General features: G+C 48.7%; 59 protein-coding genes and 1 tRNA gene (1 of these 60 running past the window's edge). 42 read left to right on the plus strand and 18 right to left on the minus strand.

What is annotated here, in order from left to right:
• Positions 1–11 precede the first annotated feature (11 nt).
• Positions 12–93, plus strand: a tRNA-Leu gene (locus IEX98_RS17775).
• Between the two features lie 178 nt (positions 94–271).
• The gene (locus IEX98_RS17780) at positions 272–2,224 is read left to right on the plus strand and encodes an AraC family transcriptional regulator (protein ID WP_188890553.1); all 1,953 of its coding nucleotides are present in this window, start codon (positions 272–274) and stop codon (positions 2,222–2,224) included.
• Between the two features lie 66 nt (positions 2,225–2,290).
• Here IEX98_RS17780 and IEX98_RS17785 read toward each other — a convergent pair whose 3' ends face one another.
• The 3 genes from IEX98_RS17785 to IEX98_RS17795 all read right to left on the minus strand — a co-directional run bounded on the left by IEX98_RS17785 (position 2,291) and on the right by IEX98_RS17795 (position 4,818).
• Positions 2,291–3,676 (minus strand): MFS transporter, encoded by a 1,386-nt coding sequence (locus IEX98_RS17785; RefSeq protein ID WP_188890554.1) that lies wholly within the window; start codon positions 3,674–3,676, stop codon positions 2,291–2,293.
• 168 nt (positions 3,677–3,844) lie between these two features.
• Positions 3,845–4,366 carry a DinB family protein gene (locus IEX98_RS17790; protein WP_188890555.1) on the minus strand — a complete coding sequence of 174 codons (522 nt, stop codon included), beginning with the start codon at positions 4,364–4,366 and terminating at the stop codon, positions 3,845–3,847.
• Between the two features lie 26 nt (positions 4,367–4,392).
• Complete coding sequence (locus IEX98_RS17795) at positions 4,393–4,818, minus strand: MarR family winged helix-turn-helix transcriptional regulator (RefSeq protein WP_188890556.1); 426 nt, start codon at positions 4,816–4,818, stop codon at positions 4,393–4,395.
• A gap of 210 nt (positions 4,819–5,028) precedes the next feature.
• Between IEX98_RS17795 and IEX98_RS17800 the strand changes: the two genes are divergently transcribed.
• The 3 genes from IEX98_RS17800 (at position 5,029) to IEX98_RS17810 (ending at position 7,446) form a co-directional block, all read left to right on the plus strand.
• Positions 5,029–5,520: an RrF2 family transcriptional regulator gene (locus IEX98_RS17800; RefSeq protein ID WP_188890557.1), complete on the plus strand. Its 492-nt coding sequence runs from the start codon at positions 5,029–5,031 to the stop codon at positions 5,518–5,520.
• 63 nt (positions 5,521–5,583) lie between these two features.
• On the plus strand, positions 5,584–6,498 hold the full coding sequence (locus IEX98_RS17805; RefSeq protein WP_188890558.1) for an NAD(P)/FAD-dependent oxidoreductase: 915 nt from the start codon (positions 5,584–5,586) through the stop codon (positions 6,496–6,498).
• A 57-nt stretch (positions 6,499–6,555) separates the two neighbouring features.
• On the plus strand, positions 6,556–7,446 hold the full coding sequence (locus IEX98_RS17810; RefSeq protein WP_188890784.1) for a class I SAM-dependent methyltransferase: 891 nt from the start codon (positions 6,556–6,558) through the stop codon (positions 7,444–7,446).
• A gap of 109 nt (positions 7,447–7,555) precedes the next feature.
• Here the strand turns inward: IEX98_RS17810 and IEX98_RS17815 are convergent, their stop codons facing one another.
• Together IEX98_RS17815 and IEX98_RS17820 are read right to left on the minus strand one after the other, a co-directional pair.
• Positions 7,556–8,023, minus strand: coding sequence for a DinB family protein (locus IEX98_RS17815; protein WP_188890559.1), 468 nt, complete (start codon positions 8,021–8,023; stop codon positions 7,556–7,558).
• A 301-nt stretch (positions 8,024–8,324) separates the two neighbouring features.
• A complete protein-coding gene (locus tag IEX98_RS17820; protein ID WP_188890560.1) occupies positions 8,325–9,524 on the minus strand; it encodes an MFS transporter in 1,200 nt (399 codons plus the stop codon).
• A 441-nt stretch (positions 9,525–9,965) separates the two neighbouring features.
• On the opposite strand from IEX98_RS17820, the gene IEX98_RS17825 reads away from it, so the two are divergent.
• From IEX98_RS17825 to IEX98_RS17850, 6 genes are all read left to right on the plus strand, one after another.
• Positions 9,966–10,256, plus strand: coding sequence for a LiaF transmembrane domain-containing protein (locus tag IEX98_RS17825; protein WP_188890561.1), 291 nt, complete (start codon positions 9,966–9,968; stop codon positions 10,254–10,256).
• A gap of 29 nt (positions 10,257–10,285) precedes the next feature.
• Entirely contained in the window at positions 10,286–10,969 is a 684-nt protein-coding gene (locus tag IEX98_RS17830) for a PspA/IM30 family protein (RefSeq protein ID WP_188890562.1), read from the plus strand.
• Positions 10,957–11,478, plus strand: coding sequence for a PspC domain-containing protein (locus IEX98_RS17835; RefSeq protein ID WP_188890563.1), 522 nt, complete (start codon positions 10,957–10,959; stop codon positions 11,476–11,478). Before IEX98_RS17830 ends, IEX98_RS17835 begins: the two co-directional genes overlap by 13 nt.
• 2 nt (positions 11,479–11,480) lie before the next feature.
• Entirely contained in the window at positions 11,481–12,197 is a 717-nt protein-coding gene (locus IEX98_RS17840) for a PspA/IM30 family protein (protein ID WP_188890564.1), read from the plus strand.
• A 101-nt stretch (positions 12,198–12,298) separates the two neighbouring features.
• Positions 12,299–13,288 carry a sensor histidine kinase gene (locus IEX98_RS17845; protein ID WP_188890565.1) on the plus strand — a complete coding sequence of 330 codons (990 nt, stop codon included), beginning with the start codon at positions 12,299–12,301 and terminating at the stop codon, positions 13,286–13,288.
• Positions 13,289–13,356: 68 nt separating this feature from the next.
• On the plus strand, positions 13,357–14,016 hold the full coding sequence (locus IEX98_RS17850) for a response regulator (protein WP_188890566.1): 660 nt from the start codon (positions 13,357–13,359) through the stop codon (positions 14,014–14,016).
• Positions 14,017–14,078: 62 nt separating this feature from the next.
• Here the strand turns inward: IEX98_RS17850 and IEX98_RS17855 are convergent, their stop codons facing one another.
• Positions 14,079–14,327, minus strand: coding sequence for a hypothetical protein (locus IEX98_RS17855; RefSeq protein ID WP_188890567.1), 249 nt, complete (start codon positions 14,325–14,327; stop codon positions 14,079–14,081).
• A 128-nt stretch (positions 14,328–14,455) separates the two neighbouring features.
• The gene (locus tag IEX98_RS17860) at positions 14,456–14,815 is read right to left on the minus strand and encodes a hypothetical protein (protein ID WP_188890568.1); all 360 of its coding nucleotides are present in this window, start codon (positions 14,813–14,815) and stop codon (positions 14,456–14,458) included.
• A gap of 170 nt (positions 14,816–14,985) precedes the next feature.
• Here IEX98_RS17860 and IEX98_RS17865 point away from each other — a divergent pair, with 170 nt between their 5' ends.
• The 3 genes from IEX98_RS17865 (at position 14,986) to IEX98_RS17875 (ending at position 19,104) form a co-directional block, all read left to right on the plus strand.
• Complete coding sequence (locus IEX98_RS17865; RefSeq protein ID WP_188890569.1) at positions 14,986–15,759, plus strand: YwmB family TATA-box binding protein; 774 nt, start codon at positions 14,986–14,988, stop codon at positions 15,757–15,759.
• Between the two features lie 122 nt (positions 15,760–15,881).
• On the plus strand, positions 15,882–17,438 hold the full coding sequence (gene zwf, locus IEX98_RS17870) for a glucose-6-phosphate dehydrogenase (protein WP_188890570.1): 1,557 nt from the start codon (positions 15,882–15,884) through the stop codon (positions 17,436–17,438).
• A gap of 73 nt (positions 17,439–17,511) precedes the next feature.
• Entirely contained in the window at positions 17,512–19,104 is a 1,593-nt protein-coding gene (locus IEX98_RS17875; protein ID WP_188890571.1) for a peptide chain release factor 3, read from the plus strand.
• Positions 19,105–19,187: 83 nt separating this feature from the next.
• Here IEX98_RS17875 and IEX98_RS17880 read toward each other — a convergent pair whose 3' ends face one another.
• Together IEX98_RS17880 and IEX98_RS17885 are read right to left on the minus strand one after the other, a co-directional pair.
• On the minus strand, positions 19,188–19,607 hold the full coding sequence (locus IEX98_RS17880) for an NINE protein (protein ID WP_229692246.1): 420 nt from the start codon (positions 19,605–19,607) through the stop codon (positions 19,188–19,190).
• A 3-nt stretch (positions 19,608–19,610) separates the two neighbouring features.
• The gene (locus IEX98_RS17885) at positions 19,611–19,955 is read right to left on the minus strand and encodes a TM2 domain-containing protein (RefSeq protein WP_188890572.1); all 345 of its coding nucleotides are present in this window, start codon (positions 19,953–19,955) and stop codon (positions 19,611–19,613) included.
• A gap of 202 nt (positions 19,956–20,157) precedes the next feature.
• Between IEX98_RS17885 and IEX98_RS17890 the strand changes: the two genes are divergently transcribed.
• The 5 genes from IEX98_RS17890 (at position 20,158) to IEX98_RS17910 (ending at position 26,316) form a co-directional block, all read left to right on the plus strand.
• On the plus strand, positions 20,158–21,165 hold the full coding sequence (locus IEX98_RS17890; RefSeq protein WP_188890786.1) for a LacI family DNA-binding transcriptional regulator: 1,008 nt from the start codon (positions 20,158–20,160) through the stop codon (positions 21,163–21,165).
• Positions 21,166–21,192: 27 nt separating this feature from the next.
• Positions 21,193–22,359: a Gfo/Idh/MocA family protein gene (locus IEX98_RS17895; protein WP_188890573.1), complete on the plus strand. Its 1,167-nt coding sequence runs from the start codon at positions 21,193–21,195 to the stop codon at positions 22,357–22,359.
• A 209-nt stretch (positions 22,360–22,568) separates the two neighbouring features.
• Positions 22,569–23,255 carry a ThuA domain-containing protein gene (locus IEX98_RS17900; protein ID WP_188890574.1) on the plus strand — a complete coding sequence of 229 codons (687 nt, stop codon included), beginning with the start codon at positions 22,569–22,571 and terminating at the stop codon, positions 23,253–23,255.
• A 1-nt stretch (position 23,256) separates the two neighbouring features.
• On the plus strand, positions 23,257–24,363 hold the full coding sequence (locus IEX98_RS17905) for a Gfo/Idh/MocA family protein (RefSeq protein WP_188890575.1): 1,107 nt from the start codon (positions 23,257–23,259) through the stop codon (positions 24,361–24,363).
• Positions 24,364–24,945: 582 nt separating this feature from the next.
• The gene (locus IEX98_RS17910) at positions 24,946–26,316 is read left to right on the plus strand and encodes an alpha-D-ribose 1-methylphosphonate 5-triphosphate diphosphatase (protein WP_229692248.1); all 1,371 of its coding nucleotides are present in this window, start codon (positions 24,946–24,948) and stop codon (positions 26,314–26,316) included.
• On the opposite strand, the gene sspI is transcribed toward IEX98_RS17910, so the two are convergent.
• Positions 26,313–26,552, minus strand: a complete 240-nt coding sequence (gene sspI, locus IEX98_RS17915; protein ID WP_188890576.1) for a small acid-soluble spore protein SspI — start codon at positions 26,550–26,552, stop codon at positions 26,313–26,315. The two genes, IEX98_RS17910 and sspI, sit on opposite strands and share 4 nt — an antisense overlap.
• A 173-nt stretch (positions 26,553–26,725) precedes the next feature.
• Between sspI and IEX98_RS17920 the strand changes: the two genes are divergently transcribed.
• From IEX98_RS17920 to IEX98_RS17950, 7 genes are all read left to right on the plus strand, one after another.
• Positions 26,726–27,400, plus strand: a complete 675-nt coding sequence (locus tag IEX98_RS17920; RefSeq protein ID WP_268237836.1) for a potassium channel family protein — start codon at positions 26,726–26,728, stop codon at positions 27,398–27,400.
• An 8-nt stretch (positions 27,401–27,408) separates the two neighbouring features.
• The gene (locus IEX98_RS17925; protein WP_188890578.1) at positions 27,409–28,215 is read left to right on the plus strand and encodes a TrmH family RNA methyltransferase; all 807 of its coding nucleotides are present in this window, start codon (positions 27,409–27,411) and stop codon (positions 28,213–28,215) included.
• A gap of 220 nt (positions 28,216–28,435) precedes the next feature.
• Complete coding sequence (locus IEX98_RS17930) at positions 28,436–29,386, plus strand: DMT family transporter (protein WP_188890579.1); 951 nt, start codon at positions 28,436–28,438, stop codon at positions 29,384–29,386.
• Positions 29,383–30,276 carry a DMT family transporter gene (locus tag IEX98_RS17935; RefSeq protein ID WP_188890580.1) on the plus strand — a complete coding sequence of 298 codons (894 nt, stop codon included), beginning with the start codon at positions 29,383–29,385 and terminating at the stop codon, positions 30,274–30,276. The genes IEX98_RS17930 and IEX98_RS17935 overlap by 4 nt, the downstream gene beginning before the upstream one ends.
• Before the next feature lie 196 nt (positions 30,277–30,472).
• Complete coding sequence (locus tag IEX98_RS17940; RefSeq protein WP_188890581.1) at positions 30,473–30,802, plus strand: PadR family transcriptional regulator; 330 nt, start codon at positions 30,473–30,475, stop codon at positions 30,800–30,802.
• Positions 30,795–31,331 (plus strand): DUF2812 domain-containing protein, encoded by a 537-nt coding sequence (locus IEX98_RS17945; protein ID WP_188890582.1) that lies wholly within the window; start codon positions 30,795–30,797, stop codon positions 31,329–31,331. The genes IEX98_RS17940 and IEX98_RS17945 overlap by 8 nt, the downstream gene beginning before the upstream one ends.
• Before the next feature lie 160 nt (positions 31,332–31,491).
• Entirely contained in the window at positions 31,492–33,402 is a 1,911-nt protein-coding gene (locus IEX98_RS17950; protein ID WP_308421805.1) for an LTA synthase family protein, read from the plus strand.
• Between the two features lie 82 nt (positions 33,403–33,484).
• Here the strand turns inward: IEX98_RS17950 and IEX98_RS17955 are convergent, their stop codons facing one another.
• Together IEX98_RS17955 and IEX98_RS17960 are read right to left on the minus strand one after the other, a co-directional pair.
• A complete protein-coding gene (locus tag IEX98_RS17955) occupies positions 33,485–33,967 on the minus strand; it encodes a hypothetical protein (protein ID WP_188890583.1) in 483 nt (160 codons plus the stop codon).
• Between the two features lie 17 nt (positions 33,968–33,984).
• Positions 33,985–34,146: a hypothetical protein gene (locus IEX98_RS17960; protein WP_188890584.1), complete on the minus strand. Its 162-nt coding sequence runs from the start codon at positions 34,144–34,146 to the stop codon at positions 33,985–33,987.
• A 220-nt stretch (positions 34,147–34,366) separates the two neighbouring features.
• Between IEX98_RS17960 and IEX98_RS17965 the strand changes: the two genes are divergently transcribed.
• Both IEX98_RS17965 and yunB read left to right on the plus strand, forming a co-directional pair.
• A complete protein-coding gene (locus IEX98_RS17965) occupies positions 34,367–34,903 on the plus strand; it encodes a nucleoside deaminase (protein ID WP_229692249.1) in 537 nt (178 codons plus the stop codon).
• Between the two features lie 134 nt (positions 34,904–35,037).
• The gene (gene yunB, locus IEX98_RS17970; RefSeq protein ID WP_229692250.1) at positions 35,038–36,111 is read left to right on the plus strand and encodes a sporulation protein YunB; all 1,074 of its coding nucleotides are present in this window, start codon (positions 35,038–35,040) and stop codon (positions 36,109–36,111) included.
• A 56-nt stretch (positions 36,112–36,167) separates the two neighbouring features.
• Here yunB and IEX98_RS17975 read toward each other — a convergent pair whose 3' ends face one another.
• Positions 36,168–37,169, minus strand: a complete 1,002-nt coding sequence (locus IEX98_RS17975) for a M23 family metallopeptidase (RefSeq protein WP_188890791.1) — start codon at positions 37,167–37,169, stop codon at positions 36,168–36,170.
• A 270-nt stretch (positions 37,170–37,439) separates the two neighbouring features.
• On the opposite strand from IEX98_RS17975, the gene lipA reads away from it, so the two are divergent.
• Positions 37,440–38,345, plus strand: a complete 906-nt coding sequence (gene lipA, locus IEX98_RS17980) for a lipoyl synthase (protein ID WP_188890585.1) — start codon at positions 37,440–37,442, stop codon at positions 38,343–38,345.
• Between the two features lie 36 nt (positions 38,346–38,381).
• Positions 38,382–39,062, plus strand: a complete 681-nt coding sequence (locus IEX98_RS17985; protein WP_188890586.1) for a YutD family protein — start codon at positions 38,382–38,384, stop codon at positions 39,060–39,062.
• Between the two features lie 43 nt (positions 39,063–39,105).
• Here the strand turns inward: IEX98_RS17985 and IEX98_RS17990 are convergent, their stop codons facing one another.
• Both IEX98_RS17990 and ylbJ read right to left on the minus strand, forming a co-directional pair.
• A complete protein-coding gene (locus tag IEX98_RS17990; protein WP_188890792.1) occupies positions 39,106–39,894 on the minus strand; it encodes an NAD kinase in 789 nt (262 codons plus the stop codon).
• A gap of 87 nt (positions 39,895–39,981) precedes the next feature.
• On the minus strand, positions 39,982–41,052 hold the full coding sequence (gene ylbJ / locus IEX98_RS17995) for a sporulation integral membrane protein YlbJ (RefSeq protein ID WP_188890587.1): 1,071 nt from the start codon (positions 41,050–41,052) through the stop codon (positions 39,982–39,984).
• 1,225 nt (positions 41,053–42,277) lie between these two features.
• Here ylbJ and IEX98_RS18000 point away from each other — a divergent pair.
• On the plus strand, positions 42,278–43,006 hold the full coding sequence (locus tag IEX98_RS18000; RefSeq protein ID WP_188890588.1) for a DUF2225 domain-containing protein: 729 nt from the start codon (positions 42,278–42,280) through the stop codon (positions 43,004–43,006).
• Here IEX98_RS18000 and IEX98_RS18005 read toward each other — a convergent pair.
• Entirely contained in the window at positions 43,003–43,245 is a 243-nt protein-coding gene (locus tag IEX98_RS18005; protein WP_188890589.1) for a hypothetical protein, read from the minus strand. The genes IEX98_RS18000 and IEX98_RS18005 overlap by 4 nt on opposite strands.
• Complete coding sequence (locus tag IEX98_RS18010) at positions 43,242–43,433, minus strand: YycC family protein (protein WP_188890590.1); 192 nt, start codon at positions 43,431–43,433, stop codon at positions 43,242–43,244. The genes IEX98_RS18005 and IEX98_RS18010 overlap by 4 nt, the downstream gene beginning before the upstream one ends.
• A gap of 188 nt (positions 43,434–43,621) precedes the next feature.
• Here IEX98_RS18010 and IEX98_RS18015 point away from each other — a divergent pair, with 188 nt between their 5' ends.
• From IEX98_RS18015 to IEX98_RS18065, 11 genes are all read left to right on the plus strand, one after another.
• On the plus strand, positions 43,622–45,409 hold the full coding sequence (locus tag IEX98_RS18015) for a M3 family oligoendopeptidase (RefSeq protein ID WP_188890591.1): 1,788 nt from the start codon (positions 43,622–43,624) through the stop codon (positions 45,407–45,409).
• A gap of 97 nt (positions 45,410–45,506) precedes the next feature.
• Positions 45,507–46,334, plus strand: a complete 828-nt coding sequence (locus IEX98_RS18020; RefSeq protein WP_188890592.1) for a pyruvate, water dikinase regulatory protein — start codon at positions 45,507–45,509, stop codon at positions 46,332–46,334.
• A gap of 173 nt (positions 46,335–46,507) precedes the next feature.
• Positions 46,508–46,906, plus strand: a complete 399-nt coding sequence (gene ndk, locus IEX98_RS18025; protein ID WP_042164375.1) for a nucleoside-diphosphate kinase — start codon at positions 46,508–46,510, stop codon at positions 46,904–46,906.
• A gap of 210 nt (positions 46,907–47,116) precedes the next feature.
• A complete protein-coding gene (gene galU, locus IEX98_RS18030) occupies positions 47,117–47,998 on the plus strand; it encodes a UTP--glucose-1-phosphate uridylyltransferase GalU (protein ID WP_188890593.1) in 882 nt (293 codons plus the stop codon).
• 17 nt (positions 47,999–48,015) lie between these two features.
• Positions 48,016–48,711: a sugar transferase gene (locus tag IEX98_RS18035; RefSeq protein WP_188890594.1), complete on the plus strand. Its 696-nt coding sequence runs from the start codon at positions 48,016–48,018 to the stop codon at positions 48,709–48,711.
• A gap of 17 nt (positions 48,712–48,728) precedes the next feature.
• Positions 48,729–50,105 (plus strand): sugar phosphate nucleotidyltransferase, encoded by a 1,377-nt coding sequence (locus tag IEX98_RS18040; RefSeq protein ID WP_188890595.1) that lies wholly within the window; start codon positions 48,729–48,731, stop codon positions 50,103–50,105.
• A 130-nt stretch (positions 50,106–50,235) separates the two neighbouring features.
• Complete coding sequence (locus tag IEX98_RS18045; protein ID WP_188890596.1) at positions 50,236–50,988, plus strand: YveK family protein; 753 nt, start codon at positions 50,236–50,238, stop codon at positions 50,986–50,988.
• A complete protein-coding gene (locus tag IEX98_RS18050) occupies positions 50,969–51,646 on the plus strand; it encodes a CpsD/CapB family tyrosine-protein kinase (protein ID WP_188890597.1) in 678 nt (225 codons plus the stop codon). Before IEX98_RS18045 ends, IEX98_RS18050 begins: the two co-directional genes overlap by 20 nt.
• Positions 51,647–51,712: 66 nt before the next feature.
• Positions 51,713–53,119, plus strand: a complete 1,407-nt coding sequence (locus IEX98_RS18055) for an O-antigen ligase family protein (RefSeq protein ID WP_188890598.1) — start codon at positions 51,713–51,715, stop codon at positions 53,117–53,119.
• Positions 53,116–54,228, plus strand: a complete 1,113-nt coding sequence (locus IEX98_RS18060) for a glycosyltransferase family 4 protein (RefSeq protein ID WP_188890599.1) — start codon at positions 53,116–53,118, stop codon at positions 54,226–54,228. The genes IEX98_RS18055 and IEX98_RS18060 overlap by 4 nt, the downstream gene beginning before the upstream one ends.
• A gap of 31 nt (positions 54,229–54,259) precedes the next feature.
• Complete coding sequence (locus IEX98_RS18065; RefSeq protein ID WP_188890600.1) at positions 54,260–55,633, plus strand: lipopolysaccharide biosynthesis protein; 1,374 nt, start codon at positions 54,260–54,262, stop codon at positions 55,631–55,633.
• Positions 55,634–55,637: 4 nt separating this feature from the next.
• Here IEX98_RS18065 and IEX98_RS18070 read toward each other — a convergent pair whose 3' ends face one another.
• Positions 55,638–57,671: the 3' portion of a glycosyl hydrolase family 28-related protein gene (locus IEX98_RS18070; RefSeq protein ID WP_188890601.1), read on the minus strand. It continues 138 nt past the right edge of the window; 2,034 of the gene's 2,172 nt are visible here — the last part of the coding sequence; its start codon lies beyond the right edge, outside the window; it ends in the stop codon at positions 55,638–55,640.

Raw genomic sequence — 57,671 nt, forward strand, 5'->3', positions numbered from 1 at the left:
CTTTACAAAATGCCGGTGTGGCGGAATGGCAGACGCGCGCGACTCAAAATCGTGAGGGAAACCGTGGGGGTTCGAGTCCCTTCACCGGCACCAGATTAATCAACTAGAAGTTCATTGGATGTCTATCCGATGGACTTTTTTTGTTGTTTATTTATATTTATAAAATTGAATCATGGCGATACAAAATACTAGTTGTGAGAATGGTTTTCAATTATAATGAGATACAGCCTTATTATAATTGAAAACTTTTTAGTAGCAGGAAGTGATTGGTTTGAATTGGAACGAACATCTATTGCTGTGGAACGAAGCCAACGTCAAGCTTCTCGACATTAGACATCAGTCGATGGCACAAGGAGACGAGCTTCGCGGTTACAGGCTTCCCTCCAACGCCTTTCTCTGGGTGACGAAAGGACACGGAAGGGTAATGTTGGACGGAACTGGTTATGCCATCGATGGCTATCATTTGCTTCATGGCGCAAAGGGCATGAGTCTGGACATTATCTCATCAGGTGAACGCCTCGAATATGATCTCATTATGTACAAGGTTCTGTTCGCTTTCCCAGGCAATCGTTATTTGGAGCGGCTGTTGAAACGCAGCAGTCCTTTTCACATTCAATATGGATTCACACCTCATGCTCCGCTTGCCCTTCATTCCAAATTCGAGATGATGGAACAAAGCTGGCGTAAGCTCACGCTGTTGGACAAGCTGTATGCCAAAGGCGTTCTCTATCAATTTGTCCATGAATTACTCGGCCAGATGGTTGGGCAGGAGTTAGGGGAGATACGAGCTGATCTTGTGTCCCAAGCTACTCGTTACATGGAAACCAGCTATTCGAAAGCATTTACAGTTGAGGGTTTGGCAGAGCAGCTTGGGTGCAGCTCCAGCTATTTGTCCCGTTTGTTCAAAAAGCAGCTAGGAATCACGCCTAATGACTATTTGATCCAAGTTCGAATCGAACACGCCAGCAGGCTTTTGAGAGAGACGAAGGCATCTTTACAAGAAATTTCATCAAGCATAGGGTATTTGGATGTCTACTATTTCAGCCGCATGTTCAAAAAACAAACCGGTGTATCCCCGCTGCGCTTTAGATCACTGGCAGCTGAGAGTGCGGTTCAGAATAGTCCATTTATTAGTTCAGGACAAGCTATTGTCCCTCGCACAGGCCACAGCTATAATGATAATTATTCTCATTATGAAAAAGAGGGAGATTTAACGATGTATAAAGATATGAAATTGTCAGTAACCGCAGTGTTGCTCTGCATGACTTTGTTATTCAGTGGTTGCGGGGCTGCAACAGGCTCCAATGATCCATCCGCTGCAGCAGGGTCTTCGGCAGCTGTTGCACAGGAGCAGCTGCAGACAAAGCTGGTTAAGCATATGATGGGAGAAAGTAAAGTTCCAGTCAACCCGCAGCGAATAGCCGTGAATGGGCTCGAAGACATTATGCTGGCGCTTGATGCTCCGATGGTTCATGCTCAATCTATGAAGGGACAATACTTGTACGATACGCTGCAAGCAAAAAACATCCCTTCAGTCTACACACCAGACGGCATAAATTATGAGTCTATTCTTGAATCTAAACCGGATTTAATTGTAGCAAATCTTTTACCCTCAGATACTGAGTCCTATAGGCAGCTAAGCAAAATTGCTCCTACTATCGTCTATGACCGCAGTGATTGGCAGACGTCCATTGTTGCAATCGGAAAGGCAATTGACCGCGAAGAGAAAGCCCAGTCTATCATCAAAGACTACGAGGAAAAGTTGGGCAAGGCTAAAGAGGCTATTGTGGCAAAGCTAGGGGCTGATCGAACATTAGCTTTTATTCGACCATCGAAGCAGGATGTTCAGCTGTTTTTCCCGGCATTCTCCTATACGAGTATCGCTTACGAGGATTTAGGATTGACATTAGAACCGATGCTGGCTGATTTGATGAATAAAGAGGAAGATGGAGCCTGGGGGATTGAAGCATCGCTTGAGAAACTACCCGATTTGACTGCGGACTATTTGTTTGTCACAGTAGGGGGCTCATTTGATTCTGAGGATGAAGCGAAAGCTGCTTCAGAGGAAATGAATGTAGTGGAGGATCTGAATGTATGGAAGTCAATTCCTGCGGTTAAGCAAGGACATGTGTATAAGATGCCATCCAGACATTGGATGCTGAACGGACCTACAGCAGATAGTATGAAAATTGACGATGTACTCGCTGCCTTTGGTTTACAATGAGATAAGAAACCGTTGAACACAAGTTCAACGGTTTTTTGTTATGAGAATTTATAGGTGAATCAGAATTCATGCTTGAGATGACATCCCTTTCTTAATGCGGAACGACATTGCCAAACTCCATATAACAAAGAGCAGTTGCAGGGATAAAGCTAGCATAATTCCGGTTAATAAGCCCCAATTCATGGTTTGACTAATGGCGATGAAAGCACCGCCTATCCCGATGCTAAGCCCTGGACTAAAAGCGTCCGTGAACTGTAGGTTGGCGGATATCTCTCCTTCTTCCCCTCTATTGGCATGCTGCAATGCAATCGCTCCTGTGGTTGGATGCGCTAAGCCGATGCCGAACCCGGTGAATACTTGCGAAATGACCGCGTATACGATTCCGCCTTCAGGGAGGCTGACGGCCAGCATGACTGCAATAACACCAATGACCATCAAGCCAATTCCTGCTGTAACCCGCTTATTCCGGCCTGTGCCCTGATCTTTGGCATCAAGCTTGGATTGGAACCAAGCCGCTGCGGACCAGCTTAATGCGCCGGCAGCTACAATCAGTCCTGCTAGATCAGCAGGCAGTTTCTTCACATCTGTCAAAGCAAGCACGACATAACTTTCAGTGGCATTGTAACAAGCGACAAACAAACCTCTTGAAATAATGGTGGAAGGCAGCCCTCTGCCAGCGCTGAACGTACCGGCTGGCAGCAGTTTACGTAAAGGCAGAATCATAATAAGTACACCTGCTGCCGTTAACGCTATTCCTTTCCAGTTTGTTATAGAGCCAATTCCGGCTAGCAGCATTCCTGTGCCAACGGCCAGCAATACGGCATAACCTTCTTTGCGGCTTTTTTTAGATTCCGATGCGCCTTCTGTTTTGAAATTGCGAAAAGCGGGCAGCGTAAGCACCACAGCTAAACCAATGAAAGGCAGCACAAACCAAAATACAAACCTCCAGGAGATGTATTCAGCTAAAAGTCCTGCGATATAGGGACCAATTAATGCAGGTAAAATATACGCGCTAGAAAACATAGCCAGTATCTTCGTTCTCAATCTGTCCGGATAACCTACTGTAATACTGAAATATACACAAGTGATGATAGCACCAGCGCCAAAACCCTGTAGCAGTCTCCCGGCAATTAACATAAGCATATTGACGGAAAGAGCCGCAACGACGATCCCGATAACGAAAAAGAGGATCGACGTTATAAACGATGCGAATACGCCTTTCTTGTTGATTCGTTGACCGGTAACCATCGTTCCGACGATTTGTGCGAGCAGGAAAGCGCTGAATATCCAGCCATATAGATGAAGACCCTGCAATTTTTGCGCCAAGCTCGGAGCAATTGTAGTAATCGCCAAGCCTTCAAAGGCAACAGTAGTTACGGCAAGGATGATTCCGATGGTTAAGGCTCGATAGGGCGCATCAAAAATTCCGGTTTCTTTTTTGGATGAATCCATTGTACATTTCTCCTTTTGGTTGCTGTATCATTAATTGCTATGACAAGTATATGGTGATAATATAAACAATAAGATTCTTGATGTTTCACACTACATGTCTTGATGATAATCGACATGACAACTATATTTCGCATGGATTCATTAATTTATGAACCCAATGCTGCTGCTCTATTTTATAATGCCTAAATACTCCCGCCACGGGCCTACATCCGACCCGTATCTGTTTGCCATGACTCGAACGATTTGTGAGATGTGTGTTAAATCATGAACGGCCCATGTAGCAAGTAATTCCTTCACCTTCACTACACCAAATGCGGGGTGTGAACCCGTTCGTTCAAGATGTATGCCAGGATCAAGCTGGACTTTCAGAGCCTTTAGATTTTGATTTCGAAGCATTTTGAACGCAAGCAATTTTTGTGCAATCGTTTGTTCGGATACTTGATTCAAGTGAGAGTAGCGATCGAATGAAGGGAATGGCTTGCTTTCGCCTTCTTTAAGAATAAACATTAGACGAGGCATCCAATTATTTTTCTCACCTTCAATGAGATGATCGATCACTTCATGGACATTCCAAGTTCCCGCACCTTCATTACAGTGCAACCAGCCAGCGGATAAACCCGATAAGAAACAATCCAATGTTTGCGGTGTGCGCTCAAGAATTTCTATCGTTTCCTCTAGATTAAACTGCATGCAGCGGCTCCTCTCACGGCTTCTAATTATAGGTCTTTCACGTTATTAAACATGATGGAGAGCACTCTTCTAAAATTCTCCACTTCCTCTTCAGACAAGCCTTTGATGGTTTTCTGATAGGCTTCCATAGACGGAGCAAGGATTTCGTCTTTAATATCACTGCCTTTGGGCGTTAAATAAACACGTAAAGATCTTCGATCCGTTTCATGAACGACCCGATGGATAAAACCCTTTTTCTCCAATTTAAACAACATTCTCGCAACGTTAGTCTGATCCTTATACAATCTCTCTGCAAGTTCCTTTTGAGTAATCCCTTCTCTTTCCCACAGGACGACCAGAATCTCCCACTGTTCCACTGTAATATCAAACGGATTAACTACTTTTTGATAGTAGTTGTTCAGCTTTAGCGCTGCTCGTTGGACATTAACGCCAATATATTTTTCTAATTCCAAGGGATTCCTCCTTTATAGTAGACATGATTATAGTTGTCGTGACCATTATATTCGCTATTATTTTTACTGTCAATGCTACCCAATGCTTGAAGGATATCCGATACTAAATGGCTGCCGGCGGTTAATAAGGAGTTGAACATTGCAATTTGCAATCAAATCATTTATTATGGATATTACAGGTCTGTAATTAAAGGAAGGGAGGAGAGCAGCATGCAGTTCTCCAAAAGTACAGATTACGCTCTACACGCCTTACTCCATCTAGGTAATTCAGAACGACACAATAATGTAGGGATTAAGGAGTTAGCAGTGACGCTGGGCGTTTCAGAAAGCTATCTGTCCAAAATCATGTCCAAGCTGAGACAGGATGGTATTGTACGTGCAGTACCTGGGGTAAATGGCGGTTATGAGCTGGCAAAGCCGGCAGACCAGATTACTTTTCTCGATGTCATTCAAGTTATTGAGGGCAGACAACAGATGTTTGAATGCTCGAATACGAATTCCCAGCAGCATCAGTTGTTAGCAGATGAGGGAACCGACCAGGGCCATCAGGCACGCAGAGGGAGTGAATGTCTCGTTGAGAAGGTGATGTACGGCGCGGAGCAGCAGCTTCACCAGTATCTGCAGGCGCACACTATTCAGACGGTAATTGATGAGGCTCTCAAGCGGAATTGCAGTGGCAACCATGATAAGAACAAGAAGTAAGCACTATGCTTCTTCTTGCAATCTAATTATAGATATTATAGATCTAAGGAGGATATTCTAGAGATGGAAAAACAAATGGTTGATGTTGTCATTATTGGCGGTGGTCCAGCAGGGTTGAATGCTGCCCTAGTGCTAGGGCGGGCGAGGAAAAAGGTAGCTGTAATTGATGAAGGACGTCCGCGTAACGCCGTAACTGGCGAAACTCACGGTTTCCTTACCCGTGACGGGATAAAACCTGGTGAATTTAGACGCATTGCGAGGGAAGAGATCAGCGCCTATCCTTCCGTATTTTTTGTAGAGGATACGGCTGTTTCGATTACGGGGACGGATGGTCAGTTTCACATTGAGACTGCACTAGGAAATCGCTATGAAAGCAAGAAGGTGCTGTTTACCGTCGGTATGAAGGATCGTCCGGTGAATGTTCCAGGGCTGAAGGAGGTCTATGGGAAAAGCGCCTTTGTCTGTCCGTATTGCGACGGATGGGAACTGCGGGATCAGCCGCTCGTTGTCATTAATAAGGGGGCTGAGCTGATGCATTTCGCTCCGTTGATTTCCGGATGGAGCAAGAACTTTACAATTTGCACGAACGGGCCTGATGAGTTGACGGATACAGAACGCGAGGCGCTCCAGAAGCGGGTTCCTATGTTCACGTCGCCAATTCAGCACATTGATTCCGTTGATGGAATCGTACAACGGGTCATACTTGAAGACGGAACTATCATTCCATGCAGAGGCATATTCTTCAAGCCGGATCTGGTTGCAGGATCAGACTTGCCGCAGGCCATCGGATGTCAGATGACAGAAATGGGCAACGTGGAGGTCGATAGCTTTGGCAAAACGAGTGTTCCAGGCATTTTTAGCGCCGGGGATGCGGCATCCCGAATGCATCAGGCGATTGCCGCTGCCTCTATGGGGTCTTTTGCAGCAGCAGCTATGAACAATGAACTGAACGCAGAGGCTTGGCAGCAAAACCAATAAGCATTGTTGGGCAGATCTGTCGCTTTAAACATAGTAAGGGGAGTGGAATGAATGAGCATGAATGATTTTTATAATGAAGCCATCTGGGAAAAAGCTTGGAAAGATCAAAGCGAGATCATGTTGAAAAAGATGCAAAAGGCAGGGGTCGATTTTTCCCATTCCTTTGATCCAAAGGCAAAGACATTCAACGAGCAATCGTTTAGTGAAGAGGGCAGGAAACGAAGCAGACGGATTATTAACTGGCTGGAAGGCCAGGGAGTTGGCTTTGAGAATACCTCTGTGTTGGATATTGGCGCCGCATCAGGCGTATTTACGGTGCCGTTTGCGGAGCGGGGAGCCCGGGTTACCGCTTTAGAGTCGTCTCCTCCACTTGTTGAATTACTGGAAGAGAACATTGCCAAATTCGCTGATGATCAAGTGAGCATCGTACATGAGCCGTTTGAGCATATTGATGTGCAAGATAAGGGATGGGGCGAAGCATTTGATCTTGTATTTGTGTCGATGTGCCCGGTTATACTGGATTGGGAGAGCGTGGAAAAGGTGCTTTATTGCGCCCGGAAGTATTGTTATATCAGTATGCCGGTGACGCATAACGAGCATAGCTTATTGCAAGAAATTTGGCCGCTCATTACGGGCCAGTCATTCAAAAAGAAACCATTGGAAATGGGATATTTACTCCATCTGCTTTACTTGAAAGGCTATTCGTACGAGTCGCTTGTCACGCGGGAAATGAAGACGAAAGAAGTAACACATGAAGCGGCGCTGCAGGAAGTGATGACCATGCTTGGTCATTACGGGCTGTCTGTGGATGAGAAGGCTGTTCGAACGGTGGCTGGTTATTTGGAGCAAGCGTATCCGTCAGGCAGAGTAGCCGTTCAGGAAGGTGGACGTTTCGGCAAGGTATTGATCCGGTTGCAGGATCAGAGCATGTACAGCAAAGAGGATTAAGTGTAGGATCGGGGATATCAAGTGAGAAGCGTGTAACCACTCAGTAAGAGGGTACGCCTTCTCACTTTTTAATTCATATCGTAAGCAGCATTATCAATTCGGATAAGCTCTATCTCTCTATTGCTTGAACAATTTGAGTTGTATGATGCTGATCATGACTGATTATGTCTTGTATGAATTGCTCCAATGTGAACGTATTGCCCTCTGCATCTGTATGAAGTTTTGAATAATCCTCTTCCGGTACCGTTTGTAGAGCATCCGTAATGGCTTTCCTGGATTTCGTTAGTGCACCGATTAAGTCTGCCTCCGTTTGGCTAAGGGCCCAGGCGGCAGCAGCTGTATTGAATGCGATCACATCATCAGCTTCCGACATAGTTATCGGGTTGTTCGTTACAATGGGCTCGATGGTTGTATCATAAAAATATTTATCCCACCTAATAAGGTGGCCAATAACCTCCTTAATACTCCATTTGTCTGAACCTAGGGCTGTTAGCCAAACTTGTTCCTCGTAAATATCTAGCTTCGTTACAAACTCAACCAATGTACCGCATTTTGCGATAAGCTCATACTTTTCCATGACATCCTCAGTCCTCTATATAGGTTTATTTAATTATTGCTCTGCTTAAAATGTTGAATCAAAAGCTGGACTGTTATGATTCGTTAAATGGACGAAGACATTAACATGATTTTCAATCTAAATCATAGGATGAACAATTTGCCCTTAATGACCGGGACAACTCGTAGTATAAATCTTAAAGTGGACTTTAAGTCAAGTTTGGCCGTAGAGCGATACCGTGAAGGCGGAGATCGGCATATAAAAAGGCTGCCGACGTATATGTCTGGCAGCCTCTAACCGTTTTTAGTAAAGTTATGAATAATTAAGCAATCACATCATGTTTCCGGTCGGAAATAAAACAAGCAATAGCCAGCAGCAGCGCTAATCCGACCAGGATTGATCCAACCCATGGGAGCGACACCAAGGAAAGATGAGTAATGACAAATCCTCCGATAAAAGCGCCGGTAGCATTGCCCAAATTACCGGCTGAATGGCTCATAGTCGAGGCTAATGCGGGTGCAGACTTAGCAAGGTTCATAATACGTACCTGCATGCCTGGGAAGACGGCAAAGGATGCAGCGCCCCAAAGAAAGATCGTCAATACGGCGGTGATTTGGTTATGAATCGTAAAGGTTAACACACCGAGAATGACGCAAGTTGCAAAATAAATACCAAGAATTGTAGGCATGAGCTTCCAGTCCGCCAGCTTGCCGCCTATGATGTTGCCGAGTGTAACGCCGCATCCGAATAGAACAAGAATCCAGGTGACATGATGATCGGCGAATCCTGTAACTTCCACAAGCAGCGGGGCGATGTAGGTGAAAATCGCGAACAGACCTGCATTGCCCAGTACGGATATCATTAGAAATACAAGCAGTCTTGGATTCGCGACTTCTTTTAGTTGCTGCATAATGCCTGTCGCTTTTTCCTGTTTCAGCTTCGGAATGAAAATGATGATGCCGATTAGCGTCAACACGCCCATGAGAGCAATTGAAGCAAATGAAGCACGCCAGCCCATATGCTGGCCGATAAAGGTTCCGAGCGGAACGCCTATAATATTAGCAATGGTAAGGCCCGCCATCATCATGGAGACAGCGCCGGCTCTTCTGTCTGGATGGACGAGTCTGGATGCGATAACGGCACCAACTCCGAAGAACGTTCCATGCGTCAGTGCTGTAATTAACCGTGCAGCCATCAGAACACCGTAAGTTGGAGCGAACACGGCAGCAACGTTACCGAAAATAAACAGACCCATTAAGAAAATTAACAGTTTCTTTTGCGAAATGTTGCGGGTCAGCATGGTCAGTATAGGGGCTCCGACTGCTACTCCCAAAGCATACATCGTAATAAGCTGTCCTGCAGCAGAAATGCTAACCCCCAAATCATCCGCGACATTCGGGAGAATGCCCATAATGACAAACTCAGTCATTCCGATTGCAAAGGCTCCTACCGTTAGGGAAAACAAGGAGATCGGAAATTTTTTGGAAGCTTCTTGCGTAATACTTGGTTGAGATAACGTCATGACATTCTGTTCACCTTTCACTAATACCGATTATAATGTTAGTTTAGCCGCAAGCGGCTAAATCATAGGAAGATTTGTATATCTTAAACCGCATTGAATAAAGAAACAATACACCCTTTGTAAAATTAAATATGCCAACGTACTCCTGTTCGATCTTACAGTGTAGAGTACCCTCTATGTCAATAGAAGAAAGTGGTGTTTACCCCGTGCCTAACCAGATGTTTTCCATGGGGAGAACATCCGGTTTTTTATGATAGAATAGAAGGAGAAATACCGCTAATCCGCAGGGCTGGCAGGCTGCCCCGACTAAGGTCTAGTGCAGATACCGCCGCAAGTCCGTTTTAGAAAACCTAAAAACGATCTAGAATAAGAACATAAGCAAGAGAGCAGCAACAACCAAAAGAATAGAGCAAAGAAAACGGAAAGGTGGTGGAGTTAAAAATGGATGGTAAAAAAGTGCTTGGCATCTTGTTGGCCGTCGTCGGCGGCATCGTCGTACTTAATTTTATCGGGGTTCACATCGGTTCCATAATCGGCTTTTTGTTCCCGTTTATTCTAATTGGACTTGGGGTGGTCGGTTACCGCAACGACAAGAAATGGCTTGGCGGCATACTAGTTGCGCTTGGTGCGATCTGGCTGTTTGGCAAATACTTGGGATTGATCCTCGTGATCGCGGCAATCGTGCTTATCATATATGGCGTTTCGCAATATCGGAATAAACGCAGCTACTAATGAAAGAAATTTGGCGAGGAGGGCAATGAATGAGCATTATGCGGCGAGTTCGCGACATTACGGTCGCTACCTTAAATGAACGGCTGGAGAAAGCAGAGGATCCTGTTCGATTGATTGATCAGTTTCTCTGGTCCACAAGAGAAGATATTATTCAAGCAGAGCGGCTGTATCAACAGTACGCTGGACATAGCAATCACCTGAAGGCACAGTGGCTTCAGGCGGAGCAGCAGAAAGAGAAACGCGAGCACCAAGCATTGACGGCACTGAAGGCAGGCGAGGAGCAACTGGCGAGAATTGCGCTGCATGAGAAAGCAAGCAGCGAGGAGCGTTCGGCCCAATACCGCGACTTGTATGAGCAAAGCAGACAAAACACAGTTGAGCTTGAAGAGCAGCTTCGCCAAATGCGCAGCGAATACCAGACGGTGTACGACAAGCGCGAATACTACGCAGCAAGAATGGAATCGCTGAGATTGCAGCAGCGGCTGAATTCCAGATACTCTGGAGTCGGTGATCAAGGCGCCAACCCGGGCACGATGTTCCGCCGCTTGGAAGACCGGATCAGCGATATGGAGCTGGAAGCGAAGAGCTTCCAAGATCTGCGCAGAATGGGCCGGGAATTCGCTTCTGAAGCGGGTCAGACGGTACAATCCGTCATCGAACGCGAACTTGAGCAATTAAAGCGCAAACTCGATAAGGAAGGATGGTCGTCTTGAAAAAACTGTACCGTTCGGCACGCGATAAAAAGTTATTCGGACTATGCGGCGGCCTAGCGGAAGTGCTTAATGTAGACGCAACATTGCTGAGGATTCTGCTTATCGTTGCAGCGATCTTCACAAGCGGTATGGTCATTCCCGTCTATATTATCGCAGGTCTTGTCGTACCGAAGGAGCCGCCTTATGATAACGGATTTGGTCCGGGACCAGGTTACGGCGGATACGGCAATGGATATGGAAGCAACTACAACAACCAGTATGGCAATCATAACAACAGCAACTTTGGACAACACTTCGGCACTCATGCAGGAGGCCCTTACAAAAACCCTCCGCAGCCGCCGAAACCGCCATGGGGCGCTAATGCAAATACACAGCCAACTGAACCAGCATCGCAGCAATCTTCGGCTCAATTTGACCGGATGATGGATGATTTGGAGAAAAAAGCACTTCGTAAAGAAGTAGATGAACTTCGCGCAAAACTGGCGCAAATCGAGAAGGGAGAGAAATAAACATGGGAATTTTTAAAAGAATGAAAGATATGACTAAGGCTTCGGTGAATGAGGCACTTGATAAAATTGAAGATCCGGTAGTTATGCTTAACCAATACTTGCGGGATATGGAAGCTGAGATTCATCAAGCAGAGGTGACAGTCGCGAAGCAAATGGCGAACGAACGCCGTATGAAGCAGCGTCTGGAAGAAGCTGTTCGCAGCACGTCCGACCGCGAGTCGAAAGCGGAAGCGGCACTTCGCGCAGGACAAGAAGATCTTGCACGCAAGCTGCTGGAAGAAAAGCTGTACTTCGAGCAAAAGACTGGCGAGTACACGGACCTGCATACGCAAACGAAAGCGCAAGCTGACGATTTGATGCAGCAATTGCACGGTATGAAAGAGGAGTTCTACCAGCTCCGCAACAAACGCAATGAGCTGGCTTCCCGCGCTCAAGTGGCAAAAGCGCAGAAGCAAATGGCGCAATTGAGCTCCAACCATACGATTGACAGCGGCACGGCGTCGAGAGGCTTCCACCGGATGGAAGAGAAAATTATGCAATTGGAAGCGGAAGCGGATGTGCTCCGTACGCCATACGCTTACAGCGGAAGCGGCGCGGCGGTTAATTCGTTCAACGTAGCCGACGTTGAGAAACGGATGAAGGTGGATGAGCAGCTTGAAGCATTGAAGAGCAAGCTCAATAAATCTTCGGCTCCGGTTGAAGCAGACCCAGCCGAGTAAGACGAAATTGAAAGCAGATCATGAAGCACAGAGCGGATCGGGCGCGCCCGGTCTGCTCTTGCCTGCTTTCATTATGATTGGGATTGAAGGAGTGAGCAGAAATGGCGGATACGAAGCCGTCCGAGCAACAGAATAAGGCGGCCCGTCGTAAAAATATAACCGAGACGGTACTCTGGCTGCTTATTATTATTAGCCTTGTCGTTATCGTGCTGCAAAGCATCGGTTATATTCAACTTTTCACCTTGCAGGGGAAATGGGCGGTATTAGGTTTAACCGTAATTGGCGCCTCTATGGCTGCAGCCGCATTGGTCGGCTATCTGCAAAACTCTAAGTTAAAGGCTGCGATCCAGCGTTTGACAGAGCAGCAGCGTAAACGGAACATTCGTGTAACGATCGACACTGCGGATGATGCCTCTAACGAAAATCAGTCGGAAGAGGAACAAAGCGATGCGATCTGGACGGAGAAGGTGAAATTCTCTGCTGTTCTGGAGGAACGCCAGCGTCTTGCCCGGGAGCTTCACGATGCGGTTAGCCAGCAGCTGTTTGCGATCTCGATGACCGCAACCGCTGTTAGCCGGACGATCGAGCGGGATTGGGAGCGGGCTAAGAGACAGGTTCAGCTTATCGAGGAAATGGCTTCTGTGGCGCAATCGGAAATGCGCGCGCTGCTGCTGCATCTAAGGCCTGTCCATCTGGATGGTAAAAACCTGGGGATGGCGCTGACCGCTTTAGTGGACGAGCTGAAGCAAAAGGTGCCAATGGAAATTATATTGGAAGTAGACGATACGATATCCCTTCAGACAGATGCAGAGGATCATTTATTCCGTATCGCCCAAGAAGCACTGTCCAACACGTTGCGCCATTCCAAGGCTGAGCGGATGGAAATTAAGCTTTTGCGCGATGGTCCTTATGTACGATTGCTCTTGATTGACGATGGTGTCGGTTTCGATCTGGAAGTGAAAAAACAGACCTCTTACGGGCTGCTTACGATGGAAGAACGGGTAAACGAACTGGGCGGGCTGCTGCATATGGTCTCGAAGCCTGGTGAAGGCGCCATGATCGATATTCGGGTTCCGTTGGAAGCCGTATAAAGAATGAGTTAATATAGAAGAAGCGAATATGAAACGTTATAAGAAAGCGGTGGGAGCAGGTGGAGCCGATGGAACAGTTGAATCAACCGATTAAAGTGCTGCTGGTGGACGACCATGAGATGGTTCGGATCGGACTTGCGGCGGTATTGGATACGGAGGACGGGATCGAGGTCGTCGGCGAGGCAAGCAATGGCTATGATGGAATCAGGCTGGCGCAAGCCTATAAACCGGATGTCGTTCTAATGGACCTCGTAATGGATGGCATGGACGGCGTGGAGACGACTCAGAAGCTGTTGGAACTGTATCCGGAGTGCAAAGTCATTGTGTTGACGAGCTACTTGGATGACAGCAAGCTGTATCCTGTCATTGAAGCGGGTGCCTTCAGCTACCTGCTGAAAACTTCGCGGGCAACGGAAATCGCGGATGCGATTCGTGCGGCTTCGCGTGGCCAGTCGGTATTGGAGTCCCAAGTGGCGGCCAAGATGATGAGCCGGCTCCGTCAACCGAAACAGCCGTCACAAGCTCCGTTGCACGAGGAACTGACCGAGCGGGAGATGGATGTTCTTAAGCGTGTGGCGCAAGGCATGTCCAATCAGGAAATCGCCGATCAGTTGTATATTGGCATCAAGACAGTGAAGTTCCATATTACCAATATATTCAATAAGCTTGGCGTCGACGATCGGACACAAGCGGCAATTTATGCTCATAAACAAGGCATAGCGGAATAATAGAGGAATGCAGTAACACCGGATATCCGGTGTTATTTTTGTTCTAGATTTGGTAAAATGAGTTAAACGTACTGGTCGATCCATCTTCCGCCGCCGTTCCAGCCTCCAAGTCTGGTTAGATGAAGGGAACGGTCGTAGCCGGTATAGTCAGGTTCTCTCTCCTGAGCGGAGCGCAGTGATTTTCGCATCCGTACAGGAGGCAGCTGTGGTTCATCTTCGCGAAACGAATAAGCAGCGCTGCGATCCACGGCTTTCACAGGCAAAACGCGCTCTGCATATCGCGGGGTACGGTAGATTGGACGAATGGACATGGGAACTGCCTCCTTCGTTAATATGTTTTTTGGTGCCTGCTGGACAGGTAGCCTTCATTCCAGCTTAAACGGAATCAGGTGCAAAGTCTGACGAATGCCGCTGTCGACTTTGGGGCGATATTGGCGAGCTATAAAAGCAGGAACAGGAAAGCGACTAAGGCCAGATCAAGTGCGATTGCCCCGCCGATTGGGAAAAACGGATTGTAGGCGTAGGGGTCATACGGATAGGCTTGTGCTTGCACCGTTTCCACTTTGGGAGCAGCGGCTTTTGAGTTTTTTCCTTTTCCCTTCTTCAGCTTGCTGGGTTTTGCCTTGTTCAATTCTGCTGCGGCTTCCACTTCTTCTTGCTGCCCGTTAAGCGTCAGTCTGCCGTTTCGGCAATGGCTCAACACTCCGACATGACGCGTCCCATCCTGCATAATTACGCAAACAGGCAATCCGCAAAAATTAGCAATAACCTCTTCCTGAAGCGGATAAATTTGTTCCATGTTGGCATCCCCCACTGATCATTTTGCAACCAGTGTATTCACCTACAGGCTCATGCGTATGGATTAATACCCAGTTAGAGACGTTATTAAACAGATTGAGCGAATGATGGACGAAATGATGTGTCAAGGAGGCGGACCCTATCTCAACTTCTTACTATTCGATTCGAACAATGAAGAACCGGAAACGGCAGCAATTGCATGCCCGTTTGGCTGTACTTGCAGCATTCGTTATTCTTGTCGCTTGCGGTTACTGGGCGTTCATGCAGAAAGGGAACGATACAGTAGAGCAAAGTGCTTTTCAGCATGATATACAATCGTTATGGTCTTGGACGGACAAGCTGTTCACAGGCGGTGCCGGATCCGCGGAGTGGAGCTTGCGCTGGGATGCGGAGGGGGACGGAGCAACGGTTGGACAACTGGTACAGGCTATGACTTCAGAAGATGCAAGCTCCGATAAGAGCGTTTTATACACAGAGGGAGCGGACGAGGCTACCATTATGCTGGAGGCATACGGCGGGGAATTGTCTATTCATAGCCTTCCCGCTGGCAGACAAAGGAGGGCCATTCTGCAGTTTCGTACTAGCGGGGAGGCCAGCAAGCAAAACCTGCTCAATCTTGTTCAAAAAGTGGAAGAGGGACTGGAATCGGCGGATACGAAATATTCGGAAGGTATAACCGCACGAGGGAAGACGGAATATAATGATGCAATAAGCCGTTTGGTTAAAGCGGGGCAGGCGAGGGAAATTGAGTATTACGCCGATGGCGGTACGGTGAGCAATTCTTACTACACCGATCGACTCAAGAAATCGGTGAAAAGCGGAGGCAAGGAAGGCAAGCTAATTAGCTTCCAGGCAGCTAGTCACCGCGAAGCGGGCTCCAAGCAGCATGATTTGATTGTCGGTCTTCCGCTAATTACGGGGGATTATGCCAAGAGTACCCCATAATCAGCAGAAATAACGGAACTTATCAGTTATTTTTATGTGGAAGATGAATAGCAGTTTAAGGATTATTATGCTAAACTACATAACATGTGAAACTACAAAATGAATAGGAAAGAATGAGGAAAATGAACCATACTACGAACCTGGAATCAACCCTCGGGCAGGGCGCCGTATACTATTTGTTTGGGGCAACAGGAGATTTGGCAAAACGTAAATTGTTCCCCGCCTTGTTCAGCTTATATAAAGAAGGCAAGCTGTCCGAAAACTTTGCTGTAGTCGGTCTTGCCCGCCGCACACGCACTAATGAGCAATTCCGTTCCGACGTGTACGAATCCATCGTCGAGTTTTGCCGTTATAAAGCCGATGATACCGAGCTATGGAACCGGTTCGCTGAGCATTTCGAGTATATGCCGCTCGATATCAATAACGTGGATGCGTTCCGTGAGCTTGGCAAGCTTTCCGAGCAGCTGGATGCTAAATTCGATATTCCGGGCAACCGTTTGTTCTATTTGGCGCTGGCGCCAGAACTGTTCGGACCGGTATCGTTCAATCTTCGCGACGGCGGTTTGCTGGAGTCGGCAGGCTGGCATCGCGTTGTTATCGAGAAGCCGTTCGGCTATGACCTGGAATCGGCTCGCAAGCTGAACGATCAGATCAGACAGGTATTCAGAGAAGAAGAAGTATTCCGCATTGACCACTATCTCGGTAAAGAAATGGTGCAAAACATTCAAGTGATCCGTTTTGCCAACGCTTTGTTCGAGCCGCTGTGGAATAATAACCATATTGCTAACGTGCAAATAACGCTGTCGGAAACGGTTGGCGTCGAAGAACGCGGAGGCTATTATGATAAGTCGGGCGCATTGCGTGATATGGGTCAGAACCATATGCTGCAAATGCTTACGATGATTGCAATGGAGCCGCCTAGCCGTCTGCATGGCGAAGATATTCGCGACGAGAAAGTAAAAGTGCTTCGTTCGCTGCGCAGCTACAACTCGCATGAAGATGTTCGCAGCAACGTCATCCGCGGCCAATACAGCGCGGGCGAGGCGCGTGGCACACAGCTTCCGGGTTACCGTGAGGAAGATTCGGTCGGTGAAGGCTCCAATACGGAAACGTATTTCGCGGCAAAAATTGCTGTCGACAATTTCCGCTGGGCTGGCGTACCATTCTATATACGCACAGGCAAGCGTCTCCCGGTCAAAACGACAGAAGTCGTGATTGAATTCAAGTCGATGCCGCAAAACGTATTGTTTGCGCAGCGTCATGATCTGGCGCCTAACTTGCTCGTTATTCGCGTTAATCCGACGGAAGGCATCTACATTAAAGTAAATGCAAAAACGCCGGGCGTCGACAATTCGGTGCAGCCGGTAGCGATGGAATTTTGCCAAAGCTGTCAAATCGGCTTGAATACACCGGAGGCCTACGAGCGCCTCATTCACGATGCGGTTCGCGGCGATTCGACGTACTTTACCCGCTGGGACGAAGTTGCGCAAGCATGGGAGTTCGTCGATCGCATCGCCGCTGCATGGCGCGATGATTCCGGCGACTTGAAGCAATATCCGGCCGGTTCTTGGGGACCAAAGGCAGCCGAAGAGCTGCTTGCCAAAGACGGTTTCCACTGGTGGCCGGTTAACGGCCAAGAGGAAGACAACGTCATTTGGATTACGAACAACAGCAAATAAATAATGTAAATTTCAGCGTCTCATCGTTCTTCAATAGCGATGAGACGCTTCGTAATGAGAAGGGAAGGCATGCATGAGTCAATCATTAGGCAATGAAATTAAACAAGAAGTTGAGAAGCGCCGCACATTCGCCATCATCTCTCACCCGGATGCGGGTAAAACGACGCTGACGGAAAAGCTTCTATTGTTCGGGGGCGCTATTCGGCTTGCCGGTTCGGTTAAAGCGCGGAAAGCAAGCCGCCATGCGACATCGGACTGGATGGAAATTGAGAAGCAGCGCGGAATCTCGGTTACGTCCAGCGTGATGCAGTTCGATTACTTGGGACACCGCGTTAACATTCTGGATACGCCGGGTCACCAAGACTTTAGTGAGGACACGTACCGCACATTAACAGCGGCGGACAGCGCCGTCATGCTTATCGACGTTGCTAAAGGCGTCGAGGCACAGACGATCAAGCTGTTCCAGGTATGCCGCAAACGGGGCATTCCGATCTTTACCTTCATTAATAAGCTTGACCGCGAAGGTCAAAGTCCATTTGAGCTTATGGAGGAGCTGGAGCGGGTGCTCGGCATTCGTTCCGTACCGATGAACTGGCCAATCGGCATGGGACGCGAGCTTTGCGGCGTCTATGACCGGATGAAAAACCAGGTAGAGCTGTTCCAAGGCAATGATCATAATACGATCGAGGTTCGCAAGGTAGACGATTATAACGATCCAATTATCCGCGAGATGGCCGGCGATTTCTTGCATGATCAGCTTGTGCAGGATTTGGAGCTGCTTGATGTAGCAGGCGATCCGTTCGATTTCGAAAAGGTGCAAGCAGGCGAACTGACTCCAGTCTTTTTCGGCAGTGCCGTTAACAACTTTGGCGTTCAGACTTTCCTGGAAAACTTCCTTCAGCTGGCTCCGAAGCCAGTGCTGCGCATGAGCACGAATGGACCGATCGAGCCAACGAACGAAAAGTTCTCTGGTTATGTGTTCAAAATTCAAGCGAATATGAACCCGGCTCACCGCGACCGCATTGCGTTTTTACGTATTTGTTCTGGACGGTTTGAGCGCGGCATGAGCGTTCGCCATGTCCGGGCAGGCAAAGATATTAAGCTGTCGCAGCCACAGCAGTTTTTGGCGCAGGACCGTGATATCGTGGAGACCGCTTATCCGGGAGATATTATCGGATTGTTTGATCCGGGCATTTTCCGCATCGGCGATTCTTTGTCGCAAGGCTCCGAGATCGTTTTCGATGAGCTGCCGACTTTCTCACCTGAGATTTTCGCCAAAGTAACGGTTAAAAATGCCTTGAAGCATAAGCAGTACCAGAAGGGCATCGATCAGCTGACGGAAGAAGGAACGATTCAAGTATTCCATTCCGCAGGCGGCTTCGAGGAGACGATTCTCGGCGTTGTCGGCCATCTCCAGTTTGAGGTGTTCGAGTACCGGATGCGCGGCGAGTATGGCGTCGAAATTCAGCTTCACCGGATGCAATTCCAATTTGCCCGCTGGATTGTAGATGAGACGAATAAGATCGACCCGGCCAAATTCCGGATTAATTCTTCGCTTGTGAAGGACAAAAAGGGCAACTATGTCGTCTTGTTCGAGAATGAATATGCGATGCGGACGGCGATGGACAAAAATCCGACGATGAAGTTTTTGGAGACGGCGCCATAAACGGCTTTTTGATCCTGTAGATAAAAAAGAACCCCTGATAGATACGCAGTATTTCTCGCGTTCCGTCAGGGGTTCTTTTTATTTTAATACTGCTGTTGTTGTGCGCGGTGGTTGATGATCTGTTCCACGAGCTGATGCTCCAGCACACTGTTGTATTCCCGCACCATTCTCGAAATAAGGCATAGATCGACGATGATCCAAATGAACAACGCGATCGCTGGTAAAAGGAATAGAACAAGGGCGATTACGAATAATGCCATGCTGTCGTAACCCTCGTCAATAAGAGCGGACATAACGGCGAACAATATATAGCCACCGGAGGCAATTAGGAAAAGGACAAGCTGAATAATTGCGGAAACCTTCTTTTTCAAATAAAAGCGGTGTACGCCCAAATGGCCGCCTATCAGCATAAGGTAGGCAATCGCTGCGGATTTCTCCACATTTTTGATTTCGGAGTTGAACACCAGCAATTCATTTAAAGTCAGATCGCTTTTATTCATCATCGCCTACAGCATTCCGTTGCCGGTAAAAGCTTTGTGCGATTGGATTTCATTCAGCACTTGAGCTTCGATCGCTTGGTTGTGATCTTTAATCCATTGGTGAAGCAGGAAGGCATCAACTACCCACCAGATGAATGTGATAAATAAACCGAGACCTGTAAGAGACAAAATTAATAGTGCGATAGCAGAACCGGTACGTCCGGTATAAAAACGATGCCCGCCAAATATACCAAGGAAGTACCAAAGTACATAGGCAATTACCATGTTTTTGCCGCGGTTTTTAACCTCTTGGTCGAGCAAGAGAAGCTCTCTTGCATCCAACTGACTTTTTTGCGCTACATTAAAATTCATGACCAATCTTTCCCCTCTATCTTAATTATTTTATAGGGCAGTCTAGAGTATAACTGAAATGACAAAATCAGACAAGATTCTGAATCCGTTTACATACAAAAAATATGCGTTCACTTTAAAGTTTATTGACGTACAAACGCTTTCATGACATAATGTACGCGTGTACATTGATTAGCAATTGAAACATTGAGGATGATGCTTTATTCGAAAGGAAGTTGCAAAGCTGGCCGGCGTTTCGGAGGCAACCGTATCCCGGGTGCTGAACGATGTCGGGCCGATCAAGCCGGAGACGAGGGAGCGGGTACTCGCTGCCGCTCAGGAGCTGGGTTATGTGCCCAATGCGCTCGCGCAGCGGTTTGCGCGGCGGAAGAGCGGCAATATTGGCGTTATTGTGCCCGTTGTGCCGAAGGTGCATCTGTTCACGACTTACTATTTCGCTGAAATATTAAGCGGGATTGGCGATGCGGCCAAGCGCTGCGATTATGATCTGCTCCTTATTTTTCGTGAGATGGACGGAGAGCGGGACTATGCCAAGCTGTTTCGGACGCAGAAGGTGGACGCTTGTATTGTGCTGGGCGCTCAGAACGTTGCTGAAGAACGGGATGCGCTTCGGGAGCTCAAGACGGAGGGATATCCGTTCTGTCTCGTCAATCAGCGGTTCGATGGAGAAGGCTTTATGTATGTAGACGCCGATCATGAAGCCGGGAGCTATGAAGCGGTACGCCATCTTCTTGAACGCGGCTATCGCGACATCGCTTTCTTAAATGGTCCCGGTGCGTATTCGAACAGTGAGGACAGGCTGGCGGGTTATACGCGTGCCTTGACGGAAGCGGGGCTGCCCGTCCGGAAGGAGCATTTGTTTGAAGGCAACTACAGCCGCAAGAGCGGCTACGAGGCTGCAGCGGGCATTGCCAGGCTGCAGCAAGAGGGCGGCATTGATGCAGTATTTGCAGCCAATGACCGGATGGCCATCGGTCTGATGGACGGACTTCGCGAGCAGGGCATTGAGCCCGGCAAGCAGTTGGCCGTCGTTGGCTATGACGATTCGGACGGCTCGCGCATCGTAAGCCCGCGCTTGTCTACGGTAGCAGTACCTTTCTATGAAATGGGCAAAGCAGCGGCGCTTCGTTTGCTGGCGCCTTCGGCAGATGATGTGCCAAATGAGAATCATTTGCTTCCTGTACAGTTCGTGCATCGAGAAACCTCTTAACTATAATTCGAAAGGCGGTAATCGAAAATGAGCAAAGTTCGTGTCGGAATGGTCGGTTACAAATTTATGGGCAAGGCGCATAGTAATGCGTACCGCGCACTGCCGATGTTTTTCCCAAATGCGGCTGCAAAGCCGGAAATGAAAGCGATTTGCGGACGTAATCCGGAAGGGCTGGAGCAAGCGCGTGCGCAATTTGGCTGGGAGAGCGGCGAGACGGATTGGCGGAAGCTGATTGCCCGTGATGATATCGATTTGATCGATATCAATGCACCAAGCGATGCCCATAAAGAAATTGCAATTGAAGCCGCTAAAGCAGGCAAGCATCTCTTTTGCGAAAAACCGCTTGCGCTAACGCTGGAAGATTCCAAAGCGATGCTCGATGCGGCAGAAGCGGCTGGCGTGAAGCATATGGTTGGCTTCAACTATCGGTTTGCTCCAGCCGTTCAACTGGCGAAGAAGCTGATTGATGAAGGCAGACTGGGCGAAATTTATCATTTCCGCGCAGTGTTCCTGCAGGACTGGATTCTCGATCCGGACTTCCCGCTCGTATGGCGTTTGCAGAAGGAAATTGCCGGCTCTGGCTCTCACGGCGATCTCGGCGCCCATTTGATCGATATGGCGCGTTTCCTCGTTGGCGAGTTCAAAGAGGTAGTAGGAATGGGAGAGACGTTCATTAAAGAAAGACCGCTTCCGACATCGATGACAGGACTTAGCGCTAAGGGCTCGAAGGATGCGCCACGCGGCGAAGTTACAGTTGATGACGCGACTTTATTCATGACCCGTTTTGAGAACGGTGCGCTGGGCAGCTTTGAAGCGACGCGGTTTGCGGCAGGTCATCGCTGTACCAACTCCTTCGAAATTAACGGCAGCAAAGGCAGCGTGATTTTTGACTTCGAGCGGATGAATGAGCTTCAGGTTTATTTTACAGACGATGCCGAGGATGTACAGGGCTTCCGCCGTGTATTGGCAACTGACGCAGCTCATGCTTATATGGATGCATGGTGGCCTGCCGGACATACAATCGGTTACGAGCACACCTTCACGCATGAAGTGCTGGAGCTGATGAATGCGATAGCCGAGGATCGTCAGCCGGTTCCTAACTTCCATGACGGGGTGAAATGCCAAGAGGTGCTGGAGGCGGTCGAGCGTTCCGTTCAGGAGCGCCGCTGGGTGGCGCTGCAGGAGCTGCAATAAGGATTTGTGCAGGGGTATTCAAGGAATATAGGCTTATAGAAGCACATGAAAAACTAGCCAGCAATGCCATGGTCAAAGTTGGTTTGGGGCGGACTGGCAAGAATGTCGGAACAGAAGACTAGCAGTTCATTGGTTATTTGGAGCATAGCGATCTTGTAAAGCTTAATGAAATAGGACTTATACTATAGGGCAAGGGAGAATGACGGCATATGCGTAAAGCGTTAATCGTATGGGGTGGCTGGGATGGACATCAGCCGAAGGAAGTAGCAGGTATTTTTCAAGAGGTATTGGAGCAGGAAGGCTTTGAAGTCGAAGTATCGGATACGCTTGAAGCGTTCGCAGACGGGGAGAAACTGAAAGCGCTTGATCTGATCGTACCGGTATGGACGATGGGTAAAATCGAAAATAACCTCGTAGACAACGTATCGGCAGCCGTTCAAAGCGGCGTTGGCTTGGCTGGCTGTCACGGCGGCATGTGCGATTCATTCCGTGACAATGTCGACTGGCAGTTCATGACGGGCGGCCAATGGGTTGCACACCCAGGCAATGACGGCACGAACTATGTCGTTAATGTTAAACACAGCTCGAGCACACTGACGGAAGGTATGGACGATTTCGAGGTATCCAGCGAGCAATATTATTTGCACGTCGATCCTGCTGTAAATGTGCTTGCCACTACGCGCTTCCCGGTTGCTGAAGGCCCGCATTCGCTTAACGGTGCTGTAGATATGCCGGTTGCTTGGACGAAGCGTTGGGGCGTTGGCCGCGTGTACTATAACTCGCTTGGGCATCAAGCCAATATCGTCGATATTCCGGTTGTGAAGGAAATGATCCGCAGAGGCTTCCTCTGGTGTGCAGAAGGTAAAAAGGCAGCGGACAATGGGGGTCAAAACTAATATGAGTAAAGTGAACGTAGGCATTATCGGTACAGGCAACATCAGCAGTGCTTATTTGAACAACCGTGCGCAGTTTCCTTCGATGGAAATCGTAGCATGCGCCGATCTTGATGTAGCGCGTGCTGTTGCGAAGGGCGAAGAGTTTGGCATTCGCGGCTGCTCTGTAGAAGAGCTGCTCGCCGATCCGGACATTCAATTGATTATTAACCTGACGATTCCGCAGGCGCATGCCGCTGTTTGCTTGCAAGTACTGGAAGCCGGCAAGCATGTTTATGTGGAAAAGCCGTTCACAGTAACTCGCGAGGAAGCACAGCAGGTGCTTGAGCTTGCAGAACGAAAAGGATTGCTCGTCGGCAGCGCGCCGGATACCTTCCTTGGAGGCGGTATTCAAACCTGCGTGAAGCTAATTGAAGACGGCTGGATCGGCCAACCGATCGCCGCTACTGCATTTATGATGTCCGGCGGACATGAGAGCTGGCACCCGGCACCTGAATTTTACTATCAAAAAGGCGGCGGCCCAATGTTCGATATGGGTCCATACTATTTGACGGCGCTTGTAGCGATGCTTGGACCAATCAGCCGTGTAACTGGCTCGGCTCGCATCTCGTTCCCAGAGCGGACGATTACAAGCCAGCCTAAATATGGGCAAAAGGTAGAGGTTGAAGTGCCGACGCATGTGGCCGGCCTTATCGATTTTGCCGCAGGTGCTGTGGGTACGATCGTAACCAGCTTTGATGTGAAGGGCGGTTCGGGATTACCGCACATTGAAGTTTACGGCAGCGCAGGTACGCTGCGCGTACCGGATCCGAATGGCTTCGGCGGCCCAATCCGTCTTTGCCGTGCAGGCTCCAACGAGTGGGTGGAAATTCCGCTCGCTTATGGCTTCACTGACAACGCCCGCGGCATCGGTGCAGCCGATATGGCGAAAGCCATTCAATCGGGACGCAAGCATCGCGCCAACGGCAACATGGCTTACCATGTGCTTGAAGCTATGCACGGCTTCCACGATGCATCGGAGCAAGGCTCGCATTACGTGATGAAGAGCACTTGCGAGCGTCCGGAGCTTCTGCCTTTGAAACAAGGCTTGGAGCCGTTTGGATTAGGCTAGAACTGAAGAGAGTTGTGAGCAGCAAGGCGTCCGGTGGACGCCTTGCTGTTTTTTTGTTTACTTGGTTTAGTTTTGTGTATGTGTTGTGCGTGATGATGCGGGTGCTATGGTGTGTCGAACAACGAACTAGCTTGGCATTTTAGCGAACTAAACTTCGCTGCATGTCGCAAACATGCTGTAACATGCTGCTGATAATACCGCAGATGTCATACAGCGAACCAGCTTCGCTAATTAACGAACTGAACTTCGTTGCGCGAGGCTAGCATAGGTGGAGGATGTGCTATAGCGAACTAAAATTCGTTACTCGAGAACCTAGGTTCATGAAGAGCGAAGTTTAGTTCGCTGTACAGCCAGGTGTGCCGATTCGAAGGGGCTCCAGCGAACCTTGCTTCGTTCTATAGCGAAAGAGCTTCGTTATTTTAAGCTGAATACTACTCATAGGAAATTAAAGAAGTATCTGGCAGGTTTAGAGCATTCATCAGCGAACTAGCTGCTCCACTGATAACTGGAAAGTGTTTACAGATTATTTGAAAATGTTATACTCAACAGTAACAGAAACATTCGATGGAGGGAGGGATACGCTTGAAACCAGTATGCATAAAAAATGGCTGGGTTGTTCTTCCGGATGCTGTTGTTAAAGCAGATATTTATGTGCGAGAGGGCAAAATTAGCAGAATTTCACTGGTAGGGGAAGGTGCAGATTCGGCGGATGCCGAGGGGAGAATTCTCAATGCTGAGCATTCAAACCATGACGGTGATAGAGAGGTCTTTAGAGCTGGAAATTCAATCATCGATGCTAGGAGGACGGCTATCAATGTTGAGCATTCAAATATGGATGCCGAAAAGGGGAGCAGCAGTATCGAGCATTCAGTCAACCATTCTGCCCATGCAATCATGCCTGAGGAGTTTACAGTCATCGACGCAAGCGGAAGCTATGTGCTGCCCGGACTAATCGATATTCATAACGACGCGATCGAGAAGGAAGTGCAGCCGCGGCCCAATACGCTATTTCCGTTGGAGATGTCTTTGCTGGAATTTGAGCGGAAGCTCCCTCTGCACGGTATTACGACGATGTACCATTCCCTATCGCTTGGCGTAGGTCTTAGTTTGCGCGGTGATCACTTGCTGACGGAAATGGTTGAGCTTATCAATCAGTATCGGACCAAACGTTCAATCATCCGCAACCGGATTCATCTTCGCTACGAAATTTCACATCTGAAGGGAATGCACATTGTAGCCCAATACATTGAAGAGAACAAAATTGATTATTTGTCCTTTATGGATCATAGTCCCGGACAAGGCCAGTACCGGAAGGAAGGATCTTTCGAACGTTATGTGATGAAAAATCAGGGGATGGAACTAAAAGAGGCGCAAGCTTTGGTCGTTGATCTGATGGAGCGAAGGCAGCGGATTGATTGGGAGCAGTTGAGGCAGCTTGGACGGCAAGCAATACAGCAAGGCATTTCGTTGGCTTCTCATGACGACGATTCCCCAGAGCGGGTGGATGTTTTTAAAAGCTATGGTATCAACGTTACCGAATTTCCCATTAACCTCGAAACTGCGCAATATGCAACGGGGGAAGACATGGCAGTTTGCGTAGGTGCTCCCAATATAGTAAGAGGCGTGTCGCATGACCAAAATTTGCGTGCGATTGATGCCATAGCATCAGGTGCTGCATCCATCATCTGTTCGGATTATCATTCTTCTTCGCTTCTTCAGTCTATTTTCAAGCTGGCTGATGAGGGAATAGCCGCTTTGCCTACGGCCGTTCGAATGGCTACCCTTCATCCGGCGCAAGCTTGCGGCATCGCAGATGAGGCGGGGTCCATTGAGCCAGGCAAAGCGGCAGATCTCATAATCGTCCAGCGCTATAAAGGACATCCTTGGGTAACACATACGCTAGTTGACGGTAAAACGGTTTATGCAGCTGATATACGATACCAAAAGGATTAAGCTTTCCCCGTTACCGGCTGCAGCTGTTGGAGATGATTATAGAGCACATCAACGAGCTTGGATTGCTCCTGCGCGTCAATTTCCTTCCAGATCATTTCGAACAGGACGCCAAGCCCCGGAAGGGTACGCTCGTCATGGCCGACAGACCCCGTGATGACTTCTTCCAGTTGCTGTTTATCATTGTTTTGAACCCGCTGTACGATAGCTTGCCTTAAATCCAAAATCGGTGGCTGCATTAAGGAACCCTCCATGTCATAAGTTCATCGGTCGCACTGCGACCGCTAATGGATTGCGCGTACGTAAATTACTATGTCCCCGAGTGCCTTTTTTCATCCGGTACATATCGTTATGTTATAATGGAATACAGCGTTATTAGGGGCAAAGACTTAGCTTTTTTTCAAAGGAGAGCATAAATCGGATGGCCAAAAAACAATATGCCGTAATCGGAATGGGCCGGTTCGGATCAAGTGTAGCCGCAACTTTGACGGGGATGGGTTTTGAAGTTCTTGCAATCGATTCGAATGAGGACCGGATTCAGGAGGCAATCAACAAGGTTACACATGCGGTATCCGCAGATTCAACTGACGAAGAAGCGATGCGTTCCCTCGGCATTCGCAACTTTGATGTTGTGGTAGTGGCGATTGGACAAGATATTCAATCGAGTATTTTGACGACTTTAATATTGAAGGATTTGGGCGTAGGCACGATTATCGTAAAAGCGCAAAGCGAGCTGCATGGCAAAGTGCTGGCGAAGATCGGCGCGGATAAAATTATTTACCCGGAGCGGGATATGGGACTGCGGGTCGCGCATCATTTGGTATCACCCAACATTTTGGACTATATCGAAATTTCTGAGGATTACAGCCTTGTTGAAATTAAAGCTCCTCCTGCTATGGTAGGTAAAAACTTGGTGCAGCTCGATATTCGTCAAAAATTCAAATGCAATGTAATGGGAATTAAGACGGGAACGTCAATGAACATCTCTCCAAATCCCGATGATTTGATCAAAGCGGGGGACGTGCTCGTCATTGTTGGCAAAAATCAAGATTTATCCAATATGGAAATTGCTTATTCGGAAGGCTGATTAGAACCGTGAACAATTATAATCATGAAAAAATAACGTCCGTACAAAATGACAGAGTGAAGCAATGGGCTTCCCTGCTGGATAAAAAATTCCGTGATCGAACGGGTAAATTCGTTATTGAAGGCGTTCATCTTTTGCTCGAGGCGATCAAAGCTTCAGCTCCGATTGAAACGATCGTATATGACGGGGAGCGCGGCATTCCGCCGGAATTGCAAACTGACGCAGCGGATTCCTCTAGCTTCGAATGGGTTGAAACATCCATACAAGTAATGGCCAAATGCACGGGAACCGACACGCCGCCGCCGATATTTGCGGTTGTCGGCAAGCTGGAGTGGGACGAGTCCTCTTTGTTCCGAGACAACAGTCTTGTTGTCGTATTGGACGGGGTCCGCGATCCGGGCAATGTCGGCACGATCATCCGCAGCGCCGATGCAGTTGGGGCGGACGCGGTAGTGCTCGGTAAAGGCTGTGTCGACCTGTATAATCCGAAAACGGTACGCTCAACGATGGGCTCCTTATTCCATCTGCCTCTTATAGAAGCAGATCTGACGGAGCTGCTGCCTGCTGCGAAGGAGAGGGGCATCAAGCTAATCGGTACGAGCCTGCAAGCCACGCACACTTGTTATTCCTACGACTGGACCGCCGCTTCGTGGCTGTTGTTAGGCAACGAATCCAACGGTTTATCGGCAACAGTACGCGAGCAAGCGGACGAGGCAGTCATTATACCGATGCGCGGACAAGCCGAATCGCTGAACGTGGCGATGGCGGGTACAGTGCTGCTTTATGAGGCGATGAGGCAGCGGGAGTTTAATTGAAATGTATTTCTATAAGCAAAATCCTGAATAATCAAGATATCTAATCTTGATTGTTCAGGATTTTTTTCATGCCGTCTATACCATGGTCATCAAGCTCTTCATTCACCAGCAACATTATCTGTACCGGTACAGATACCGTTTTTCACAATTGTGGCAAAGACTTCTCCCGATTAGAATGATGACATAGTTCCATACATGGTTCATGCGAGGAGAACGAATAATGAATACAACACGAGTTCATGCAAGTGCTTATCTGGCAGCAATCACCTATGCTGTTTTTATTGGCTTTTCTTTTTTGTTTGTGAAGGTGACGGTAGCTGCGGCTCATCCGCTGGATGTACTGGCGCATCGATTTACGATCGGATTTATTGCAGTTGCTATACCTTGTCTGTTCGGCTGGGTTCGTATCCGGATTAAACTGCGAGATCTGTGGAGAATAGCCCCGCTCGCGTTATTTTCACCGGTACTCTTCTTTTTCTTTCAAACATATGGGATGATAAATGCTTCTTCATCGGAAGGCGGAATTATTTTGGCAACGGTTCCTATCTTTACACTGCTGCTCGCTTCCTTCTTTCTTAAAGAACGCACAAGCCTGATTCAGAAGCTGTCATTGATTTTGTCCGTTGCAGGCGTGGTGTTCATATTCGTCATGAATGATGGAAGCGGGCTAAATGCAGCGAATATGAAGGGACTTCTGCTCCTGCTGCTGTCAGCCGTTTCGTTTGCGGGATATAGCGTTCTGACACGTCCTTTAGCTCAAAAATATGCGCCGATGGAGATTACGCTCGTTACGACGGGGATAGGTTTTATTGGATTTTTGGCTGTTTCCCTGATCCGGCACGCTGCTGAAGGAACGCTTCAACCTTTTTTTCAGCCATTTGCTGAGCCTTCCTATGTACTGGCTTTATTTTATTTGGGGGTAGTATCTTCAGTCGGAACTACGCTGTTGTCCAGCTTTGCATTGTCCCGGCTCGAAGCCTCTAAGGTTAGTGTGTTCAGCAACTTGTCGACATTAATATCGATAATGGCCGGAGCGCTTATTTTAAAGGAGCAAATTACCGTTTATCATGTATTAGGTGCGATTATGATCATAGTTGGGGTACTAGGCACAAATAAAAAACAACAACTGCGGCATCAGACGAATCGGCCTATGAGGGAGATAGAGAGATGAAGGTAAAAAGCCTTTTATTTTTACTCGGGATCAGTTTAATTTGGGGATCACAGTTTTTCTTTGTCGATAAGGTGATTGCAAGTGTACAGCCTTTATCACTGGCAGCAATCAAGGCAATAGCGGGGGCTGTTACTTTGGCCTTGATCTATAGCCTAATGAGTAAGAAAACACAAGGGCAGCATACCGCGCGTCCTAAGACGAAGGCGGGCCTCCTTTTTCTAGCGATTGCTTTGTTTGAAGCCGTTATCCCCTTTTTCTTAATCGGATGGGGGCAGCAGCGGGTATCGAGCAGTGTAGCTTCCATTATTATGGGGACGATTCCGATTTTTACGCTGCTCATTTTGTTTATCCTTAGAATCAGCCGATTGCGGATGATGCATTATTTAAGTATTGGAGTTGGCTTTGCAGGTATTCTGATCATGATCTTGCCCTCGCTAACCATTGACTTTGGCAATCAAAGCCTGTGGGGGATGGCGGCTCTCGTAGGCGCTTCATTAAGCTTCGCGCTATCCTTGGTGCTGCTTGAAAAGCTGCCGCCGATGTCGTCCGTTCTGGCGATGAGAAATGTGCTGTTGCTCGCATCCATCATCCTGATTCCGCTAAGCTTTATAATCGAGAGTCCGTTAAACATCAGACTCACCTTAGTTGAACTCGTTTCTCTTCTTATTCTTGGTGTTTTTCATGCGGGCCTTGTATATATGATGTACAATCAGCTCATCAAACAATCAGGAGCGGCTTTTGCAGCTCTTACGAACTATATCGTCCCCGTCATAGGTGTTATTCTTGGCACTGTGTTGTTAGGAGACCAGATTAGCCAGAGTACATGGTTTGCGTTAATCATTATTATGATATCTTTGCTTTTGGGAAGTATGGCATCTAGAAATAGATAAAGTGCAGAACCGTACTAAACAGCGCGTATCTTCGCGCCTCTCTATGGAGCTTGCCCAGCAAACGCTGCGGCAAAGCTCTATTTTTTATGGAAAGCGCCTATTGCTTACTTATATCGCGCCGTGATATACTCAGCTCATGATATATCACGACATGATATAGCGTGTCGTGATGCAAGGTGTGCGGGAGGTAAAGCGATTGAGTGAAAAGCTGTTGCAAAGTTATTTGCCGATGTCAGAGACGGCTTATTATATTTTGCTGTCCTTGACGGAAGTTCGTCATGGGTACGGCATTATGCAGGATGTCGGTGAGCTGACGGGCGGACGGATTCATTTGGGAGCGGGGACGCTGTATGGGAGTTTGTCTCGTATGGAGAAGGATGGGCTTATAGCCGTTGTGCTGGAAGAGGAACGCAGAAAATCATATCAAATGACGGCGGTCGGCAGGCTGATTCTTAAGGCAGAGATCACTAGAATTAGTGAGCTTTACCACAATGCAAAGAGAATGGAGGGCAAGCTGGATGCGTGAGCAGAAGAGCGAGTTTAAGTGGTGGTCAAACTGGGCGCCCGAAAAGCTCGAACGATGGATGGAGCAGAAGGAAGCGACGGGCTGGCATCTCGTGAGGGTTAGCGGCAATGCAATACGGTTCCATTACCAAAAAGGCGAGCCACGGAAGATGCGATATTGCGTTGATTATCAAAATAAAGTAGATGGGGGTTATGTTAGTCTGTTTGAGGAAGCCGGCTGGACATTAGTATATAAAGCTACTGGCTGGTATATCTGGGGGATGGCTTATGAAGGAGATCAGCGTCCAGAAATTTACACCGATAGTGATTCACTTATCGAACGAAACAAAAGATTATCTACGACCTTGCTGATTGTTCTTTTCATGCAATTTCCGATTTTGCTAGTCAACTTTGGTATATTGAGTAAATTTCCGCTTATTTGGATCGTTTATCTCGTGCTTTTTTCCTTCTTGACTTACGGTATTATTCGTTTGAACGCTGCCAATCATCGATTTAAAAATAAGGGCGGCAGATTTGACGGCCGAAACTAATGCAGCGCCCGCGCCCTCCAGCGGAATCTATTAACATGGCAAATCCATGCAGCATGGCTTTATAAAAGCTTAACAATGCGTTAATATAAACTATAGAAAAGATAGAAAGGCCGTCGTCTTTGGCGGCTTTTTTGCGTTCATAGATGGGAGAGTGATCGCTTTGCGTTTGCAATTTTTTGACGATGGCTACCGGCGTTCGCCTTTTGCAGCGCTGCTAGTGCTGTTGTTTGCCAAATTCGTGCTGTTTCGTATTTTCCTGTTCAAAGGCGTTACGTTTACGGGCATGCTTTCCGATCTGGCTGCGATTCTAGCTGTTTTGCTTGTATGCGAGCTTGCTATACCTGGCAGATGGAAGGGGCTAGGCTATTGGCTGGTCAACTTCATACTTTCCTTGCTGTTGTTTGCATCAACCGTATACTTTGCTTACTACGGCTCAATTCCGACATTCACGGCGCTTAAGGCGCTGAATCAAGTCGGGCAAATCGGAGACAGCATCAACGCGCTTATTAAAGGCGTTTATTTTGTCTATTTTATTGACCTTGCTATTATTTCTATCGTTTACTGTGTTAATAGATTAAGAGGAATTCGGGTAAAAGGGCGCAAGCGCATCGGTCGAGCCGCGATTCTGCTAGGCTGCGCCGTGTTCTGCCTGGCTTTGTCTGTCCGGTCCGTCTACGTGGCTAAAGCGATTCCGAACGAGCTGGAGCAGGCTCAGAGCCTTGGCTTCATTAATTACCAGGCAGCGGCTGCTTGGCAGGCGGGCAGCGAATCGCTGGCAGCGAAAAACGGCAATTTGGACGAGGTTACCGCCCAGATTAAGGAGCTGCAAGCTTCCTACCCTTATCAGTCCGAGTCCGAGTCTGCGCGTTCGGGCCAGGCACCGGTTACTTTCGGCCAAGCGAAAGGGAAAAACGTCATTGTCGTCCAGCTTGAAGCTTTTCAAAACTTTCCAATTCATCTGTCCGTTGGCGGGGAAGAGCTGACGCCGGTGTTGAACAAGCTGGCCGAGGGAAGCTACTACTTCCCGCATGTGTTTCAGCAAATCGGGCAAGGAAATACGTCGGACGCTGAGTTTATGTCGAACACCTCCATCTATCCGGTAGGAAATATGGCGATGTCTACAGGCTATGGCGACCGGCAGCTGCCGAGCATGCCGCGAATGCTGCAAACGGAAGGTTATGAGGCTTATACGTTCCATGTCAATGACGTATCCTTTTGGAATCGCAATAAATTGTATCCGGCGCTGCATTTTAACGGCTATTACGATAAGCCCTATTATGAGAACGACAATTTTAATGAATTTGGTCCTTCCGACGAGGAGCTGTACAAGACCGGCATAGCCAAGCTTGGCGAGCTTCATGCCAAAGGCCAGCCATTCTACGCGCAGTTCGTCACTGTCTCCAGCCACTTTCCGTTTAAAGTACCAGAGGATCGCGGTCCGCAGCTTCATTTGCCGGAGGAGATGGACGGAACCCATCTAGGTGATTATTTGCGCGCTGTGCACTACACCGACTATGCACTTGGCACCTTTATCGAACAGCTTAAAGCGAAAGGGATGTGGGATAATACCGTGCTTGTCGTCTATGGCGACCACTTTGGTCTTCAGCCTGATAAGGCGGATGCGGCAACGATTAGCTCGCAGCTCGGTATCTCTTATGATTCGCGTTTAAGCCGGTTTAATATTCCTTTTATCGTTCATGATCCATCGCAAAAAGAAGGCCATGTCATCGAGCAGCCAGGGGGTCAGCTCGATATGATGCCGACGCTTGCCAATCTGCTGGGCCTCCAGCCTGCAGAGAAGGGCGTCGTTGCCTTTGGCCGGGATTTGCTGAATACGGATCACAACGTCTTCGGGATGCGTTATTATTTGCCGACCGGCTCTTTCTTCAATAATGAAGTTTTATTCGTGCCTGGCAAAGGCTTTGAGGACGGCACGGCGGTATCGCTTAAGACAATGGAGCCTGTTGCCGATATCGAGCAATATCGCAGTGACTACGATTATATTATGCAATTGATGAGCCTTTCTGATCAGTATGTAAGGCTGCTGCCGAAGCGGGGACCAAGTCAATAGGATTGAAAAAAGCTGGCGAAAATCTACAGCTGCATCATGCAGCGTCGATTTTCAGCCAGCTTTTTTAACCCATCTCTTATGCTTACGAACGAGCGAAGCCTTCTTCATCCATGTATTGCACGGCTTCCTCATACGTTTCAAACGCCATCTCCAGATTCAATCCGGAATAAATGTACCACATATCATCTTCCAGCTTTAAGATCAGCTTTTGGTCGGAGAGGCCGTACCACTCCTCTTCCTTCACCTTTTTCCGTCTGCGTGACGGCTTCGGCTCTGGCGCTTCCTCCCGGCGGGACAAGGAATCAATCGCCTCCCGGATCAGCGTACGAAGCGACTCCTCACTGAAATCTCTGATGTTCACAAGTCCTTTATCATCAGTCGGATAGCCATTCAGAAGACCTGCATACACGTAGCCGTTGCCGTTAGGATGCAGATGATAAATGACATTTTTACGATCGTACAAGCTGTCTTCATACTGAAAGTTAACTCTTCCGAGCGATACATCGTTTCGCTGCAGCTCTTCGAAAGAGGCGATAACAGCCAGTTTTTGATCAAAATTCAACATTAGAAAAATCCCCCAAGCTATAGATGCTCCCGATTTACCTGTTCGTTACGAACCATTTGCTCTAACTTCTCCACCAGTTTATCATGCTCCGGATCGGCCTTTATCAAGCCGAACCATGATTTGCGTTTTTGCTGCTTCAACAGCTTTAGCAGGTAGAGCTTTTCTTTTAACGTCAACACTTGCAATCAACTCCTCCGAGAACGACGGGATCAAGTTGCTTTTTATTAATAGTACTCGATTTTTGGTCGGGCGGCTACCTGAAGGAGCAGGAAGGTGAGAATTGGGGGTGGAAATGCGGTTATGCAGTGCTCTGTGCATGAAAACGAATAAGCTCCGCTTCAATTGTTCAATTCGACGAATGCAGGCAAAGCCAATTGACGGCCTGAGAGGAGCAAACTTATGATGGGAGCAACTAAGGCGATATTCGTCTGCAGTGCAGAGAGGGTGGGAAGCGTGAGCAGAGATAGCGATCAGCATTATTTGCGGCGATGCATCGAGTTGTCACGCAGCGCAAGGGAGAACGGCAATACGCCTTTTGGCGCTATACTTGTGGGGCCGGAGGGCGACATTTTATTAGAACAGGAAAATGTTGAGTTGACGGAGCGCCGCTGCACAGGTCATGCTGAGACAGCGCTGATGGAGAAAGCGTCTCATCAATATCCACATTCTTATTTATGGCAGTGCACGCTGTATACAACTTTCGAGCCATGCGCCATGTGCGCAGGGGCTATCTATTGGGGCAACGTTGGGCGAGTCGTATATGCATCGACTGAGGAAGCGCTGCTCAAGCTGACAGGCAGCCATGAACAAAATCCGACGTTCAACTTGCCTTGCCGCGATATTTTTGCCAGAGGGCAGAAGGCCATTAAAGTAGCAGGGCCATTCCCGGAGCTTGAGGCGGAGACGGTTGCTGTACATGATAACTATTGGCTTTAACCGGAAGTGAAGGAAGCCAGGCGCGAAGCCGGGCCTCCTTCTTTTTTGTCCCACTTGCGCATAAGCATGAACATATAGGAAGCGGGACAAACGGATCATGGGGCTGAATTGGCAATGGCAAGGAGGGAATAAAGGTGGCGCGATGGGGAAGAAGAGGGTTGTTGTCTCGGATGATTGACCGCTGGCCGGGCGGATCTATGAAACGGGTAAAGACGGTGAGCTGGGGAAATCGTTTTTCCTCAAGCAGCAGCGGCAAAGCCTGGGGCGGCAAATGGCAGCCAAAGCCTAAAATGCGGACGAAGGCGGTGACCGGAGGACCTCGGCCGGCATGGGGCGGTCTTCGCGGTTCGCAGCGGCGGCCGCGTGCGTTCAAATCTTCAAGCAGCGGGAAGGCAGTTGTCATAAGCGGAGGCGATTCACGGCCAGTGTCTCCGCGAAGAAAAAAGCGTTATTGGGTGCTCGTCGCCCTGCTCATACTACTGATTGGCACGATTCAATCCTTCGTCTATATCGAGAAGCATCTGCGGCCGCCGCTTATGAAGGTGGCGCAAATCCGGATCAAGCAGGTAGCGACACAAGCCATTAATAAAGCGACGACCGAGGAGGTTGTCTCCAACTCGGACTTTGAGAAGCTCATCGATTGGAAAATGAACAGTGCCGGCAAAGTGTCCGGCTTCATGCTGAACTATGCGGAGCACACAAAAATACGGGCACAGACGATTGAGACGGTGCAGTCTACCTTATCTGACCTGAAAGAAATTCCGGAGCGCATTCCGATCGGCAATGCACTAGGCAGCGCAATTATTTCGTCTTACGGCCCGAGAGTTCCGGTTAAGTTCGAGCCGGTAGGTGCGGTAAAGGTTGATCTGAATACGAGGCAAAAAAATGCCGGCATCAATATGATTCTTATTGAAGTCTATATTCATATCGTGACGGAGGTTGCCATTATCGTTCCGTTTGAAACAGATCCTCAGCTGGTCGAGACCGAAATTCCGATTTCGTATCTGCTCGTCGTCGGGGATGTGCCAATGTACTATTACGACAATAAAGGCAATCCGGTAGGCGATTCTGCAGCACAAGCTCCTAATATATCCGTTCCGTTAACGAACGGCGAGGGCGTATCCAAGCCTTCGGACGGGAGTATGATTGAAGAACATCTGAACTCTTCATCGCTTCCTGCGCCTGAGGCCGTCGGCAATGGCGATTAATTGCAACGGACGCGAAAAAGCTGATCCCCTTTATGTCTGACGGGGATCAGCTTTTTTTATCCATTGGAGCGAAGCCGCTTGCGTTCGTCTGTCTCCCATTTTTTGAGGAGCGGATAGGGATCGAAGGACCACTCGATCAGGCCTCGATCACGATAGACGCCATAATGTAAATGGGGCGGAAATTTGCCCTGCGTACCTGGCTTGCCGTAACCGGAGCTTCCGACCCAGCCGATGACCTGACCGGGGTTGACGAGCGAGCCAACGCCAATAGATTTATCGAAGCCCTGCAGATGAGCGTAATAATGATAGTAGTTATTGAGGTCGCGGATACCGATTCTCCAGCCGCCGTAAGGGTTCCAGCCCTTTACTTCGATGATGCCGTAGCAGGTGCTTCGGACAGGAATGCCGTAAGGCGCGAAAATATCGGTACCCTCATGACTTCGTTTACCGCCCCAGCTGCGGGCATTGCCCCATGTGCTGCGGTAAGAGTAGTTGGACCCTACGGGTATGGGAAAGGCATGCTCGAACAAATCCAGGCGCTCATGAGCGGCGTAAATTTGCGCAAATTGCTGAATCCGCTGAACGGCTCTGCTGTTGCGGTAATAATCCCACAGCCCTATTGAAAAATCATCCTCTGTAGAGCCGCCGTGCTGCAGCAGCCGGCTTGTAATGGAGTAAAGCAGATCAAAGTCATTGTTCCGATCTGCTATGCCATCGCCGTCACCATCCCGGCCAACCCCGTTGAACCATTGGATAGATACCGGAGACGTATCAGAAACATCGGGATTTAGCGGCCCTGCCCACTGCTCCTCTTCGATAAATACGCCGCTGACATCGCCAAGCTGAGGCCGTAATTTCGGCTTCGCTTTGCTGAGCGTCCGCTCGTATTGATCGATTGCGGCAATGCGGTACCAAGGAACTTCCGACATGATGCTTAACCGTTCATACAACTGCTGCCGCAGCTTGAGGACGTTCGCGTCGCTTCGCGTATCCGATGCTTCCGCTTGCGCTGCGGCCGGCTTGTCAGCCTGCTGAGCGGAACAGGGCTGGCCTGCCATGGCAATGGAAACGGCTAGTATGGCTGCGGCAATTGAAATGGTCTGTTTCAAACGTTCCACCCTTTCGCTGGCTCTTTCGCATAATCGTTATGTTTTGCAAATCATTGGCTTTTATGCGAAACGTGCTATAATAAACGGAGAACTTCGCACTAGCCTGACCCCGCGCTGAGAGCTGCGTGTCGTTAGGGGATTAGTTGTAATTATATGCACAGTTACGTTGACAATCGTTTCTACACCAGTTGAAATCGATATTGAAAGCAGGGAAAGCTAATGAAACAGAAGCAGAAGGATAAACTGCCGAAGCCGGATTGGCTTCGTATTAAACTTTCGACGGATGGCAATTATTCCGAAATTAAGGACATGATGCGCTCGAAGACGCTCCACAGCGTTTGCGAAGAAGCTCGTTGCCCAAATATATATGAGTGCTGGTCCAATCGTACCGCTACGTTTATGATTCTGGGCGATATTTGCACGCGCGCTTGCCGCTTCTGCGCGGTTAAGACAGGTTTGCCTACAGAGCTTGATCTGCAAGAGCCGGAACGTGTAGCGGAAGCAGCTGAGCAAATGGGGCTGCGCCATTGCGTTATTACTTCGGTTGCACGCGATGATTTGTCAGACGGCGGCGCTCAAATTTTTGCCGGGTCGATCAAAGCGATTCGCGAACGGATGCCATTTTGCCGGGTAGAGGTGCTTATTCCCGATTTCCTCGGCAACGCAGATGCGCTGAAAATCGTTATGGATGCCAAACCTGATATTTTGAACCATAACATCGAGACGGTGGAACGGCTGTCCGATCGCGTTCGCGCGCGCGCGAAGTACAAGCGCTCGCTGGAGCTGCTGAAACGGGCGAAGGAAATGAATCCGAAGATTCCGACCAAGTCCAGCATTATGTTAGGCGTGGGCGAGACGTACGAGGAAGTTTTGCAGGCGATGGACGATTTGCGCGCCGTGGATTGCAATATCCTGACGCTGGGACAATACTTGCAACCGACGCCTAATCATTTGGCGATTGAGCGCTACGTGCATCCTGATGAGTTTGCCAAGCTGAAAGAAGAAGGACTGAAACGGGGCTTCCGCCATGTCGAGTCCGGACCGCTTGTCCGCAGTTCCTATCATGCCCATGAGCAGACAGATTCCGCCGAAGAGGCGCAATCCCGTGAGCTTACGGGCGTATAAGCCATATTTTAAGCTCCGAGAGGTGGGGGAGAAGCGTTGATTCAGATCGGTGGAAAAATCTATGAGTTGCTGCATGAGAACCGCAATGGCTGGAATGCGGATGCTTTCAAGGACCGATACAGTGAAGTGCTGGAGAGGTATGATTTTATAATCGGCGATTGGGGCTATAACCAATTACGGCTGAAAGGTTTTTTTCGCGACAATCATATGAAAGCAACGAAGGAAAGCGCATTCTCCGGTATGACCGATTATATTAATGAATATTGCAATTTCGGCTGCGCTTTTTTCGTCTTGGAGAAGACAGGCAGCGTGAAGAGGTCGCCGGAAGATGAAACGAATGAGGAAGAGGAAGCGCTGCTGAACACAGATACAGACGCACACTTGCCCGAAGGCGATGATTCGCTTATTTCGGCAATTGTCGCTGGTGTAGCTGCGGCCGCAGCCTCATCAGCAACTCCGATTGCTGCAGTCCCTCCTCAGGTGTCCAAGGGAACGCGAGAGCGCGAAGGACAACCATCCGGAGGCGCGCAGCAGCAACATGAGAAGCAGCGTGGTCCTCGCAATGAGCATCGCCGAGGCTATCGGCCAAATGGCGGCGATCGGAACAAGAAGCCGATCAAGCCTCCGGCAGGCAAAGCGGTCGCTGTCGCTTCCGAGAAACAACAGCAGCAGGCGCAGGCTTCGCAGTCGAAAGAGAGTGATCGTACGACGACATAAAGAGCGAAATAAAAACTCCAGCCCAATGGGCTGGAGTTTTTGTCTACAAATCGATGAACGCATCACGTACGCGGTTCCAGAACGGAAGCGGACGATAACGGGCAAAGTTCACTTTGTGAGAGCTGACCGTACAGCGAATAGAGCGGATATCATTGCGCTGAATGCTGACGTGATCGATGACGAGCTGCAGCCTTTGTTCTTTTTTGGAAATGATATCGCAGTGATGATGCTGCGGCAGCAAAAAAGAAGAGCCAAGCGTCCGGTATACCCTGTTGTTAATGGAAGCAATTTCTGCGATTTGCAGCGATTCAATCGAAGGGTGAACGATGGCTCCGCCAACGCTTTTGTTGTAGGCGGTGCTGCCGGAAGGCGTCGAGATGACGATACCGTCGCCTCGAAACATTTCGAAAGGCTCGTTATTAACGTTCACCTGAACAACCAGCGTTCCATCTACACCTTTGATCGTAAAGTCGTTTAGCGCAAAATAATGCAGCTTCTCGTTTGGCGTCTCTACTTCAATCTCGGCAAGCGGATAGTGAACCAGATGCGGCTCTTCCTTAGCCATCAATTCAACAAGCTTACTCAGCTCATTCGCTTGCCAGTCGGCATAAAAGCCGAGATGACCAGTATGAATGCCTACGAAGGCGACTTCTTCTACCCGGTGGACATAATTATGGAAAGCTTGCAGCAAAGTGCCATCGCCGCCGATTGAGATGACGATTTCCGGTTTTTCATCTTCCCGCTGGAAGCCATACCCCGCTGCGAGCTGGTGAAACTGCTCAGCTAGTGATTGTGATAATGTATCTCCTCGGTCAATAACCGCGTATTTCAACAAAATTAAACCCCTTCCGAAAGCTTCTGTATACCATAGATGATATCGGAATCTGTCGGCAAATACAATGAGGAGACAAATGTTGTTTTATGGTGCGAGCCAGCCCCATAGCAAGTAGACTAAGGCGATGGAAATGAAACCGTGAAGCATTCTGGACACCAGAAGTGGTGCATAACGCATATCGGTCCGGCTAAGCAAGCTGACAACCTGCGCATGAACGGACAAACCTCCCCAAGAGAGTACCCATGCGGCAATAGCTACTTGGTGCATTAATAAAGTGCCGGAGCTTCCGGCTGCTTTGGCTCCAAGCGTTACCTCGAACAGTCCGTAAATGACGGCATCGGCAAGCTGCAGCGGCAGGCCAAACCATTGGAACAAGATGCGGAGCAGTTCCGACATCGCTTCGGCTACACCCGTTCGGGTCAGCATCTCGATGACGACAGAGAAGAAGACGACCAGGCCGCCAATAACAATCATCAGCCGAAGCGCCGATTGGATGGAATCCTGAAGCAGTTTGCCAAGACTGCGGCCATCGAGCAGCCGGGCTTCATGCATAGCTTTTAGAGCAGACGCTATTCTTGACTCCCTTCGTTTTCCCTGGTTATTAGTTGGACGACGGTGAGGTCCGCTCATCGGTGCTTTGCGATCATGGAACCGCATAAGCAGCCCTATAATGAGAGCGCCGACGTAATGGGCAGTAGCAAGAATAGGAGCCAGAGCTGCATTGTGAAAAAAACCTAGCGATACAGCACCGATCAGGAAGACGGGGTCTGAGGTGGTTGTGAAGGCGACAAGACGCTCTCCCTCCGCCCGATTGACCAGCCGCTGCTCCCAAAGCTGAACCGTTAATTTGGCACCAACGGGATAGCCCGATACATAACCCATAGCGACAACGAAGCTGCCGATGCCGGGAAGCCGGAACAATGGGCGCATGAGCGGATCAAGCAGCTTGCCGAAAAAATGAACGATGCCAAAGCCCAGCATCAGCTCGGAAATGACTAAAAACGGGAATAAAGCAGGGAACAGCACCTGCCACCATATCATGACGCCTCTTAGCGATGATTCCAATGTTTGAGACGGGAAGCAAGCCATGAGCATAACGATCAGCAAAGCTCCCAACCCGGCTAGTGAAGCGGGATGCGCGAGGGTGCGCAGCATAGACAATCCTCCTTGAAGCATCGGTTCTGTTTTGAGCCTTTAGGGATGCGAACAGCGTCTGGGAATGCGTAGCGAAATAGCGCTATAATGCTTGTCTATTACTTATATGTGGGAGGGTGGACATCCATCCCTAAACCGAGATTGGAAAGCTGAAAAATAATTCTCATTATTTTAAGAAAACGCTTGCAAGGACAGGGATCATCCATGCTACAATAGAAATATCCTAAGGGCATGGAGGGATCGGAATGTTCATGAGTGTAATTGCTGGCATCCTAGTCTGCGCGTTTGTCTATGTCATTCGAGAGTCTCTTACCGCACCAGGCGAAGAGGACTATGAGAGTTAAACAAGCAACTTCCACATATAGCGCCCCGCATCGACAGCGATGCGGGATTTTTTTGATTTGAGCGAGTTGGCGGTAAAGTTCCGCGGTTGTATGTGTACGTGCGTGATTTTCTCTACAGTGAAGGGTTTTTCGCTATCCGTGAACTTCGGTTCACCAATAACGAAGTTAGGTTCGCTGTAGAGTGATCCAGTCCTAGCAATGTGTGTGGAGCGAAGTTGGCTTCGCTAAATAGGGCGTCCGGTTCGCTGTAGGGCGACCAAGCCGCGCTAACCACATTTTAGCGAAGCAGGTTCTTAAAATAGCGAAGCTATATTCGCTGCAGGCTGAGCTTAAAGATACTTCACTTGCTACAGCGAAGTGAATTTCGCTATCCGTGAACTTCGGTTCACCAATAGCGAAGTTAGGTTCGCTGTAGAGTGATCCAGTCCTAGCAATGTGTGTGGAGCGAAGTTTGCTTCGTTAAATAGCGAGTCTGGTTCGCTGTAGGGCGACCAAGCCGCGCTAACCACATTTTAGCGAAGCAGGTTCTTAAAATAGCGAAGCTAACTTCGCTGAAGTTTGAGCTTAAAGATGCTTCAATTGCTACAGCGAAGTGAACTTCGCTATCCGAGAACCTAGGTTCACGAGTAGCGAAGTTAGGTTCGATATAGAGTGACCAAGCCCTAACAATGTGTGTGGAGCGAAGTTGGCTTCGCTAAATAGCGAGTCTGGTTCACTATAGAGTGACTGCACGGTGTATATCATCTATTGTAATTCCGAACGCTAGCTAGTTCCTTCCTCTTAAATCACTTTCTTTTATACTCCAAAATACCTACACAATTGCGCTGGTTTTGTCGATAGATAAGTATATATGCACATACAGAATAGGAGATGTGAACCATTTGGATCCACTCTATCAGACAAACTTTCAATGCATTTGCTGCGAAAGCAGCTATCCGACCTCGAGGGTGAGGCCAAGTTTCAAAAAGGCAGTCACAACAGACACCGATTTTTGCGGTTATTATAAAAACGGTATTAATCCGGACTTTTATGTTGTTCGCGTGTGCCCAAGCTGCGGATTTGCTTCGACGGAGAACGGGGTAAGTCAATTGAGCGATCGGCAAAAGAAGCAATACTACGAGCAAGTTGGCGTGCGCTGGTCGGTAAGGGATTTTGGAGGAGAGCGTGATCTGGATCAAGCTCTGGCATGTTATAAGCTGGCTTTGCTGACCGGACAATCTGTCGGGGAAAAAGAACGCGTCATAGCGGGAATTCTTCATCATATAGCATGGCTGTACCGGTATCAGGGGAAGGCTCAGGACGAGCAGCGTTTCCTGCGATTTGCTCTGCAATCGTATATTAAAGTATACGAAGAAGAGGGCGAGCAGTTAAATAATGCGAGACTTATGTATATAATCGGGGAGCTTAACAAGCGAGTCGGGGAATCGAGCGAGGCGGTCAGGTGGTTTTCCCGCATCGTAAATGATAAGCGTATTATGGATGCTGCGATGATCCGGGCCAGCCGGGAGCAATGGCAGCAGCTGCGCGAAGAAATGGCCGACGCCGAACAAATGTCCGTCGACGGCCTGACTGATAATAAAGAGCATCGTTCCAAGAGCCAGCCGGTTTAACTTCTTATTGTGCGCAAAGCTTGATCTGCCAGCAAATAATCGTTATCCATATCGACGATCGTTGCTTTATTATGACAGCATGGGAAGACGAGCAGTTTTTTCTTGCCATGCTGAATGTCGGCAATTTCTTTGACTCGAAGCGGGATGAGCACATTGTCTGCACCGCAAAATGGGCAACTAGGCACGTAAACATCGTTCATAACGATGTCATAGGGCCAGCTGCGTTCGAATGGGATCATAAGGATGAATCTTCCGTTTTATCGGCTTGTCCGGCAGCACTGCCGGCTTCTGCTTCCGCTTTGGCCAACTCGGCCAGCTTTTGCAGCAAAATATGACGGGGCATATGCATCAAATGCTCAATCGGCACACCAAGCTGCTTCGAAAGCTTGATTGCGGTGTCCGGCGAAATTTGTAATGGTTTAGACATGGTGGAATACCTCCATCAATCAGGATATAATTAAGTTATACACCGCTGATAGAGATTGCGCAAATAAAACGCGGATCACTAGGGCGGTGTTTTTGCGTTTCGCATAGCGTATAATGAACAATTAATAGACACCAAACAACGCTTCATACGGATTGGAAGATGAAATGAAGTGAAAGGAGAATGTATAAATGGCTGAATATCCGCTGACATGGGACTTGGACATTTTTTATAACGGTGGCTCGGGCTCGGCAAGCTTTGCCGCGGAATTGAAAGGAATTGAGGATGATATCGCTCAATTGGACCAGAGGCTGGAGGCTTCTTCCACTGATCCGCTGGAACAGCTTGCCGCAACGACGGAGCTCGTGCAATCGATTTTGCTGCGACTGCGGCAGTCTGATTCATTCGTTGCCTGCTTGATGGCACAAGATATGAAGGACAAGGCAGCAAGCGGACTCAATGACCGTGTGAAAACGGCAATGGCTAAATTCCTCGGCGCCTTAACCCGTTATGATAACGGACTTCGTCAAATCGATGACACCGAATGGAGAAGCTGGTTACATAATGCTTCTAGCGAAATCAAGCAGGTTGCCTTCAATTTGAATGAACGGCGCGAGCAGGCGCGTGAAAAGCTGGCTCCGGAGCTGGAAGCGCTGGCCGGCGATTTGGCGGTGGATGGCTATCACGGCTGGGGAGATCTATACAATCTGATCGTATCCGGCGCAAAGTTCAATGCTACGGGAGCGGACGGGGAGCAGAAGACGCTCTCGGCCGGTCAAATGTTCAATCGGCTTTCCGATGGTGATCGCAGCGTTCGTCAGGCGGCTTTCGCCGAATGGGAACGGGTATGGGGTGAACTGGCTGACCTCTGTGCCGATACGCTTAATCGCATTGCAGGCTTCCGCCTCAAGCTTTATGACAAGCGGGGCTGGCAGTCTGTATTGAAGGAGCCGCTGCAGATTAACCGGATGAGCGAAGCGACGCTGGATGCGATGTGGTCTGCCATCGAAGCGGGCAAGCCTGAGCTTGTTCGCTACTTGGAGCGGAAAGCAAAGCTGCTTGGCGTAGAGAAGCTGGACTGGCATGACGTTAGCGCACCGCTTGGTTCTTCGGCCAAAACGATCAGCTACGATGAGGGCGCACAGTTCATTAAGGAGCAATTTCATAAATTTAGTCCGGATCTGGCTGAATTTACAGAAATGGCCCTCAAGCAAGGCTGGGTCGAAGCGGAAGACCGGGCAGGCAAAAGACCCGGCGGCTTCTGTACAGCCTTTCCTAAGGACGGCCAGACGCGTATTTTCATGACCTATGCCGGCACTCCGGACAATGTATCGACGCTGGCGCATGAGCTGGGACATGCTTACCATCAGCATGTGATGAATGATCTGCCGGCATTCTCGCAGGAATATGCGATGAACGTTGCAGAGACGGCTTCCACCTTTGCAGAGCTGATCGTATCGGATTCTGCGATGAAGGCTGCGACCGACAAGGAAGAGAAGATTGGTCTTCTGGAAAATAAAATTCAAAACTCCGTTGCTTTCTATATGAACATTCACGCCCGGTTCTTATTCGAAACCCGGTTTTTCGAGAAGCGCAGACAGGGCATGGTGACGGCAGCAGAGCTGAGCGAGCTGATGGAGGCTGCGCAGCGGGAAGCCTTCAGCGGCACGCTGGGTGAAGTTCACCCGCATTTCTGGGCTTCGAAGCTCCACTTCTATTTAACCGACGTACCGTTCTACAACTTCCCGTATACATTCGGCTACCTGTTCAGCGCCGGCATCTATGCCCGTGCCCAGCAGGAAGGACCTGCGTTCGCTGAGCGTTACGTACAGCTGCTGCGCGACACGGGATCCATGACGGTAGAGGAACTGGCGCAGAAGCATCTTGGTGTAAAGTTGGATGAAGAAGGCTTCTGGCGCGACGCGGTTGCTTTGACGAACGAAGATATCAAGCTGTTTCTGGAGCTGACGAACGAATAGGCTCTCCTGCATAAACAGAAGGCCCCGGCAAAGCGATCGCTTTGCCGGGGTTTTCATACGAACATGATTCGACTGATGTCGGTTGGGGGACGGACTTATGAATGAAATGATCATCTATGTTTGCTCGGATGCCGTCGGGGAGACGGGGGAAGCGGTTGCCAAAGCGACATTGCGTCAGTTCGCATCAGAGGAAGTGAAAATTAAGCGTTACGGCCATATGAAAAGCGAAGATGAAGTGATTCAGGTCGTGTCAGAGGCAGCCAGTACAGGCGGATTTATCAGTTATACGCTTGTCCAGCCCAAGCTTCGGGCGCTGATGAAAGAGGAGGCGTTCCGCTGGGGTGTGAGGGCAGTCGACGTAATGGGACCCATGCTGGAAGCTTATGTAGATACGTTCGGCAGTTCTCCGAACCGCAAGCCGGGTCTGCTGCATTCCATCGATGAAGACTATCATCGGCGGATAGAAGCGATCGAGTTTGCCGTCAAATATGATGACGGCAAGGATGCCAGAGGCTTTATGCAGGCAGAAGTCGTCCTGATCGGCGTCTCACGGACCTCGAAGACGCCGCTGAGCGTCTTTCTTTCCCACAAAGGGATAAAGACGGCCAACCTGCCGCTTATGCCGGAGGTAACGCTGCCGGCAGAGCTGGCAGCCGCACCTGGCAGACTTATTATCGGACTGACGATGCAGCCCGAGCATTTGCTTAGCATTCGGACGGAGCGTCTCAAGACGTTAGGCCTTCCGCCGACAGCGCCTTATGCTTCGGAGGCAAGGATCGTCGAGGAGCTTCGCTATGCCGAGAAGATTATGGAATCATTCCAATGTCCAGTTATTGATGTTACGAATCGTGCGATTGAGGAAACAGCGGGCCTTATTATTGAGATGCTCTATCGGCAAACGGAGATACGGAACGACTGGTATTAGTCGTTTTATGTCAATTTTTGACCAGGAATGGGATTAGGAATGCGGGAAGTTGGCAATACGTATGAGTGAGGGCAATTGAGCGCAACACCCGGCTCTGCCATCTCATATAAGGGCAAAGACTTCGGGTAATAAGTTGCGAAGCAACTAATGAAGCTAGAGAAGGAGAGAATGGAATGGAACGTACATTTATATTAGTGAAGCCGGACGGTGTCAAACGCGGATTAGTCGGAAACATCGTATCGCGATTTGAAAGCAAAGGCTTCCATCTTGCGCAGGCGAAGCTGATTAGCATTGATCAATCGCTGGCCGAAACTCATTATGCCGAGCATGCCGCGCGGCCATTCTTCGGTGATCTCGTCTCGTTTATTACCTCCGGTCCGTCTTTTGCCATGGTATGGGAAGGAGACGGCGCGGTGAAAAACGCCCGTTCGCTGATCGGGAAGACGAATCCTGCCGACGCTGAGCCCGGCACCATCCGCGGTGATTTCGCGTTAAGCGTCGAGAGCAATATCGTTCATGGCTCGGATTCCCCGGAGAACGCGGATCGGGAAATCGGCCTCTTCTTCCATTAATCGGATTGCAGCTTTAAAACACCCCCGTACAGCGGTAAATATCCGCGTGCGGGGGTGTTTGCGTTTAACGAAAAGGGTGAAATAGGGATTGACATGATACAAAATGTATCTTAAAGTAAGGAGTATTAAAGATACAATTTGTATCATATTTTAACGGATCTACTTTTTGAAAAAGATAGATAAACAAATAGGGATAGGGTGATGGAAACGATGAAAAAAGTAAAAAAGGCAATTATACCTGCTGCCGGGCTTGGTACACGTTTTTTACCGGCCACGAAAGCTATGCCCAAGGAGATGCTTCCGATTGTCGACAAGCCGACCATTCAGTACATCGTGGAGGAAGCGGTAGCTTCTGGTATCGAGGACATCATCATCGTAACTGGCAAAGGAAAACGGGCAATCGAGGACCACTTCGACCACTCGTTTGAACTGGAAAATAATTTATTCAGCAAAGGCAAATTTGATTTGCTCGATGAGGTTCGCAGATCTTCTAACGTTGATATCCACTACATAAGGCAAAAAGAAGCGAAAGGTCTTGGCCATGCCGTCTGGTGCGCACGAAATTTCATCGGTAATGAACCGTTTGCCGTTTTGCTTGGAGATGATATCGTTCGCTCCGAAGTTCCTTGCGTCAGGCAGTTGATTCAGCAATATGAAGAGACTCAGCGATCGGTAATCGGCGTGCAGACGGTACAGCCCGAGGAGACACATCGTTACGGGATTGTTGATCCCCTTGCATGCTACGGCCGGCTTTATGAAGTAAACCGTTTTGTCGAAAAACCGGCTGCCGGATTTGCACCTTCCAATCTCGCAATTATGGGCCGCTATATTTTGACCCCTGAAATCTTCGAATTTCTGGCTCATCAGGAAGAGGGGGCCGGCGGTGAAATACAACTGACAGATGCAATTCAGAAGCTGAACGCTGCCGAAGGCGTATATGCCTACAACTTCGAAGGCATTCGCTATGACGTGGGAGAGAAGCTCGGATTTATTACAACGACACTAGATTTTGCCCTTCGCAATGAAGAATTGAGAATACCGCTGCTGGCCGTTATGGAGCAAATGATGAAGCAGGAATATTCGAATAAGTAAAAGGACAGGTGAAAGCGATGGCTCCAACATCTCCCCAGCGGAATGACATCGAGGCAGTTTTTGAAACCGGAACTTTATACACCGGCTATGAACGGAATCTTTCTTTAAGGCTCTATCTCATGGTCAAACGTGCAGTGGATCTGCTAGGCGCCTCCGTCGGCCTCATTCTGTTGTCGCCGATTTTGCTGCTGGTCGTTTTCAGTATAAAAATAGAGGATCCTAAAGGGTCCGTTTTTTTTTACCAAAAGCGGGTCGGCAAGCATGAGCGCCAGTTTAATATGTACAAATTTCGCTCCATGGTGTCCGATGCAGAGAAGCAGCTGGATCACCTTCTGGAACGAAATGAAATCGAAGGCGCCATGTTCAAAATGAAGAATGACCCCCGTATAACGAAGGTAGGCAAATGGATTCGGAAGACCAGCATCGATGAGCTGCCGCAGCTGTGGAATGTGATTCGCGGCGATATGTCGCTCGTCGGACCCCGTCCAGCTTTGCCTCGGGAGGTTCAGGAATACAGCAGCTACGACAGGCTCAGGCTGAAGGTAACGCCTGGCTGTACCGGGCTTTGGCAGGTTAGCGGACGAAACGCATTAAGCTTCCGGGAAATGGTGGAGCTTGATTTGCACTATATCGAACGGCGCAGCCTTCTATTGGACTTGAAGCTTATTTTATTGACCGTCAGAGTGATGTTCGGCTCTAGTGACGCCTATTAAGAGGGGGAGAATCGGATATGAAGCTAGTGTTGTTGTCCGGCGGATCGGGCAAGCGTCTCTGGCCTCTTTCCAATGACGCCAGATCGAAGCAGTTTTTGAAGGTGCTGGAGGATGAAGAGGGGATCAGGGTGTCGATGGTGCAGCGGGTGTGGGGGCAATTGGAGCAAAGCGGATTGGCTGAATCCAGCCTAATCGCAACCAGCCAATCGCAGGTTGAAATGATGCATAGTCAGCTAGGCGAGCAGGTGCCGCTTATTATTGAGCCGGAGCGCAGAGATACGTTCGCGGCCATTGCGCTGTCCGCTGTTTATTTGTACTCGCAGCAAGGCGCAAGCCTGGATGAGGTAGCGATTGTTTTGCCTGTCGATCCCTATGTCGAAACCCGGTTTTTCGACACGGTCAAGGAGTTGGAGTCTACACTCCAAACATCCCAGGCGGAGATGGCGCTCATCGGGATCGAGCCCACGTATCCTTCCTCCAAATACGGTTATATTGTACCTTCCTCTAAGCTGGACGACTCCATCCCACGCTCTTATCGCACCGTAGAACGTTTTGTTGAAAAGCCGGATGAAGAAAAGGCTAAAGCGCTTATGAAGCAAAATGCTTTGTGGAATTCCGGCGTATTTGCATTCCGGATCGGTTACGTAATCGATTTATTGGAACGCAGGGGCTGCCCCATTCAATATGAGGAGCTTGCCAAGCAATACCATCTTCTGCCCAAAATAAGCTTTGATTACGAGGTTATCGAGCGTATGGATAACATCGTCGTTATTCCGTACGACGGTTATTGGAAGGACCTTGGGACTTGGAATACGTTGACGGAAGAAATGAACAGCAGCCAGCTTGGCAGGGGGAAGGTAAGCTCGGATTGCGTCAATACGCATCTGATTAATGAAACCGATATGCCGGTATCCATTATTGGGGTGTCCAATGTAGTTGTTGCGGTTAGTCCAGACGGCATTCTGGTAACGGATAAACAAGCTAGTCCACGCGTGAAGGATTTCATCGATTACGACCAGGAGCCGATGTTCGAGGAGCGGCAATGGGGATACTCCCGTGTGCTGGATTACCAGAAATACGAGGATGGCAGCTGCGTCGTCACCAAGCGTGCTTTAATCCGGCAGCATAGAAGCTTCGGCTATCAATTGAATGTTCATCGGGAAGAGAGCTGGACCATCATAAGGGGAACAGGTGAATTTGTGCTGAACGGACGATTCATGTCCGTCAAAGCGGGAAGCACCCTGCACATTCCGATGCAATCGCTGCATAGCATCCGGGCGATAACGGAGCTGGAGATCATCGTTATCCAGACTGGACGGGAAGCGGATAACAATCAGGTGATGGAGCTGTACCGGACGTGGGACGAAGTAGCGGAACATGCCATTAACAAATAGTAGAAAAGCTTTAGGATAAATTGTTAGAGTTATGTATTGACATGCTACTAATTGTATCATAAAGTAGAGTTGTAGCGAATGTTACAAATTGTATCTATTTAACTATCCGAAGCTTCGCGGGGGTGCGATTGTGGATTTAAATCGTTATTTAAGTTTGGTCAAAAAGAAATGGTGGCTCTTGGCTTTATTTGTTATCGTAGCATGCGCAGCAGTTGCCGTTAAGAGCTACTATTTCACGACGCCAATCTATGAGGCAAGAGCCAAGCTGATCGTAAATCAAGTTAATTCGAACCTCATGCCCAACGTAGGATCACTGCAATTCGATTTAATGCTGATGGGTTCCTACAAAGAAATTATGCTGTCTTCGGCGATTTTGGATAAGGTTGTCGAGCTTAATCCAGGACTCGGGGAATCTGCCAGTCACATGGCGAGAGAGCTGTCCGTATTTTCCAGCACGAATTCTCAGGTAATGAGCATCGTGTACCAGGACGAATCGTATCAGCATGCGATGGAAGTCGTGAATGCGGTCGTCAAAGTGTTTAAGGATCAAATTCCGACCATTATGAATGTCAATAACATTACCATTCTGAATGAAGCGAAGCCTGCGGATGCCAACAGCCTCTCTCCCATTAACAACAACTTGGTTATGTCTTTACTGATTGCCTTTGTTATTTCGATCATGCTCTGTATGTCCTTCATTATTTTTCTGGATTACTTGAACGATACCTTTAAGTCGGAAGAGGAATTAAAGGAGCTGCTGGGTATTCCGGTTCTAGCCTCGCTTAGCAAGACGAAACGGAAAGATATGAGAACGGGCCGCAAAAAAGCTGCATTAGCCAAGAAAAGAGAAGTAGGTGAGAACTATGCCACGCTCAATCAATGACTCCCATTTAATCGTCTCGGCCAACCCGATGTCGCCGTTCGCCGAGAGTTATCGCGTCCTTCGCACGAACATTCAATTTTCTTCCGTGGATACTCAGTTTCAAGTGTTAATGGTTGCCTCTGCGCAAGCGGGAGAAGGGAAGACGACGGTTATCAGCAACTTGGCCGCCGCGTATGCGCAGGAGGGGAAGCGGGTTCTGCTGATCGATATGGATTTGCGCAAGCCTTCCCTCCACTATTTCTTCTCTCAGACGAACCATAAAGGTTTAACAAGTCTATTAACTGGACAATTGACCACCCAGGACGTTGTGATCCAAACCCAAGTTCCAAACCTGTCGCTCATTACGGCTGGCCCGACACCGCCTCATCCGGCAGAAATGTTAAGCTCGCAAAAAATGAGTCAATTGATGGAGGAACTAAGGCGGGACTACGATATTATTCTGGTCGATACGCCTCCTATCCTTGCTGTTACGGACGGCCTGCTTGCCAGCGTATTATGCGATGGCGTGATCCTGGTCGTTCAGGCATCCGTCGTGAAGAAAGCGCTCGTTCTTAAGGCGAAAGAGCGGCTGGAGCATGTTCAAGCCCGCATTGTGGGCACCGTCTTAAATCAACTAAACCGCGATGACAATTTGAATGTCGGCTATTACGGCATGTGAGGCTGAATGATTTTGTCACACCCACTACCGACCTAAGGCAATCGTTTCAATAGGAGTTGAATTTCATTGCGGATTCATTTGATACAATGGCGAAATCACCTCGTTTTGTTTGGCGCTACTGTGCTGCTTGCCGCCATTATTGGCTTGTTTACGCAGAGCAATCCCATGTTTATGCTCCAGATCGGCATTCTGATTGCTGTCTTTATTCCAGCGGCGGTGTTGTCGCTTCGGGATCATGCTGCACTCATCCCCTATATCGTGGGCTGCTGGGTTTTTTCTGCGGAGCTCCGAAGGCTTATAGACTGGGCGCAGGGTGAATATACGCAATTATCGTTAATGCTTATCCTGCCGCATATCGTGACGTTTTCCCTCGTATTCAGCATCATGAAGAACAGGGAGAACCGCAGCTTTGCTGAGGAATTCAAGACAAATAAGTTTTATTCTTTTATTGTGGCCGCTTACGTATATGCTGCATTTGTAGGCTTGATTTTGAATAAAACGGCTGGCATCTACGATATGATGGGATATCTCGCCCCCGCTTTAATTGTGCCTTACTTTTTTTTAAGACCGTTTACTTCCGCCGAGCTCAATAAAATTATTCAATTATGCGTTACATTTGCTTTGCTTATTTCCATTTACGGATGGATTCAGTATTTGACTCTTCCGGCATGGGATTTGTTTTGGATGAAAAATGCGCATATGACCTCTATCGGTCACCCTGCTCCCAAAGAATTCCGGATGTTCTCGACGATGACCTCGCAAGGCCCTGTAGCTGTATTTCTAGGTACGATGCTGGTCATCATGTTCGTCAACAAGGAATGGCGGGGAAAATGGGGCTGGCTGGGCATCATGCTGGTTGCATCTGCCTTTTCGATTACACTCGTCCGCTCGGCTTGGGTGACGCTCGTGTTTGGATTGGTGGGCTACATCGCTTTTATGGACAAAGGGAAAAAAGTATCGAAGATTTTATCCATCCTTGTCATTGGTGCATGTCTATTCTTTGTTATGAGTAAATTGCCGGGTGTAGAAAATGTAACGGCGAGACTGCAAACCTTTCAAAATATGGACGAGGATACTTCTTTTAAAGATCGGATTGGACTTGTTTTTCACGCGACGCCGATCATACTGAGTCATCCTCTTGGCGCAGGGTTTGGGAGTGTCGGACGGGGAACGATTCTTGGTGATGGAGCAGGCTTTGCTGGATTAGGCAGTCTGGACAACGGCTATTTGGGTGTATTTGCTACCTTCGGCCTCTTGGGGGGAGTCGCCTTTTTTATCGGGATGTACTTATTGTTTAAGCATTTGCTGTCGCTAAAAAACAACAGTATTAAAGTTTTAGCGATTTCGACGATTATTCAAATTTTAGTCGCCTTCTTTTTTGGAGGGGGGCTCCAAGCCTATCAGGGCGTTCTATTCTGGCTATTCGTGTCCATGGCGCTCACGCAATCCAATCTGAAGGAGCAACGGTTATGATTCATGTACTCGTCGTCAATCATGTAGCTGAGCAAGGCGGGGCGGAAAATGTACTGCTGACAACGCTCCGGCATATCGATAAACAGAAGTTTAAAGTGACGGCCGTATTGTTTCAGGAAGGACCGTTAGTGGAAGAAATACGCTCTATCGGCATTGAAGTCGTTACGATTAAGGCGGGACGAATACGCAATTTGCTTTATTATGCCAAGACGGTACTCCAAATCGTTAAACAGTTGAAACGTTACCGGGCTGATATCGTCATTGGCTGGTCGCCGAAGCCGTTTTTATATGCAGGTGTCGCTGCTTGGCTTGCACGAAAGCCCGTGTTGTGGTGGCAGCACGGCTATCCGTCAGCATCATCCCGCTTTGACCGGCTTGTCAATCGAATCCCGGCCAATGCCATTCTTTGCCCCTCCTACTCTGTTGCGTATGCCCAGAACGGTATAGGCGCTCAAGTGAAGACGCGAGTCAATCATCCGGGTATCGAAACGGAGTTTTTTGCTTACTCGCCTTCCGACCGGGAAGTCATTCGGGACAAGTATCAAATTCCGTCGTCTGCCAAAGTTGTTGCGTTCATTGGCCGGCTTCAGCGCTGGAAAAGACCTGATGATGTGATTCAGGCTTTCAGCCGCATACAGGATGAGCAATGTTATTTGCTTATTGTGGGCGGAGCGTTGTTCGGAGAAGAGAGTGATTACGTACAGGAATTGACAGGATTGGCTGAGCGGCTGGGCTGTGCGGATCGCGTCATCTTTGCCGGGCATCAGAAGGAGATTGCGCCTTATTTGTCGGCTAGTGACATCGTTATTAATTCGTCCAGCAAAGAGCCTTTTGGACTTGTAGTTGTCGAAGCCATGGCTAATGGCCGGATCGTTATTGCGGCAAACAGCGGCGGGCCTGCGGAAATTATCGATCATAACTGGAACGGACTGCTTTATGACGGCACAATTGAAGGTTTGTACGAATGTCTCCTTCAGGCATTGGAAGAAAACTCGGAGACTTTGCCGCTTGGCAGACGCGCCGAATTGAAAGCAGCGGAAAGCTTCTCAGCACAGCAGATGGTAGGCCGATTCGAAGGGTTGCTCGCGGATATGTACAAAGAGGCGTAACTACAGCCCCGAGAGGCAAAGGAGTATTTGGATGAAGGAGCAGCAAGGGGTAAAAGGACAGTGGATGAGGAACACGCTGCAGACGTTTGGAAGCCAAATCGCCATTATGTGCATTACAATCCTGACAGGCGTTTTGCTTGCTAGGGGACTCGGCGCAGAAGGCAGAGGAACCTATATTGCGATCACGATGTGGTCCAATTTGCTGTACTGGGGATTCAATTTCGGACTTTATCAATCCGTCATCTATTTTTCAAAAAGCTATGATGGAGATAAGAAGGTTATTTTTACAACCTTTCTTGTCTACGGGGTCATTCTTTGTTCAATTGCTACGCTTATAGCGGAAGTTGTAATCGTTCCGATGGTGACTGCAAACGGAGGCAGTGATGTCGTACTCGCAGCAAAAATCTATTTCTTGGGCATTTTCTATGCGGCCTTCTCTGAGATTATTATTAGTACATTGGCGGGCGAGGAGAAGTTTGGATACTCGAACGTTCTTCGTATGGCTGTACCAGGCCTGACGGCAATTGCCATGCTTGGACTTTATGCAACAGGCTATCTGTCGAGTGTAACAGCGCTGTATGCTTCCTTCATCATTTCGACCCTTCTATTCGTTATGAATGTGGTTAAGATCATCCATATGAAATACGTTAGCTACAGGATTAACTGGCGACTGATGTGGTCTGCTTTCAAATACGGCTCGAAGTCGCATGGAGGCAGTGTAGCCAGCCTGACATCCGAGAACTTAACGCAAATGGTTCTGTCTCTTTTCTTGCCGCCGGTTGCTTTGGGACATTATTCGGTTGCACAAAGCGCAACATCGCCGGTTAACACGATCACCTCGACGATTGCGATCACGACCCAGCCGAAGCTGACGGCCGAAGAAAAGCACAAGGTACACAGCCGGGTTGTGGAGCTGATTAGAAAAGCAATTATTCTAGTGGGAATCGCCGTCGCGGGCATGACTGTCGTATTGCCATTTGGTATTGAATTCGTTTACGGCCATGAATTTGAAGCGGCGATTATTCCTGCTTTGATTTTGCTGCCTGCCAAATTATTCGATTGTTTATCTAATGTACTGAGGAATGCTTTGAACGGTGCGGGAATGACGTTCATCAATACGAAAAGCGAGCTAATCGTATTGATTGCAACGATGGCCTGTATGTCCGTTTTTTTCACTCGCTGGCAATTAGTTGGAGCCGCTGCCGTGACCTTAATTTCCAGCCTGGTCCGGATTGCGATCTTCTTTATTGAATACCGGAGAAAGTTTGCGCACTTCACTGTGGCGGAGGCATTTCCGGGAAAAACGGATATGGTGGAGCTCTATAGGGATGCGCACAGCCGAATCGCCCGGGGATGGGCAGACCGGCGCAAGCGCGGTCTATCCCCGGAGCGATCGGAATTATAGCGCCTTAGAGGGCTGCTAAAGTGAGGACGCCATTTCTGACGATTAATTGATACCGGATTCCGCTGGCTTCGTCAGTTAGAATCAGACCGTTGCCAGGACCGCCGATCTCCAGACTTTTATCCGCATACAGGTAAGGCACCGGCGAGTAGGAGCTCACATGGTCGTACGATACCATGACACCCGCAAAGTAAGTGGGGTTCGTCTTGGACAGAACATAAAAGGAAAGCCGATTGGCAAGTCCGCTTGGAATGCCTTGCTCGCGTCCGAGCATACGAAGCCAGCCTAGCTGCTCAGTGCCGATGACATCGTCATAAATATTCGTTCCTTCCCCCTCGATTCTTCCCCTTGAAGCATAGTAGGTAAAGCTTGTTGGCGTGGTCGGCAGGACAAAATATTGCATGGCAAGCGGCCGGTTGCTGCCAACATTGAGGGGAAGTGAAGGGGCATTGAAGTCGATTTGGAGACTAGGCTCATTGACGCCGTCCGGTGTAAGCTTGATGATTTTGATATTATTTCCGATAATGCGTTTCATTTCATCGGTGACAGGGACGGGGAGCTCGGAAGCGGAGACGATGCTTAGCTTTCCTCCATTGCCGACTCTCCAATTGTCCAATACTTCCGGATTCTTCAGCAGGTTAGCCGGGGCAATCGGAACGAATGAACGGGTGTCACGCTCTTTCATTCGCGACTTCAGATCGTCAGAGGTATAGAACGGTGCGATTTTTTCTTTGACTACGATATCGTTTATAGATAATCCGCTTAGATCCAATATTCCGGTAATATTGGAGATCCGGTTAATATAGGCGGAGCCTAATGCGCCTTTATTTGTAGACTTCATCAATTTATTCAGCGTATCGCCGAAGACGGCGGTTGTTTGCAAAGCGCCGAACCAGGCTGCATATTTCTGCTTTTCCGAAATCGGCTTCAAATCATCAGGCAGGGCGTACTGCCAATCGCTCTCATTATCCGTGTAATCGGGTCTCGACCAAGAGAAGCCAAAGCCAAATGTCTTGAGGTTAAATGAGATGGATTTAGGCAATAGCCGAATGGCAGCTTCCCCGCATTGCTCAAATTGTGCAGACATCAATATACCGCTCAAACCATTCACATCACTGACGCTGTTATAATCATTGAGGCCGCTGTCAATGCATTGGTAAATGCCGTAGGGAGAAAATCCTAAATGCACTCTAGTGATTTGAACCCCTATACCTCCGCGGTGGCCTGCAACGAGCAGTGTCCCCAGCAGAATGCCGCAAAACTCCCCTGAAATGTTTCCGCCCTGGTAGAAATAATCACCATTGTTTAGGCGGCAATAGACGCCGATCAAGCCGCTCCAATTACAATCATACGAAGTAACGTGGCCCGTATTGTTATTTAATAATTGTCCGACTTTTACGAAGCGGGTTCTTACATTGCGGAATATAGGCGTAGCATTTCCGGCTATTTCTATAGCTGCAGGGCCAACGGCAAACATTTCATAAAGATCCTGATCAAACAGTTTTTTATCGATCCATTTACTTAAATACCGTCTGTTGTACTGAATCATGCCATGGACGGTGAAATTTTCGAATACCGCACTAATTCCTGCCGTTTGAATTTTTAAGCAAGGCAATAAATCGGTTTTCGTATCAATTGGATCCCACTGCAATATCGCTCCATACTGTTCTCCGTCCACATAAGGGCCAGTAGCGGATACGATACCCCGGGAGTAGCTGATCAAGGTTTGGCGAATACGGTATTCGCCAAGGGGGAGAAATAATTTATAAGATGAATTGCAAAATTGCAAGGCTGCTTGCATAGCTGCCGTGTCGTCAGTCGTTTTATCACCCTTAGCTCCAAACCAGTGAGGATAGACGTAATCAATTTGCGCTGCTCCGTTAAATAACCCTCCGGCTGTAATGTCGAAGATCCAGTCATGAGTTCCCGCATCGATCGAGCCGTTAATCGTTAGTACAATGCCTTTATCTGGTTTTAAGCGAGCGTTATTGGCGAATAACAGCCGCTTGTTAGCAGGTATTGTTATATTTTTTTTTACGGC

Origin of the sequence: Paenibacillus radicis (ex Gao et al. 2016) (genome assembly GCF_014641555.1) — a bacterium.
Classification (GTDB): domain Bacteria; phylum Bacillota; class Bacilli; order Paenibacillales; family Paenibacillaceae; genus Pristimantibacillus; species Pristimantibacillus radicis.

Coding starts and splice junctions, on each gene's coding strand:
- IEX98_RS17785 (WP_188890554.1), bottom strand. CDS start 3,676: ATGGATTCATCCAAAAAAGAAACCGGAATTTTTGATGCGCCCTATCGA.
- IEX98_RS17790 (WP_188890555.1), bottom strand. CDS start 4,366: ATGCAGTTTAATCTAGAGGAAACGATAGAAATTCTTGAGCGCACACCG.
- IEX98_RS17800 (WP_188890557.1), top strand. CDS start 5,029: ATGCAGTTCTCCAAAAGTACAGATTACGCTCTACACGCCTTACTCCAT.
- IEX98_RS17805 (WP_188890558.1), top strand. CDS start 5,584: ATGGAAAAACAAATGGTTGATGTTGTCATTATTGGCGGTGGTCCAGCA.
- IEX98_RS17810 (WP_188890784.1), top strand. CDS start 6,556: ATGAATGATTTTTATAATGAAGCCATCTGGGAAAAAGCTTGGAAAGAT.
- IEX98_RS17815 (WP_188890559.1), bottom strand. CDS start 8,023: ATGGAAAAGTATGAGCTTATCGCAAAATGCGGTACATTGGTTGAGTTT.
- IEX98_RS17820 (WP_188890560.1), bottom strand. CDS start 9,524: ATGACGTTATCTCAACCAAGTATTACGCAAGAAGCTTCCAAAAAATTT.
- IEX98_RS17825 (WP_188890561.1), top strand. CDS start 9,966: ATGGATGGTAAAAAAGTGCTTGGCATCTTGTTGGCCGTCGTCGGCGGC.
- IEX98_RS17830 (WP_188890562.1), top strand. CDS start 10,286: ATGAGCATTATGCGGCGAGTTCGCGACATTACGGTCGCTACCTTAAAT.
- IEX98_RS17835 (WP_188890563.1), top strand. CDS start 10,957: ATGGTCGTCTTGAAAAAACTGTACCGTTCGGCACGCGATAAAAAGTTA.
- IEX98_RS17840 (WP_188890564.1), top strand. CDS start 11,481: ATGGGAATTTTTAAAAGAATGAAAGATATGACTAAGGCTTCGGTGAAT.
- IEX98_RS17845 (WP_188890565.1), top strand. CDS start 12,299: ATGGCGGATACGAAGCCGTCCGAGCAACAGAATAAGGCGGCCCGTCGT.
- IEX98_RS17850 (WP_188890566.1), top strand. CDS start 13,357: ATGGAACAGTTGAATCAACCGATTAAAGTGCTGCTGGTGGACGACCAT.
- IEX98_RS17855 (WP_188890567.1), bottom strand. CDS start 14,327: ATGTCCATTCGTCCAATCTACCGTACCCCGCGATATGCAGAGCGCGTT.
- IEX98_RS17860 (WP_188890568.1), bottom strand. CDS start 14,815: ATGGAACAAATTTATCCGCTTCAGGAAGAGGTTATTGCTAATTTTTGC.
- IEX98_RS17865 (WP_188890569.1), top strand. CDS start 14,986: ATGAAGAACCGGAAACGGCAGCAATTGCATGCCCGTTTGGCTGTACTT.
- zwf (WP_188890570.1), top strand. CDS start 15,882: ATGAACCATACTACGAACCTGGAATCAACCCTCGGGCAGGGCGCCGTA.
- IEX98_RS17875 (WP_188890571.1), top strand. CDS start 17,512: ATGAGTCAATCATTAGGCAATGAAATTAAACAAGAAGTTGAGAAGCGC.
- IEX98_RS17880 (WP_229692246.1), bottom strand. CDS start 19,607: ATGATGAATAAAAGCGATCTGACTTTAAATGAATTGCTGGTGTTCAAC.
- IEX98_RS17885 (WP_188890572.1), bottom strand. CDS start 19,955: ATGAATTTTAATGTAGCGCAAAAAAGTCAGTTGGATGCAAGAGAGCTT.
- IEX98_RS17895 (WP_188890573.1), top strand. CDS start 21,193: ATGAGCAAAGTTCGTGTCGGAATGGTCGGTTACAAATTTATGGGCAAG.
- IEX98_RS17900 (WP_188890574.1), top strand. CDS start 22,569: ATGCGTAAAGCGTTAATCGTATGGGGTGGCTGGGATGGACATCAGCCG.
- IEX98_RS17905 (WP_188890575.1), top strand. CDS start 23,257: ATGAGTAAAGTGAACGTAGGCATTATCGGTACAGGCAACATCAGCAGT.
- sspI (WP_188890576.1), bottom strand. CDS start 26,552: ATGCAGCCACCGATTTTGGATTTAAGGCAAGCTATCGTACAGCGGGTT.
- IEX98_RS17930 (WP_188890579.1), top strand. CDS start 28,436: ATGAATACAACACGAGTTCATGCAAGTGCTTATCTGGCAGCAATCACC.
- IEX98_RS17935 (WP_188890580.1), top strand. CDS start 29,383: ATGAAGGTAAAAAGCCTTTTATTTTTACTCGGGATCAGTTTAATTTGG.
- IEX98_RS17945 (WP_188890582.1), top strand. CDS start 30,795: ATGCGTGAGCAGAAGAGCGAGTTTAAGTGGTGGTCAAACTGGGCGCCC.
- IEX98_RS17955 (WP_188890583.1), bottom strand. CDS start 33,967: ATGTTGAATTTTGATCAAAAACTGGCTGTTATCGCCTCTTTCGAAGAG.
- IEX98_RS17965 (WP_229692249.1), top strand. CDS start 34,367: ATGATGGGAGCAACTAAGGCGATATTCGTCTGCAGTGCAGAGAGGGTG.
- IEX98_RS17975 (WP_188890791.1), bottom strand. CDS start 37,169: ATGGCAGGCCAGCCCTGTTCCGCTCAGCAGGCTGACAAGCCGGCCGCA.
- lipA (WP_188890585.1), top strand. CDS start 37,440: ATGAAACAGAAGCAGAAGGATAAACTGCCGAAGCCGGATTGGCTTCGT.
- ylbJ (WP_188890587.1), bottom strand. CDS start 41,052: ATGCTGCGCACCCTCGCGCATCCCGCTTCACTAGCCGGGTTGGGAGCT.
- IEX98_RS18005 (WP_188890589.1), bottom strand. CDS start 43,245: ATGATCCCATTCGAACGCAGCTGGCCCTATGACATCGTTATGAACGAT.
- IEX98_RS18010 (WP_188890590.1), bottom strand. CDS start 43,433: ATGTCTAAACCATTACAAATTTCGCCGGACACCGCAATCAAGCTTTCG.
- IEX98_RS18015 (WP_188890591.1), top strand. CDS start 43,622: ATGGCTGAATATCCGCTGACATGGGACTTGGACATTTTTTATAACGGT.
- IEX98_RS18020 (WP_188890592.1), top strand. CDS start 45,507: ATGAATGAAATGATCATCTATGTTTGCTCGGATGCCGTCGGGGAGACG.
- ndk (WP_042164375.1), top strand. CDS start 46,508: ATGGAACGTACATTTATATTAGTGAAGCCGGACGGTGTCAAACGCGGA.
- galU (WP_188890593.1), top strand. CDS start 47,117: ATGAAAAAAGTAAAAAAGGCAATTATACCTGCTGCCGGGCTTGGTACA.
- IEX98_RS18035 (WP_188890594.1), top strand. CDS start 48,016: ATGGCTCCAACATCTCCCCAGCGGAATGACATCGAGGCAGTTTTTGAA.
- IEX98_RS18040 (WP_188890595.1), top strand. CDS start 48,729: ATGAAGCTAGTGTTGTTGTCCGGCGGATCGGGCAAGCGTCTCTGGCCT.
- IEX98_RS18050 (WP_188890597.1), top strand. CDS start 50,969: ATGCCACGCTCAATCAATGACTCCCATTTAATCGTCTCGGCCAACCCG.
- IEX98_RS18060 (WP_188890599.1), top strand. CDS start 53,116: ATGATTCATGTACTCGTCGTCAATCATGTAGCTGAGCAAGGCGGGGCG.
- IEX98_RS18065 (WP_188890600.1), top strand. CDS start 54,260: ATGAAGGAGCAGCAAGGGGTAAAAGGACAGTGGATGAGGAACACGCTG.